Below are 57,671 nucleotides of genomic sequence, written 5' to 3' on the forward strand. Positions count from 1 at the left end.
GAAGTTCAATATAATAATCAACCAATGGAAATTTGTTTTAACTATAAATACCTCTTAGATATTATAAATGTACTTAGTGAAGAAACTATGACTATCTACCTTGATAACCCTAATATGAGCGCATTAGTTAAGGACGAAAAAGATAATAGTTTATTTATTATTATGCCAATGAAAATTTAGTAAAAAATCTAATAATTCTCTTATAAACACTAATTTATAATGTTAAAATATGCTTCTGTGGGATTAGTACATATATGAAGCGTATTTTGTTATTGTTTAGATCATAAAGGTGGTGCAATTTCTAATGAAGTTGCACATGATATAAGTAAATCTATCGAAACTAATGAAAATCTTGTCTAGACACATTTAGATGCTAAAAGTCATCAAACTAAAGAATGCTTAAATCAACAGCTAAGCTCATTAGATCCCTATATCACAGATGCTTTAATTACAGAAGAAACAAGGCCAAGGTTTACACAAATAGATGATGGTATACTAATAATCTTAAGAGGTATTAACCCTAATAAAGATGTGATACTTTATAATAGAAGATCTCGAAGAAGCACGTGATCGTCTGCAAATTGTAAAAGATGAAATCAGTAATACTCTGAGTGATAAACTTAATAAAAAAATGTATTTTTTATCTATTACTGCAGCTATATTTTTGCGATTAAGCTTTTAAACTGGGTTATTAGGTATAAATGTTGCTGGGATAACCAGGTGCGCAAAATGTACATGCTTTTTGGATTTTTTTAGTAATATTATTAGTTTTAGTAGTCTTACAAATATATTTATTTAAAAAATTAAAATAGTTTTGATAGTATTAAAGTTTAAGTTTTGATAACTTTTATGTTAAATTCTTTTCTTATATTTTTTAGTGGCATATCTAAATAACAATCATAGTTTACCAGTTCCATTTTTTATCTTTTCTGATTTATTAAACCATTCTATATATAGGCTCTTAGCTTCACTAGTATAGCTATACTTTTTAAGCTCTGTTTTTACTTTCTCATTATCAATTATATTAAATTCTTTGGGGGAATATTATTTAGTCTATTAGGTAAGTTTAAATACTCACTTTTGATTCCAAAATCTAATTTAGTATTCTATATATTATTTGTTATTTTCAGCTATAGGAATTAATTGGAACCTAGTCAATAAACCACTACCATTATATTTATTGGTAAACTCTAATAATCTTTGAGTTTGTACTTCACTAATAATAGATATTGTTACGTTATACTATATAATTGAGTACCACTAGATATTTTACTCTTAAAACTTCCATTATTGTAAGCCTTTACACATAGTTTATGGTCTTGTATCTTTTCACTCTTAATAATGCTTTGTATAAAATCCATAAGCTCATCAATTTCTAGCAATAAACCGTTTGGGTTATCATCTGCTAATTGACTAAGCAAAGCCTCTTTAGTTGGTGTATTTATGTAAATTTTCCTAGAATATGGTTAAGGTTTAGCTTTTTTAAATTCCTCTATCTCTTTTCTGATACTCTATTTTTTGTGATTATCTTTACAATCTTTAAGATTAGTTTTTAATGTTTTTAGCTCTATACCATATAGCTCTATTACTGTTTGATAATTAGCATAATCTTTTAAATAATCATCTAAAAATTGCTTATTTCTTTTATTGGTAGCATAGGCTCATTAATGCTAGGTGTTTTACCCATTCCACTATCGCCAATAAGCATACCCCAAAGGATAGGATTATATTTGCTTATCCATCTATAAATAATAGTTTTGCCAGTTAATGTATCTCTACAACATATTTTAATCTAAGTATTTTCATTTATACCTCTATCTTTAGTTAAATTATTTTATTTTTCTAATTGTTGCAGTAACTAAAGATTAGCACCTTTTAAAACCTGTTAATCTTAAGCGGGTTTATTTGGTACTTGGTATAAATTTAGGATTAAATATAAAATATTATCTTGGAACTTTTTTGGACATTTTTCGTTAAAAATTATTTTTATCAGATTATCTTTAAAATATCTATCCACAAGCTCCTCCTGATATATAAATATTAGATTCTGTACACATCAGTTTATAAAGGTTAAAAAATCGTATTCTTTATTGTTAACTTCATCATAAATACTAGTACTTACAAGACTTGCTAAACCATTTCTATAAAACTCAAATATTAAAAGTGTTAGAATTGTTTCTCTTTGATTTCTTCTAATTATAAATATTAGTCTTCACATACTCTACTGCGGTTTGTTTAGCCATATTATGTTTAATAACATTTATTGCTTTTTTATATAAAAAAAGCTGCCCACTCTTCACCTTTACACATAGGCTCTTATTGTAACTCTGATATGCCGTTATTTCTTTTTTATATTTTTCTATAGCATAGGAGTTTATAAATGAGTATTTGCCCACAATATTGCTAAATTCTTTTTGAGCTTTATTTATAGATTTCTTTGCTTTATCTAATTCTCTTTTAAAATCTTTTGAGGATACTATTTTTGTTTATTTTTTGCTTGTGCCTCATTTACTGCGTGTAATATTTTCTCAAAGAGAATATTTCTTTTACTTTCTTCTCCATTATGTTTATCAAGAAAAACATCTAATACTGTCTTTAATTTACTTTTACTATCTAGCAAAACGATTTCCTTTAAAATTTAACTAACCATATTAATAATATTACTATTTGCTTTAACTGAGTGACTTAGTATCATTCTTATAATGTCACTGTACCAATTACATTTACTTCTAATACTACTAATATATGTTCTTACGGACTTTCTAAAGCCGTGTGTATGCTGTTTTGGTTCATCTATACCCAATTAAGCCTAGTGTATCTCTTAATGCCTTGCTTACGCTCTCTATAGTCATATGTTTTTTCTTAATTGTAGAGTGAAATACATACTCAAAACCGCCTTTATGTTCTTTTATTTCCATTAACAATTTATAAGCTTGTTTACTTAAAGGTTGCCTAAAGTCTCACTCATTTTCATTAGCTTCTTTTATGTCTTCCACTTTATACTAACTATATTATTTGGTTTAAAGCCAACTAGTACGGTAAGTTTTAAAGCCATTTTTGTATTATATTGTCCTTTGTAGTTATCTATATCACTAAGTAGCTGACTAAAGTTATATTTGTCTTCTAGGGGACTATAAACTCAAAGCCTTTATAGTCTTCTTTTTTAGCTTGTATATCTCTAGTATGTTGTATTTTATTATTCCCTTACCAACTTGCATAAGTGAAAATGATATTATAATAAGTTTTTTATTTTCCTTTGATTGCTAGGGGTGGTAGTTTCTAAATATTGTATATAGATAAGTTTCAGTTATATACTTCCTCGCTTTTTCAGCCATGTGGTTTGCTAGGGTGTTTAGTTTCAAATGCTTTATCTGCTACTAAAGAAAAAGATTATTATCTTTATACTGGCTTTTTCTTTTTCTAGTTTAGGGTCTTTTCCACTTGCTAGCATTTGATTATATTTAAAAGCCTCATCTCTAGCCTGCTTTAAGGATACACTCGGATAGCTTCCAATATCTATAGTACTTCTTTTGCCATTTAGCATATATTGATAGAAAAAATACTTACTATCATTTTATCTATTTTTATATTTAATCTATCACCTAAAGACATACTTTTTTATATCTTCGTATTTTCTTAGCCATATTTACACATTTAAGTAATGATTATGTATCTAGTATGTAAATGAGTATGTAAAAAGTCACGGGCTTTATTGATACAGTTTGGGACTGTATAAAACTATAAAAGTAGCTAAAAGCGTTGATTTTAAAGGGTCTTAGGTACTTGGTGAAATTGTTTGAAAATACTTTGTGGTGGAGGTGGCGGGATTTGAACCCGCGTCCACAAACTCTCGATCTTTGGATCTACATGCTTAGGCTAATCTATTTGAGTTTAACTAAGCTATTCCCCAATTAGCCAGGGTAAATAGTTAGCGAGTCTATTAATACAGCCTTAACTCCCAGACAAAAAGCAAAGACCGTCTTATGCGGAATATGAACGAATGTATAGATAGCGTCATAAGAAAGGCTATCATATCCGTGCGCATCTAGGTTATTAAGCTAGACTAGGCAGCTTTAACAGCAGTAAAGTTGCTATCGTTAGCTACTACGCGGTTTGCTTTTTTGTTGCCAGTTATTATTGGCACTTGTACTGTTATTAACAAGGTTACAGTACTTCCTCGGCATGCACCTTAGATTTTGACATTCATGTCGAAACCATATTCACCCCCATTCAGGTGGATACAATTTATACCTTATTCTGATAAATGTCAAATTTTAAGTGAATGATTAGAGTAAAACGTATATTGCAGATGATAGTGCTACAATCCCCATTGTAAGGATAAAGATATCTGCTAATAGGTTTTTATAAGGATTTAGATATTTGATTTATAGATGTTATAAATAGGCATGATAAATAAAATTACAGCCAAAACAAGACCACTTATACTAGAAATCATATCTAAGATATTAGGGTTTAAATATGCTACAAGCCAGCATAATAAAAATACTATCGATAGCGTAATTGGCTTTATGGTTCTTTCACTAATTTTATTTTTTGCTATTTTACAAACTATCCCATCTATACCCTCTTTTGAACCTAAATAATGACCAAAGAAAGACTTACTCATAGCTACTAGAGCTACAAATGGGGCTGCATAATCAAGAGAGTAATTATTAAAATGACTTGCTAGATAAGATAAAATAGAAACATTCTCTTGTTTTGCGATTATTAGCTCTTTTGGAGAGAGAATTAGCATTGAGCTAATTACAAATACCACTACAGTGATAATCATCAAAATATTGCTAAAAGCAATTATCCTAGAGGCTTTTTTGTCTGCATCTTGTTTGTATTTGGTTTTTACATATACAGCTAAAGAAGATATAATCGGTGAGTGATTAAAAGAAAATATCAATATTGGCATAATTACCCAGATAGCTATCAAAATACCAGAAAAACTATGATTGTACTCGAAGCTATTACGCAGTATCTCGATATTCCAATATGGAATCATCCATAATGAAAGTACTAACAAATCGATTATAAACGGAAAAACCAGAAAGTTCATAACGCGGATGATAAGCTTCTGACCAAAGTTAATGATAAATACTAGCGAAAGTATAGTGAAAAAGCTTTAAAGAAATCTATTTTCGATATCATAATGAAGCTGATATTTAAAAAAGCTGGCTAGAGTATTTGTTATACCAACGCTATAAACTAATAATATCGGCAAGATAGCAAATAAATATAAAATATTAAAAATAATTCCACCAAGCTTACCAAAATAGTCATCAGCAACTACTGTGATATCAGAGTCAGTATTTGGATTAGATATTACAAATCTACATAATGCTCGATGTGATAAAAATACCATTGGGAAAATAAATACTAATATTACTAATATTGGGATAATTCCAGAAATTCCTGTTTGGATAGGCAAAAATAGCACACCGGCACCAATAGCTGTACCATACAGACTAAGGGACCACATTAAATCTTCATTTCTTTTCATAGTAAAATTCAAATTTAAAATAAACAATTTAGAGCTATACATAGCTGCTGAGAAGAGCAATATATAAGCTTTTAACAAAATAGTTAATAGACTTTAATGTAAAAAAAGCATTTGTCAAAAAGCTAGGGTAGAAATCAGCTCACTAATTTTATATTTATGATTTTATTAGTAGCGATAATAAAGCCATTCTAATTGGAATACTATATTTAATTTGCTCAAAATATTTAGCACAGTCAAGCTCATCAATAGATTTATCGATCTCATCAACTCTTGGTAGCGGATGAAGAATTATAAAATTACTTTTAGTAGAAATATGTTTTCTGTCTAAATAGCAATGATCTTTATTGTTTAGATAACTTTCTTCACCTGGAAACCTTTCTCTTTGGACACGAGTTACATACAGTAAATCTAAATCTTCTAAAACATCTGAACTAACTTTATCTAACTCAGTAAAAGGGTTGTCATTTTTCATAACAAAACTTCTAAGCTTTTCAGGAATCTGTAATTCTTGAGAAGATATAAACTTAAAAGAAGCATTATATTTAGCAAGTATATTAGTAAGTGAATGAACTGTGCGTCCATATTTTAGATCTCCTAAGAAACCAACTTTTAAGTTTTCAATCGAGCCTTTTTCAGAATATATTGTATATAAATCTACAAGTGATTGAGTAGGATGTTCATTATTGCCATCACCTGCATTTATTACAGGTGAATTGACATATTTTGAAAACTCTTCAACACTATGAGGCTTAGGGTGACGCATAACGATAATATCAGCATACTGATCGATCATTCTGCCTGTATCATCAAGAGTTTCGCCTTTTTGTGTTGAGCTTGATGAGCCATTTTCTAGTGATATGACTTTACCGCCTAATCTATTCATCGCAGATTCAAATGAAAACCTTGTTCTAGTACTTGGCTCAAAAAATAAAGAAGCTAGAATTTTCCCTTCTAAATCTTTGATAGGTTGTGATTTAGCGAGTTTATCTTTGTAGATATCAGCTTGATTAAATAGTTTATTTAAATCATCTTTAATAATTTGATCACCGCGTAGTAGCTTTTGAAATGATAGCATTTATAATTCCTTAATATTAACATATGCTGAATTTATTTCAGCATCTCACGATAGATAGTTATTTTATTGAGATCCTGAACACACTTCGACTTTGCTCAGTGACCTAGTTCAGGATGACTTATTTTATTTCTCTTATTCCCCTCTGATAATAGAGGAGTGGCAGTCGTAGACTGACGGGGTAGTTTTATTAACTATTAATCCATTCTTTAACAGTTTTAACATCAAAATCATTATTGATTTTGCGCATATCTTTGACAGCGATTACAAAAGCCTCAAAAGCTCCAATAGTTGTGACATAAGAAACTCTACTCATAATAGCAGCTCTTCTTAATGCTAAACTTATTTTTAGCTCTTGTCTTATTGAGGTATTAACCAATAAGTCAACTTCACCTGCTTCGATAGCTTGGACAGTACTATGTACTTGATTGTTGCCAATATTATCAGAAGCTTTATCAAAGAGTTTACATTGTAGACCATACTTTCTTAAGAAGCTTTCGGTACCTTTGGTTGCAAAGATGTTAAAACCAAGCTCTATCAGCTCTTTAACTGGCTGAAGTATCTTGGGTTTATCAGCATCACTTACTGATATTAGGATATTTCCTTTTAATGGGAGCTTGTTAAAAGACATCTCTTGAGCTTTGTAAAATGCTACACCAAAGGTTGTATCAATACCCATAGCTTCACCAGTAGACTTCATTTCTGGACCTAGATAGCAATCGACATCAGCAAATCTACCAAATGGGAATACAGCTTCTTTGACAGAGAAGTGTCTAGGTATTGGATTGTTTAAAATAAACTCTGAAAGTTTCTTACCAAGCATAAGTTTAGTTGCAATATTTGCAATACTATTACCAGTAGCTTTAGCAACGAATGGCACAGTTCTTGATGCGCGAGGGTTTACCTCAATTACATACAATTGCCCATTTTTATAAGCAAACTGAACATTCATTAGACCTATTACATTTAGCTCTTTAGCTAGTTTGATAGTAGCTTGTTTGACTTCTTCAATCTGCTCATTAGTTAATGAACGAGTTGGTATCAAGCAAGCTGAGTCACCTGAGTGAATACCTGCCTCTTCGATATGCTCGATAATACCTGCAACAAAGACACGCTCACCACCATCAGCAAGTGCATCTACATCTAGCTCTATAGCATCTTCTAGGAATTTATCAATCAAGATAGGTCCTTCAAGAATACATTTACTATTAGCCTTGATATAAGTATCTAGCTCCTCTTGTGAATGGACAATTTCCATTGCTCTACCACCTAAGACATTAGATGGTCTCACAACGACAGGGTAGCCAACATTAACAATTTTTTTCTTTAATTCATTAATTGTATATGCAATTGTATTTAGAGGCTGTTTTAGACCAACTTTATCAAGTAGCTCTTTGAATCTCTCTCTATCTTCAGCTAGATCAATCTTATCTGGATCTGTACCAAGTATAGGGATATTATTTTCATGCAGCGCCGATACTAGTTTTAGTGGTGTTTGACCACCAAACTGTACGATTACCCCAAGAACTTCACCTTTACGCATCTCATTTTTGATAATGTTTAAGACATTTTCGGCGCATAGGGGCTCAAAATATAACTTATCAGAAGTATCATAATCTGTAGAAACTGTCTCAGGGTTACAGTTAATCATGATGGTTTCTATGCCTTCTTTTTTGAGAGATTTCGCAGCATGAACACAAGCATAATCGAATTCTATACCCTGACCAATACGGTTAGGGCCACCACCTAGGATGATGACTTTCTTTTTATCAGAAATTTCAGATTCACAATCACGGACGATTTCTTCATAGTTATAGTGCTCATAAGTAGAGTACAAATATGATGATTGTGATTCAAATTCAGCAGCACAAGTATCGACTCTTTTAAATGTAGGATAGATTTTTTTACCAAATCTAAAATTTCTAATATATCTTTCTGTTCTGCCGACAAGCTCAGCAATTTTTGCATCTGAGAAACCAATATTTTTGTAAACAGAGAACTCTTCTTTGCTATTTGGTAAACCAGTTTTTTTAAGTTTTTCTTCTGCATTAACAATAATTGCAATCTGCTCAATAAACCATGGATCTATCTTACAAGCATCATGAATTTCTTGTTGTGATACTTTGTATCTAATAGCTTGTGCTACTCTTAGAATACTCATCGGTAAGAGTTCTTCTAGTGATTTTAGGATAACTGCTTTATTCTCTTGTAAAGATTTTGACTCATCAACACCAGGAATTTCAACTTGATCTAATCCTGTTAAGCCAGTATCAAGCGAGACTAAAGCTTTTTGTAAACTCTCTGTGAAAGATCTACCAATCGCCATAGCTTCACCAACTGATTTCATCTGCGAAGATAGATTCGATGGTGTGGTAGGGAATTTCTCAAATGTAAAGCGTGGAATCTTTGTAACTATATAGTCAATTGTTGGTTCAAATGATGCTGGAGTAACTTTTGTGATGTCATTATCAATTTCATCAAGAGTATAGCCAACCGCTAGTCTTGCCGCTACTTTTGCGATTGGGTAACCTGTAGCTTTTGAAGCTAATGCTGAAGATCGTGATACACGCGGGTTCATTTCAATAACAACTAATTTACCATCTTTAGGATTCACAGCAAATTGCACATTTGAACCGCCAGTTTCTACACCAATTTCTCTAAGTACAGCTATCGAAGCATCACGCATAATCTGATACTCTTTATCTGTCAATGTTAGGGCTGGCGCTACGGTGATACTATCGCCGGTATGGATACCCATTGGGTCAATATTCTCAATTGAGCAAACGACAATTGAGTTACCAGCTTTATCACGGATAACTTCCATTTCGTACTCTTTCCAACCTAAGATAGATTCATCAATTAAAACCTCATTAGTTGGTGAGAGGCTGAGACCATTTTTGACGATTGCTTCAAACTCTTCTTTAGTATTAGCGATACCACCACCACTACCACCAAGTGTAAATGATGGTCTGATAATAGAAGGTAGTCCAATATCTTCTAGAGCTTTGCGAGCCTCTTCCATAGATTGCACCACAACGTTTCTAGGTACTTCTAAGCCAATTTTTGCCATAGCTTTGTTAAATCTTTCTCTATTTTCTGCTTTATCAATAGAGTCAGCTTTTGCACCAAGCATCTCGACACCAAATTTTTCCAAAATACCTGCTTTGTCTAAAGCTAAAGCGCAGTTAAGCGCAGTCTGACCACCAACTGTAGGTAAGATTGCATCAGGCTTTTCTTTAGCGATAATTTTACCAACACTCTCAACTGTAATCGGTTCGATGAAGATCTTATCAGCAGTTGTAGGATCTGTCATAATTGTCGCTGGATTTGAGTTTACAAGAAAGACTGTGTAGCCATCTTCTTTCAAAACTTTACATGCTTGAGTTCCTGAGTAGTCAAACTCACATGCTTGACCGATAACGATTGGACCGGCACCTAGTACTAAAATACTTTTTATATCTGTTCTTTTTGGCATGTTATTAATTCCCTTTCTTACTTTCTGCTATCATCTCGGCAAATTCGTTGAATAAATACTTACAGTCATGTGGACCTGGTGAGCTCTCTGGATGATACTGTACTGCAAAAGCAGGTCTATCTTTAAATCTCAAGCCCTCAACAGTACTATCAAAAAGCGAGCTCATATGAATTTGAATATTATCGGGAACATTGTCATCATAAACCACAAAACCATGGTTTTGGCTAGTGATAAGGACTTTTTTAGTATTAGTATCGAACACTGGTTGGTTTACACCACGATGGCCTTTGTACATTTTCTTGGTTTTTAAGCCAGCAGCTAAGGCTAATAACTGGTTACCTAAACAAATACCGAATATTGGCATTTTGACTTCTAGAAGTTTTTTGATGACTGGTATAGTATAGTCAGAAGTTGCAAACGGGTCCCCAGGACCATTTGATAAGAACACACCATCAGGATTATGCTTCATAATATCTTCATAGGAGCTATCAGCAGGCACTACAGTTACCTTAAAGCCAGCATCGACAAGGTTTCTTAGGATATTGTATTTGACACCATAGTCGATAACTACAACATTATATTTGTAGCTTTGTTGCTGCTTATAAACTTGTTGACCTAGTTTGAAAGTATGCTCATTCCAATCATATTCTCTATTTGTAGTGACACTGATTGCTAGATCTCTACCGTTAAGGTTAGATTTATTTTTGATACGCGATCTTACATAGTTTGCATCGAGGAATTCACCTGGCTTGACTGATAATATAGCTACTCTTACAGCACCTTCTTTGCGTACTTTACGCACGATTGCACGCGTATCAACACCACAGATACCGACGATATTTCTATTTTTTAGCCAAGTATCGATACTTTTTTTAGCTCTAAAATTTGATGGGTTGGTGAGATTCTCACGTACGATTAAGCCTTTAGCAAATACTCCTAGAGACTCGTTATCCTCGTTATTGATACCGACATTGCCGATGTGAGGGAATGTAAAAGTGATAATCTGACCGGCATAAGATGGATCTGTTAGAGTCTCTTGATAACCTGTCATTGATGTATTGAAACAAATTTCTCCGTCTGTCCAACCACGAACCCCTATTGATCTACCTAGATAGTATGTACCATCAGGAAAAACTAATATTGCATTAGTCATATCGTTAGCTAATATCATAATAAAACAACCTTACTTTGATGAATTAAACTTAAAGAAAAAAGCTGTTTGAAAAAAGTTTTTATCATTACTTTTTTACAAAGTTAATTGGCAAATTGAAAACATTTTAGGCATTTGGTTGCCATCTGTAAAGGCTATTTTCTTAAGTTTTATATAATTTATATTTTGGTCTAGTTTTAAGGCTATTTTTGTACTACAATTAACTTTTTACAGCCTTAGATTTCTTATTTGGCTTTAGCAGTTATTTTTATTCAAACTGCTTTCGCTTTTTGTCATTAAAAATACTAATATAATCGCAATTTTTAAAAAACATATATTACTCAAATGAAAAAAATTTTTGCGACATTTACACTATTGTTAGCTTTGATACCTTTTAGCTATTCTTATAGTAGGTTTGTGTTTGTATCGATGATAACACACCATGGTTATAGAGCATTTTACAAATATTTAAAATGCTAATTATAAGTGGGGAACCCAGCTGTCAGAACTTACTCCTATTGGAATGAATAAAGAGTATAACTTAGGCGTTCAGCTAAGAAAAAGATATATAAATTTAATCTTTTACCAAAGCATTATCTTGATCAAAGTATCTATGTATTATCAAGTCACATTAATCGCACTGTAGTCAGCGGTCAAAGTTTGCTTATAGGCTTATACCCAGCTGGGTACAGGCCGGCTTCTTAGTGAGGGCAATCCTGCAATTAAAAGTAGATTCCAACCAATACCAATAATGACTGTCAGCAGACTCGGACTTATACAGTTTCCTTATGAACAATATTTAGATGTATTGAAAAAGTATGTCTACAACTCAGCAGCATTGCAAAATAAGATAAAAGAAGTTCATCCTAATTTTGCAAAATGGCAGCAAATTACTAAGTAATTAAAATATCATGGCTAAATGATATCTTGGTGATAGGAGGTTTTGATTGTTGCTAAAGCGCATGACAAACCTTTGCCAGAGGGTTTATCTCAGGAGGATGTTGATAAAATGATTACTCTTACAGACTGAGGTCTAACACAACAGTTTAAATCACAAAAATTGCCTATATTATGGGTGGTAAATTGACTAATAGAATGATCGAAGATCTAAATAATGCTGCTAGTGGTAAGTCTAAATACAAAATGACTTACTACTCAGGATATGATCTGACACTCTTAGAGGTAATGGGTACTTTAGGAATGCCGCTAGATAGGGCGCCAGGATACGCAAGTAATCTACAAATGAGCCGTATGAAGATGGTGATGTGTATACTGTTAAGTTAGATATAATGGTAAGTGTGTCAAGCTACCGATAATGTATAAAGATGATAGCTGTACGCTAGATTCCTTAAACAAATATATCCAGCAGATAAATAATAAATTTCAAAAATAACTCTATAATTTAATTAGCCAAATAAGCTAAAAAAATCACCAGTTTTTACTTATTGATAGATATTTAAGTTTCCTAAAAATATCTAGATGTTGTAACTATTTTTGTTATACTTTTTGGTGAAAAAGAGTAGGAGAAAGAAAATAAAATGTCTAATCAAAGTTTACTTATTAAAAATGCTACTGTTGTAAATGAAGGCAAAACATTTAAATCTGATATTTTAGTTGAGAATAGTAGAATTGTCCAAGTTGCTGCAAATATAAATAAGCCAGCAGAGCAAATTATAGATGCTACAGGTCTACATTTATTGCCTGGTATGATAGATGATCAAGTGCATTTTAGAGAGCCTGGTTTGATGCACAAAGGTGATATTGAGTCAGAATCGCGTGCTACTGTGATGGGTGGTATCACATCGTATATGGAAATGCCAAATGTAAATCCAGCAACTATAGTAATAGAAAGACTAGATGAGAAAAAACAGCGTGCGGCAGCTAGATCACATACAAACTATGCTTTTTATCTCGGTGCGACAAATGATAATGTTGATGAACTAAAACGCCTCAAGCCAAATGATGCTTGTGCTATCAAAATCTTTATGGGCGCATCAACTGGTAATATGCTAGTAAATAACATTGAAACATTAGAATGCTTTTTTAGAGATAGTCCGTTACTAATTGTGACGCACTGTGAAGATACACCAATGATTGCAGAAAATGAAAATAAAGCGCGTGAAAAATATGGTGAAAATGTACCTATGGACTTACATCCAGAAATTCGCTCGAGGGAGGCGTGTTTTAAATCATCAGAGTTAGCTGTTTCATTAGCAAAAAAATATAACTCAAGGCTTCATGTATTGCATCTAACGACAGCTGAAGAGATGGTGCATTTTGATAATACTATCCCACTAGAAGAGAAGCGTATTACGGCAGAAGTTTGTGCTCATCATTTGTTTTTTTCGCGTAAAGATTATGCCGATAAGGGCGCTCGTATCAAATGTAATCCAGCTATAAAAGAAGAAAGCGATCGTTTGAAACTTCTAGAATGTGTAGCAAATGATACTATCGATGTAATTGCTACAGATCATGCGCCACATACATGGCAAGAGAAGCAGGGTATATATTTTAAAGCTCCTGCTGGTTTGCCGCTTGTTGAGCAGGCTCTTATATCAGTATTAGAGCACTATCACAAAGGTTTCTTAACTCTTGAGCAAATAGTCCAAAAAATAGCCCATGCCCCTGCTATAGTTTATAAAGTAAAAGAGCGTGGTTTTATCCGCGAGGGTTATTATGCTGACTTGGTATTAGTAGATCTTAATAATCCGCATACTGTTACAGATGAGTGTTGTCACTATAAGTGTGGTTGGACTCCATTTGATGGTTATACTTTCCAATCAAAAGTTCAGACAACTATTGTTAATGGTATAATTAAATACCACAAAGGTAAAGTTGTCAGTGATCAAAGAGGCCAGTGTTTAGAGTTTAATCATGAGTTTTGATAACTATTTCTAAAGGGTTAATTTATGATGTATTCAGTATTTATAACTGTTTTATCGGGTGTATTCGTATTTATTCTATCACAGTTTTAGAGTTGGTATTAAAACCTCGTATAGAAGTGAGTAAACTATATGCTTTAATAAAGTGAGAAAGTTTTAAGTAATCTAGCAAAAATACCTAATGGTAACATAGAAAATTCTGCGAGAGATATTCTAAAAGAATTAGGAGCAAAGCTAGTATCAATCACACATGCATACACTATATTTTTAAATTATGAGAAGAAAGATGTTATTAATAGTACAACAGTTAAATCTTATAGTTAATACTAGAAAGGATTTAGATAAAAGCTAGCTGAAAATATAAAAAATTAGCTGAGCAGCAGGATAATATAACTAAAAAAGAATGTGATAGCATTCCTTCTACAGAAAATGATATAGAAGATAAAGCTAATCCAGTAGATCAGACGACTTCAAATAATAGCAAAGAAGATAAAAAAACAATAAATAATCCTTGGAAAGGCACTTCTATAGGTTTAGGTGGAAGTATTATAACTGGGTAATAGTGCTACTACAAACTTAAGTGCTGGAGTAAGTATCAACTACAAGCCAATAGAAAAATGGCAAAGTAGTTTACTATTTAATTATTTATATAGTCACGATGATAATGTTTATGATACTTCAGGTGTTATAGTAAATAGAGCACAATTAAGCGCCAATACTTCATGGAACTTTGATAAAATCAACGGTGTATATGGTAATTTAAATTTCTTGCGTGATGAGTTGACGTTTTTAGGTATGTTTTGATGGAATCGTTAGGTTATAAAAGAGTTTTATATAAAAATGACAATATGTTGTTAAATATAACTGCAGGCCCAAGTTTGACACAAAATAAACTTGCTAGTACAGGTCAGTTCTCTAGTGGTATTGGTGCACAATCCGGCTTACAGTATGTATGGAATTTTACAGAGAAGACAAGTTTTAGAGAAGAGTTTATCGTAAACTATTCTTACCAGAATAATAAAGTAAATCCTAATGTTTTTATATACCAAAATAGCTCTATATTATCAGCTAATATATATAAAGACTTAAGTCTCCAGCTTCAATTTCAACTGAATGGTACTAATTTACATACTGCAGGTAAGAAACCAATAACAACAATTACAACTACTACTTTAACATATGAAATATAAAAATGACTATATTAAGCAACTGTAAGCTGTAACTTAAAGTATACTTTCTCTCAAAAGATTATTAGATTGCTAACAATGAATAGAGTGTTCTTACCTTTATACGATGATTTTTTATAAAACTACTATTTAAAAATATTTTGTATTACCATATTTACACTATTGAATTTTAATAGTTTTTAATACTTACTATGTAACATATAGTAAAGTACTTTTTTATTGCATAGAATATACACAAAAAATAACATAACTAAAATAGAGCAGTTTGGCTATAAGAGACTAGTCACGACTAACCATTATAATCTTACTATTAACTATCTTTATTTATTTTCAGTTAGTTAATATTATACAATTATAAAACTGACTTGTAGATAATTTAATTTGGTACCGAAAACGTGAGAAAACTTACAAACATTAAATGTAATTATGATATAACAGGTACCATTATGCTTAATAGTGGTGAATGTTTTTGAGCGCCGTAAACATCAGTGGCTCCAAATGCTCCTGAAGGACGAGATCTTAGAATTGTAGCTTTTATTACCAACGCTTGCGGAAAGCTTACTATGTTAATAATGCCTTCTTTAGAAATACCGTACATATTAGATATTAAATCTTCGTTTATTACACCAGAATCAACAGGTTGCTCATAACCAGCTTTTTCTTTAAAAATGAATATCTAATGTTAATTCATAAGGTTCTGCATTTTTACCGCGTATAACTTTAGCTAAATCAGTTATTGGTATAGTATTCATTGTTATACCTCCATTAGTTTGATAGGGAATAATTTTATAGGATCATCAATATGTAACAAATGGTAAACGCTAAATTAATATACTGCACCTACTTTTAAATCAGATGGTGAGTAAGGAAATGCTAAGTTTCCAGCTGTTGCTATTCTGTCTTTATAACCATAGTGCAGCATAGCACTTCGAGCAAAACTACAGATAGTGTTAGCTGTTTCCTGATCAGCAGCAACCACATCAATTATAATACCTAGTTCGTGGCTAGTAACTGATTTTGGTTCCAATTCTTCCATCACACCATTTTTTCTATAGATGTGAAACTGCAGTTTATAAGTATAACCTTATTTTTTGAAATTATCTTCAATTCTTTGCCTTACCACCTCTATTATTTCATCTATTTTACTAATTATAATTACATCATGGCATCCAGCAATCGAAACCGTACGATATCCAACTTTTTGCACCTTCTAACTTGACGGTATATTTATCAGAAACAACTAGTTTACTTCCATAAACTTTAACAGTACTTTTGGTATGTTGTTCAAAGGTTGTATCCTGTAGACTTAATGTACTACCAGGCCCTGGTAACTCATAGGAATTTGTTTTTTCATAAAGAGTATGCACAGCAACAGATGTTACAGTACCGTGTCTGTTGGTATTAAGTGGTTGAACAATAAATCTATCCGAAAGTAAGGTTCCTAAGGCGGAATCGCTACCTGGCTCTGCAAGCTATAGCACAATATTTTAATATTTTTCCCATATGTATTGCTAACCATGGATCATAGCCTTTTCTAATAGCATCAGTGGTAAACACTGCTGGATCATAGCAACGACCTGTAAGAATTATTTGTGCACCAGCATCTAATGCTTTTATCAAAGGTTTAACACCCATTTGTGCAACAATATATGTTGACTAAAATTATTTCCTTTTCTATTCAGTAAAAGAAATTCTCGACCCCAAATAATAAGGTCCTGGATCAGTAGAGCCAGCATCTACTGCAATAACATCAGGATTATATTTTAATCATTAGTTGAATGAAGATTGCGAAAAACTATACCCTATCATAGAAGTTGGTGAAAGTACTCGATATTCTTTCATAATTTAAAACTTTTCTTCTTAACTAGTAACATATTATGTTAAAAATAGCCTAAAAAATTTGCTGTAAAAGATATTTATATTAGTAATTGTAAATCACAATATGGCCGTATAAGAGTTAAAGTTTTGTAAGGTTGAGTTTGCTGTAATTATACAAAACTAAAAATAATATGAGATTTGAAATATGAATAAGTTATTAAAAGTAGCTTGGGTATTTTCGTTAATGGTTGGTTTTTGCTATGCAGGAGTTGATAAATCTCTTGGCCTTTTAGTTGAAAGAGCAGCTTTAATGTAGTGTGTTGAGTGTTTAAGCATAAACTTAATAGTCCTATCTACGATGTAGCTCAAGAAATTCGAGTTTTGCAAAATGCTCAAAACTTAGCAAAAGAGAATCATTTAGAGATAAACTCATTTCTAACTTTATTCAGCTACAAATGGATTTATCTAAAAAAATAGAGGATTACTATTGGAAGAATGCAACCCAGCAACAGCTTGAGCAACAAAGTTAGGATTGTTTAGCTCTAACTATTGCGATAAGATTAAAAAAGTTAATGAGCAACTTGATACAGCGATAAGTAAAAGTATTAAGCAATTATAAAGGATAAAGAGCTAGTTACGAAACTTAGCAAACTTGTTAAAAAGAAAAATATTCAAGGCATTCCGAAGATCAGAATTATTTAGATTTGCTAGCAAGTAGTTTACAAAATATTAAAAAAACTAAGTAATAACAACAAGTCAAAATATAGTTTACTATCACCACAAATTAAACTAATATATAGTTTCAATATAGATTAATAATTTGAAAAACTCAATGAAAATAATGTTCTCAGCAGATGGCATCTCTAAGTCAGATTTAGATAAAACAGCTACTGTTTCAAGTTATGTTGACTGTGTTAAAATAGGTCATATCTTATGTTCAACGTTATCTTTTAAAGAAATTCATGAGCTAGTAGGCGACAAAGATATTTTATTAGATTTTAAATTTCATGATATTCCAAATACAGTTAAAACAGCGATAGAAAACTATTCAAAAGCTATTCCAAATTTCAAATACTTCACATTTCATGGCACTGCTAGTGATGAGATGGTCAAAGCTGCACTTAGAGCAGATACTCAAGCTATACCATTAGCTGTGATTACACTAAGTAGTGATGCTAATTTTGATAAAGCAGATAGTCTGGTAAAATTTGGCAGATGTATAGATTTATGTGTGGAAAACTTTATATGTCATCCACATTTAGTTGCTGATGTGCGAGCTAAGTTTGGGGATAAAATCAAGCTATATGTTCCAGGTGTAAGGCTTGAGAGTGATCTTAGTGATGACCATTTTAATGCACTAACTCCCAAAAAAGCCAAAGAACTTGGTGTTGACTACATTATAGTAGGTAGACCACTATTGCGTGCTGATAATATCGTTGAGAAGTTAAAAGAGTTTGAGTGCTAAAAATGCAAAATAAAGATCTTAAGAGAATAATAATTTCGCCACCGTTTGGTAAGTATCTTAAATTCAAAGAGACTTCGAACGTTTATGGTTCTTTTACTGTAAATAGACGTTGGGGACTTATCAAACAAGCACTCAAAACCATTCGTAAAATAGATAAAAACGCATGGTGTAATAAGATTGGTTTGCGTAATCCAGGGCTTGCAAATGCTAATCCACCTAAAAAAGCTCAAGATATAATATCTCTAGCAGCATTAGAAATAATAGACTGGTATAGTTTTGCAAAAACTTTAAATCTACCAAAATTTGCAAATTATAAAAATATTGAGATTAATATTGGTTGTCCAAATGCTATTATTATTGATTTCCCAGCTGAATTAGCGCCAATATTTGCTGGTAGAAATATCAGTATCAAGATGCCACCAACTGTCGATCACAACACTAAAATAAGAGAATATATTGCAGTAGGAATTACAATTTTTCATTTATGTAATACTATCCCAACAGATAAAGGGGGTATTTCAGGCTATCCACTGCATGAGTACAGCTTACCAGCAATTAAAAAAGCTAGAGAGGTGTTTGGTGATAGTATCACAATCATTGGCGGCGGCGGTATTTATACATTAGACGATGCTAAGAAATATATCGAAGCTGGAGCGGATCATTTATCTCTAAGCTCAATAATGTTTAATCCTATAAGGGGTAAAAAGTTAGTTAAAGAGATTAATAGCCTTTCTTTTTAAGTAACAACCTATCAGTATTTTTATAAGATTGCGGTGCAAAATAATCCATCCATTCTTTTACTGCTTTGAAATTCTTAATAAAAGTTTGCTTGTTTCCTTGAGAGACTTTTTTAGCATTAGAATTTACAAGATCAGCAAATTCAGCAATCGTTTGTTGTCTTTGTTTATCTGACATAATAATATCAGCATATAAGCTATGGACTTGACTAAAAAGCCTACCTACAATGTTTTGCTCCATTTTATAAACAGGGCTAGCAAGTTTTAGCTTCTTATGAATATCAATATTTTTATGTTTAAGAAACAATCCTAAACAATAAACACTAAAGTGTTCAATACCTTGGATAAAAGTCATTTCCTCATCATGTGCTTCAGCTGTCATTTTCTCGATACTAAAACCAATTCTAGCTAGATCATTAATAAAATACTGATACTTATCTTGCTGTTTGCCATCGCAGACTACAATCACTTGATTTTCAGGTGAGCTAATAGTTGGTCCAAATATAGGGTGTAGTCCAACCAAAGGACCATTATAATTAGTGGGCATAGTCTCCCCTAAAGGCTCTTTTTTGATACTAGTATAGTCAGCTAATATAGTACCTTCTTAAAAGTAAGGTATAGTTTTTTGATAATCTCTGCTGTTAGATATATCGGTACAGATAGTATTACAATATCTTGATTAGTTAGCTTTTGTTGAGGATTTTACCAATTACTTTCATCAAAAATAGTCAGTTTGTATTCAGGCAAAAATTTACTAAAAATATTCTGAGTCATCTAACCCGTCTCACCATTACCACCAATTATACAAATTTTCTTTTGGATATTTATGCATTAAAACTAAAAGTTACAGGACCATCATTAGTGAATGATACTTTCATATCTGCGCCAAATATTCCTGTTTGAATTTTGTTATATTTTTTTCTAAAGATATTTTCAAATTCTTTAAACTTCTGTTTCGCTATTTCAGCAGGGCAACCACTACTAAAATTTGGTCTATTACCTTTATTTATATCAGCTGTAAGGGTAAATTGTGGTACAATAATTATTTCTCCATCAATATCAGTAAGCGATAGATTCATCTTATCAGTATCATCCTCAAATATTCGATACTTAAGGATTTTGTCAGCCATTTTTTCAAAATTTTAGTCAGTATCTTCCTTCTCAACACAGACTAGTGCTAAGATACCTTTATTTATATCAGCAACTTTTTGATTATCAACTATTACATTTGCACAATTAACTCTTTGAATAATACTAAGCAGGCTATTTTTAGAAAATTTATAAATATTTTTAGATTGTATCAAAAAATAACTCATACAGTATAAGACTTATTATGATGATTAATAAATAATTTGGGTTAAATAGCAGTATAGTGTAAAAAATAAATTAAATGATTAATACTTTACTGATGATTTCAAAATTATAGAGATTGTACTTATAACTACCATAGTTATTGGCGGCTTTTTTATTTCATACTTATTTGATCAAAATCCCTTAAAAGAATTACACTATAACACTTTAATAGTAGTTTTAGCTATGTCAGGTTTTTTAGCAATAGAGGAAATTTTTTTGCTCAAGAGTCAGCAAAGTCTCTTAGTAACAAGCTAGCGACTTTTATTAGCTACAGTCAGGAGTAAATAATTTAGCTATAGCTAGGCGATTTTTATTTATTTTAAAGACTGGGGAGTGTATGCAGATGCTACATTATTATTTATATTGTTTAACATTTTTTAGCTTATCAGCAATTATTCATACATGGGATTTTCTAAAATATAATAATCCCAGTATAAAAAATGCCCTAAGAGGTGTTTTAATGTTAGGGTTATTAGTTTGGCTTATCCCTGTTATATATCAAGCACTACAACTATCTATATACCAGTTTTTTGTTTCTTATATAAACTATAAAAACTAAAACAATTATGATTAAACAAAGTATTGGACCAAGTATAATAGGCACTTGCTTGTCTATATGCTCACCTAAAGAACCTGAAATAAATAGATATATCGAAGCACCTATAGAACCAGACATTATCAAATAGGAAGAAACTTTTGGGCTAGAGTAGTTAGTGTTGTTAATTCCATATCCTAAAAGTGTTGGAAACATTGCGGCACAGCCAAAGCCTAAGATAACACCTCCTATAATAAATCCAGCTAAGAGTATTAGCAATTAAATAATAATATACACCACAGGCTTTATTTTTGTCAGCACAAGCAAGGCAACAACTAAGTGTGAAAGAGCAATAATTCCCCAAAATAAGCCGATGATAAGACAGACATCGGTAACTTTTATATACTTTGCTCCCTGTAAGTATGGTGAGAACCAGTATGAGACAATATATTCGATATATACATAGATCATTATTGCTGGAGTTAGACTGATTATTTAGCTGCTTATTGATACTTACGGTGTCTTTCTCTTCAAATTTTGCCAAAGTTATAGTTATCAATAAAATTAAATACAAACTACCCATACCAATAAACACAGCTTGCTAAGAGAATTGCTGTACTATATGACTATCAATAAAAGGTACAAAATCAGAGCCTGCACCAAAGAAAAAGTTTAAAACATTCAAACGTGATTCACTCTTACCATTATTGCTTGTATGCTGTATGTATTGTTTGACTAACAGGAGGTTACGAGTAGACCAACAAAGTACCAATTTAAAAGAGCTCAAAATAGCGTAGATATATAAAGGCTAACTAGCAGCTATAGTAAATTGCACGATAACACCAATTGCCAGTGCAATTAGTAGGAGTTTTCCTGCAGCTTAGAGAACTCATTGTTTTTGAGCTTAAAGCATTACCTACCACAAAAGCCGCAATATATTTAAAACATCAATATAGACAATATGTGAAACATTAACATTATAATGAGATGAAATTTGTGGTGATACCAGTCCAAGTATTACGCCAAAACCTCCAGTAATAAATGCTGCAAAAAAGTAAATGTTTACAGCCCTCAACTTTAACCTCTGAGGAACTATAAAAGTTATGAATTGTTTATTTGTATTGATAGATGCTATTGATATGTTCTCTAGTTTTTATTGACATATTGAATTAAGCTCTTATAAGTTAATAGCTGGATTATTTTGATCATGAGCTTTTATTTTTAATATATTCTTTAGTGTCTGAGATGCCTCAAATCGCATTTTAATTGACTCTTCATCATTATTGACAAAGAGCTCAATACTAGTTGTATCTAAGAATATATCTACAGATATATGTTGAGAAGTTATATCTTTTATAAAAGCTTGAGGCATAAGTTCAGAGCAGTTTGATAGCAAATATTAAAAACAAATCCTTGATTATCTTCTAAAAGATCTAAATGCCACTGATTTTCTGAGCTAAATTTAATATTGCTTTCTAAGCTCTTTATAGCTATCTACAGGGTAGGATATGAGCTTATTATTTTTTACTTTAAGCTGTCTGATTAGACTCATTGCACCAGCGGAGTCTTCTTTTGCAGGGTTTTTATAATCTTGCCAACAGTTCATCCAACCAATTGCATATCTATTACCATTAGCCTCAAAAGTTTGAGGAGCATAAAACTCTTATGCAGAGTCAATATCATCTAGCTGGTGTTTTAGCACTAAAGTGCTTACTATAAAAATCACCAATATAATAAAACGACTGATAATTAAAGTCTTTGTTATCTTTACAAAAATAGATAGTATCAACACATAATTACCATCTAAATAAAATAAATCAGACACTCTAGTGTTCTACCAGAAATAGTTTTTTCTTGAAATAAAATACTTTGAAAATCCCAGCTCTCAGTATCATCAGATCTATACAGTACAACACTTTAGTAGCTATTCGCATAAGTTCCAATTATAAGATAATGCATTTAAAATATCATACCCTACTTTAGGATCTCTAAAATTATAAGAGCAGAAATCTGACTTGCGATTTATTATTTTTTGTAGGCTTTGAGAAAAAAATAGCATCTTTTCTCTTTATTAGAAATTGTTTTTGTATGAAAATATTTGGTGAGTTTTGTAAATCTTCAAAATGTTCTGTATCAACAAGATAAAGCTCATTATTTACAATCATTGCACTACCAGAAAAAGCTCCACCGATATATCTATCATTGATCATTGTGTGGATAAATAGCAATAGTTAGATGTTGCCAGGGAACAAGGTCTGTAGGTACTTCATGTCCCCAATGTAGCGTTGTTGTATGTTTACCATAAGGGTAATGCTGGTCATATGGTATTTACCTTTGAAATAAACTAAACCGTCTGGATCATTCATCCAAGCTTTTTTAGCAGTAAAATGATACTATAAGCACTTAGTATTGTGTATGTCGCTATTATCATGCGAATGATATGATTTAAATCTATTAGCTTGTAAGCTAAAGCACATACCACCTGTCTCAAGTAAGTTAGCATCTATATCCAACCATTTTGGATACTCAAGTTTTGCATATTGCTAACTATTTTGAAAATATATTCTTGACCAGCTACTAATGACCATTCAACATGGTAATATTTTGTTTTTAGTGTTGTCGACACTATCGCGACACATTCAAGAATACTGTCATTATGTTGTAGTCTAAATTGACCATCATTAATTGAGTTGTAATCAAAAGAGATTACAGAGTTATTTTTAATATTGATATGAAAACAACTATTATTAAGTTTTTGTATGAGCATTATTTAAAAAACCAAAAGCTTAATTTTTCTAGCCTACCTAGCACAACTGTTGATCTGTTATTACTTGTTCCAGATTACAGATATATCTTTGTATTTGATTATAGCTGTGTGTCTATTAACTTTTGTGTATATGCTTAATGATGCAAAAAATACCACAAATCTTAAAGAAAAATTCTCCAGATAGTCGGATGGTTTTAGTTGTTGATGCAATTATTTACTTTATTGTCTACAGTCAGATGTTCTCAATCATAGTGCTATTTGCAAAACATAATGTTGATCTTTATTTAATTGGCTTTAGTGTTTCTCCAGCAACTTATGCAGCACTAGATTCTTTTTAGCTAATTGTGTTAAGTCTAGTATTAGCTATTTTGTATACCATATAAGTATGCGGTCGGCACTATAATTGTGGGTATAGCTCCATTGAGTTTATATGTAGTGATAAAGTTTACTCAAATAAAAGGCTTTGTTAATGGTAATTGGATGATTGTATATTTCTTTTTTGGTGCATTAGCAGAACTACTGGTTACGGCATTATGATAGCTATTTATTTTAGAAAAGAAATCGTAACCTTTGGTATGGGCTTTTTCATACTAGCAGTTGTCCTAGGAGGTGTTTTGTCAGGGAAATTAGGACAACTTGTCATAATACCTAATGGTAAAATTGATTCTTCTGTTAGTCTAAGTATTTATCAAAATTATTTTTTGTGGTTAGATGTGATAACTATTGTTTTGGGTATTGTATATGTTTTGTTAGCCAAGCTAGCGACTAATATAGCTAAAAAACATGATATTTCTTTAGGATAAAATAAGAGAAAATCTTATAAATCCCATCAGTAAACTCTTTAGTAGATACTAGCTTATTTCCTTGAGTATATATATCTTGACTTCTAAAGTTATCTTCAAGAATTAGATTAATTGCGTTAGCAATATCTTGTACTTCTGATACTAATCTAAATGAATAAGAAAGCATTAATGATGCAGATAAGATTTGTGAAATGCAAATGGTACTAGCCCAATTGAGTCTGGCGGTACAGGCTAAATCAGAGATGATATCTCCAAAAATGTTAGCCATAACCATAATATCAAATTGATTGGGTGGATATTTATATTAAAACTAAAATGTTTTCTAAGAGCTAGAATACTATTAGCTTCACAGCCTTGCCATTTCTCATCATTTTGAGCCCCAACAGGGGCCTCCAACTGAGCCAAAAAGTGTTGCATCTGAGTTTTTACATATTTCTAAAGTTTCTTGTGGGCAGTAATTTTTGTGTTTCTCATAAGCAGTACCACCCCACTAAAGCTTCTGTGTAGTTGAATTTATGATTATATTTTTTAGCAATAGCATCAAGAACTTTGATTGCTGATACCATTACTTCAGGGCCTATGCCATCACCTGCTAATATAGCGATATTTTTTTCCATTTTAGCCTCTTTGTGATTGTTCAAACTGTTTTATTATAATAAGATAAGTTATATCATCAAGCCCTCGAATAAGACAGTTTTTACGAAAAGGATCATAATCAAAGTAATAAGTATTATCATCAGCAGTAACTGTTTGGTCTTGTAAATCAACAGTCATACTGAATTTTGGATTTTCTGCTTTATCACATAAACTTTTAATAGTATTTTCATCCAAAGATATCAACAGTAAGCCATTTTTAGCAACATTATTGAAAAATATATCAGAGAAAGATGGTGTAATTATAACTTTGATACCTGCTTGGGTTAAAGCCCAAACAGCATGTTCTCTAGATGAACCACAACCAAAATTATTTCCAGCAATTAATATTTTCGAGCTAGAATAATCTTATAATTCTCTTTTAAACGATAGAATAGGCTTTTACCATAACCATCCTTTGTTGTTTGAGTCAAAAATTCAGCGGGGATAATCATGTCCGTATCAATATCACTTAACCATGAAGGAACTGCGCTAGATGTTAGTTTTTTAAAAAAGCTTGCATTTTATAGCTCCTTATTTAATTTATCAACACTACAAATTTTACCCATAACAGCACTAGCAGTAACTGTCTGTGGTGATAATATGCAAGATGGGTTATACTTCCTTTGCCTTGACGACCAATTAAGTTTCTATTGATATGTACTAATACATCTTTGACCTTCAGGAATTTTATCATCATTCAATGCTAGCTACTGGAGTTATTTTAGCAGCTGTACTACAGAAAAAAACCTCATCAGCATTTTATTATAGCTCATCAACTTAAATAGGCGCTCAGTAACCTTGTATCCTAGATCTTTAGCGATTTGGATTACAAGCCTTCTAGTTATACCGTCTAGTATAGTTCCAAGAGATGTTGTTATGACTTTATTATCCTTTATAAAAAAGATATTCATTGCAGCACCTTTAACTACAAAGCCATCAGCATCAAGTAGTAAAGATTCATGATAGTGAAGTATCAAGAGTCTCTCTAAAAGCTAAGATACTATTGACATAATGACCACCTATCTTTGCATCACATACACTAGAGCGTGAGTGAATTCTGATATATTTACTAACCTTTATATAAACTTTATCTGCAGCCATATATTTACCCATATCTATACAATAAATAGCGATATCAACAGGATGATCTTTGACAGGTAGAACACTAACGTCTTCCTCAGCATAATATGCTAAAGGTTTTATATAACATGATTTTTACCACTAGCTTTGACGGTATCTAATACAGCTTGACACACATAAATCTTTACATATGCTCTTTTAGTTTAAGAACAGTTATACCATTAGTGGTATCGTACGTATCGTACGCTCTTATATCCTAAAACACAGATGAACCATAGTGTAAAGAGTGAGTATTTATACCAACTTTTGCATCTTCATAGGAGATAATTTCACCATTTTCCATATTTTATCTAACATATTGATGATCAGCATTTTATGATTATTAAATTTTTTTGAATAGGTTTATTTATTAAAGACAGAGGAGATTTTTGCTGAGTAAAAGGAGTAATTGATTACTTTGAGATTTAATTTTTTGAGAAAATATAGGGATAACAGACTCCAATAATACTGAATGTCTTGACTATAGAGCAACTGCTCTCTATATGTCTTTGCATATGCCGAATGCATGATTAATATGAAAAGTTTTTGCTTAGAGGAAAATGTTTTATCTACGATCAGCATATATCTTTGCTTGAGCTGCTGATAATCTTGCGATAGGAACCCTAAATGGCGAACAAGATACATAATCAAGATCTAAATCATGGCAAAAGCCAACAGAATACGGTTCACCGCCATGTTCACCACATATACCCATCTTAGCATTAGGGTTTACAGCTTTGACACCTTCTTTAGCTATTTGCATTAGTTTACCAACTCCTTTAGGATCTAGTCTTGCAAATGGATCAAAGCTTAGTATACCTTTTTCAAGATAGTCTTTAATAAACTTATTAGCATCATCTCTACTAAAGCCAAATGTCATCTGAGTTAAATCGTTTGTACCAAATGAGAAAAACTCACTACCAGCTTCTGCAAGCATACCAGCGCCGATAGCACCACGCGGAGTTTCAAGCATTACACCAACTTTGTAATCAATATCAATTTTTTCACGCTTTAGGATAGTGTCAGCAACTTCTCTAACGATACAACTTAAGAGTTTAAACTCCCCAAGAGTACTAACCAGAGGAATCATAAGTTCTGGTTTAACTTCTATACCCATACGCTTACTTGATACTGCAGCATAGATGATAGCTTTAGTCTGCATTTCAATGATTTCAGGATATGTTACTGCTAATCTACAGCCGCGATGACCCATCATAGGGTTTACTTCGCTAAGTGCCTTGATACGCGCTTCTAGTTCACTATAGCTAATATTAAACTCACGTGCTAGGTCATCGATCTCATGTACTTCATGAGGTAAGAACTCATGTAACGGTGGATCGATAAATCTAATAGTTACTGCAAGGTTATCCATTACTTCGAATAGCTCTTCAAAGTCTTGCTGTTGCACAGGAAGTAGCTTGTCTAGAGCTTTTTGCCTTTCTTTTTTGTCTTTAGCCAAAATCATTTGTCTGACATAAGAGATACGATCTTCTTCAAAGAACATATGCTCTGTACGACACAGACCAATTCCCTCAGCACCATAAGCTCTAGCTATAGCAGCATCTTTGAAAGTATCAGCATTACATCTAACACGAAGTTTACGCACACTATCAACGAACTTCATAAAGTCTTCAAAATCTTTAGTAACTTCAGGATCGACAGTCTTAATAATGCCTCTATAGACAGTACCTTTAGTCCCATCAAGAGATAAGTAGTCACCTTCTGTAAATACTTGACCTCTTTGAAATGTAATAGTTTTCTTTTCTTCATCAATTCTTGCTGATTCTAAACCAGATATGCAACATTTACCCATCCCGCGTGCAACAACAGCAGCGTGAGAAGTCATACCACCACGCAGAGTTAAAATACCATTACAAGCATTAATACCCGCGATATCTTCGGGTGATGTTTCAATTCTAACTAGGATAGTTTTCTCTTCTCCACGCGTTTTTGCTGCAAGTAGTGATTCAACATCAAAATATATTCTACCACTAGCAGCACCAGGAGAAGCGCCAAGAGCTGAACCAAGAGGACGTTTAGATGCTAAAGCTTTCTCATCAAATTTAGGATGTAATAACTGTTCTAATAAATGAGGCTCAACCATCATCACTGCTTCTTCATTTGTGATTAGACCTTTTTTAGCCATATCTACAGCAATTTTTAAAGCTGCTTTTGCAGTTCTTTTACCATTCCTTGTTTGTAGCATGAAAAGCTTACCATCTTCGATAGTAAACTCCATGTCTTGCATGTCTTTGTAAACTTTCTCTAAGTTTTTAGCAATTTTTACAAAATCATTAAATACTTCTGGCATTTTATCTTTTAAAGTTAAGATATGTGCTGGAGTCCTGACACCAGCTACGACATCCTCACCTTGAGCATTAATTAGGTATTCACCAAAAAGCTCATTTTCACCAGTAGATGGATTTCTTGTAAAGGCTACCCCTGTTCCAGAATTATTACCAGAGTTTCCGTATACCATTTCTTGGACATTAACAGCTGTGCCCCAGTTATTTGAGATATTGTTTATTTCTCTATAAATAATTGCTCTTTCAGCATTCCATGATTTAAAAACAGCTTCTACAGCAGTCAGAAGTTGCTCAACTGGATCATTAGGAAAGTCTTTACCAACTAAATCTTTATAAATTTTCTTATACTCTACAACGATATCTTTGTAATCTTGAGCAGGCAGATCACAGTCATTTTTTACCTTTCGTTTTGCTTTTTTATCTTCTAAAATTTTATCAAAAGGTTTCTTTTCACAATCTATAACAACATCAGCAAACATCATGATGAATCTTCTATAGCTATCATAAACGAATTGTTCATTATTTGTTTTTGCTACCATAGCTTTAGCACCTTCATCATTTAATCCTAGGTTAAGGACAGTATCCATCATCCCAGGCATAGACACTCTTGCACCAGAGCGTACTGATACTAGCAGAGGATTGTTGCCACCACCAAAAGTTTTACCACTTCTTTTCTCTAAATCTTTGATATGAGCAAATATTTGTTCTTTGACTTCACTACTTAACTTTTGACGGTCATCATAGTACTTAAGGCATGCTTCTGTAGTTACGGTAAATCCATCTGGTACAGGCAGACCTCTATTTAGCATTTCACTGAGGTTAGCACCTTTACCACCTAACAAATTACGCATAGACTTATTGCCTTCAATAAAGGCATAGACAAACTTCGGCATAAAAACTCCTCTCAAGTTTTTTGTAAATTAATTTGGCGCTAAGTATACTCTCAAGCATACCTAAAGTTAATCGTAGCATATTTATTATAGTGGATTAAAGATTTTTTGTTAGCTAATTTTAAAAATATAAAGATTGGGAATGCATGCTTTAAATCATTTTTATAAGCGAGAAGATACTATTAAGAGCATTTTTTACTACTACAGCTAGAGCAGCCAGTTAGATTTGCAACAAAATTTATTTTTGTTGATAAATATTTCATTAAGAAAACAATCCCAATGATGTATGCCATAGCTAGGCTAATACAGATTATAGAGCTACTAGGATGCGCAGCTATATTGAGTAATTGATAAACAACAACAGCAGCTATATATGCAATAGAGACACTCCAAAGTACCGACAAAATTGCCCAGTCACGCGTTGATTCTCTTACCATTGCTCCAACAACAGAAATACAAGGTATATATAATAATACAAAGAGTAGGTAAGCAAAAGCAGATGATAGTGAACCAAATTTTGTTACCATATTTCCCATCGCACCATTATCCATACTAGCATCAGCTTTACTAGCTTCTATCGGGTTTATAAGAGTCGCTAGATCTATATCTTTGATATTATTAATAGTAGTATTCCAAGACTCTTTGATACTATCTATTAGGCTAAATTCATCAGGAATGACATTATCCTCACCTTGAGTGTAAATTGTATTTAATGTTCCAACCACAACTTCTTTAGCAAGTGTGCCAGTTATTAGGCCTACAGTTGCTGGCCAGTTATCATCATTTATACCCATAGGGTTTAGAACTGGCGTGATTTTTTTACCAGCATATTCAAGTGCTGTGGTTTTATTACCAATATATATACTATTTAAGCTACCGATAATTATAGCTACAGGAACAATAACTTTACTAGCTCTAATTAAGAACGACTTTAGTCTATTCCAGCTATAGATCATCACTGTTTTAAATGATGGCGTATGATAGTTTGGAATATCCAAAATAAATGGTGCTGTGTCGCCTTTTAAAAATGTGAATTTAATAATGTAACCAGTAATTATAGCCCCAACTATTCCAGCTAAATATAACAAGAATATTATAGTAGCGCCATTGTGAGGAAAGAATGCACTAGCAAATACCGAGAATATCGCAAGCCTTGCACCACAAGACATAAATGGAGACATCATTAAAGTCATCAAGCGATCTTTACGTGTTTCTAAAGTTCTAGCTGCCATAATCGAAGCGACATTACAACCAAAGCCAACAATTAGTGGCACAAAGGCTCTACCAGATAAACCAATCGATTGCATGAATCTATCCATAACAAAAGCAGCTCGAGACATATAGCCAGAGTCTTCTAATATTGACAAAAATATAAATAAAAAACCAATCTGAGGAATAAATCCTAGTACGGTATTGATACCTGTCCCGAAGCCATTTGCAATAATACCTGTAACAGGCGTCGGTAGACCCAGCATATTTGAGTAATATGCCAAGCCATCAACAAAAATAGCATGAGATAAATCATCAAATATTGGCTGTATTGCCCCACCTAATGTAATTGAAAATAAAAACATCAGATACATCATCAGTAAAAATATTGGTACCCCTAAATATTTATTCATGCAAAGTGCATCTAGAGTTTTGGTAAAGTTAAAGCTAGAAACCTTTTTATTTTCAGTAATGCTAGCTACAATTTCAGCGACAGCATTATATCTAATTTTAGCAACATCAATTTGAGGTTTTGCTTGAGAGGAAATCTTTAACTTATTTAATTGACTAGCTGTGGTCTCTTGTGATAGTTGTAGCTCTCTACCATCAAGTAGTTCAGTAGCAAGCCATAGACTACCAATATCATCATTTCTTAGTGTAGTTATTTGTTGCGCTAAATCAGCGACTAACTCTGGATAGTAACTTTTTATGTCAAAACTTGAAACTTTTTGTTGATCTGCTAGGGTCTCTTTTAACTCTTTGATACCAATACCTCTTGCGGCAACAATTGGTAAAATCTTACAACCTAGTGCCTTCTCTAATTTATCATGGTGGATAATTACCCCTTTTTTATTTGCAACATCGATCATATTAACCGCTAATATAACTGGTAGCCCAAGCTCAATAAGCTGCATAGTTAGATAAAGACTTCTATTTAAATTAGAAGCATCAACAATATTAATAATAGCATTTGGTTTTTCTTTAACTATGAAAGAATAAGCTATTTGTTCATCAATAGAGTTTGCATCTGATACTGATAATGAATAAATTCCTGGAATATCAACAACTTCAATTTTTTTATCTTTTGAGTTTAAAAAACCTGTTTTCTTATCAACGGTTACTCCAGACCAGTTACCAACTTTTTGGTTAAGTCCTGTCAGGGCATTAAAAATTGTTGTCTTACCGCAATTTGGATTGCCAACTAAAGCATATTTCATAATCAGTTCTCAGGGATTTATAGTATAGGTTCTCTAAAGAAAGTGGGATTATTATATCAAAATGATTATTAATTGGTAGATATAATAATGATAATTATTATCAAATATTTAGTATATTTGAATACTGAGTGTTATGATTATGGTTATCATTATAAATCATGTCACATTAAGCATAAGCTTTTATTATCCATGAAGATATCTTTACCTTAATACCTTTTTTATATTGTGGTAAAGTTGCAGTTATTATTGAGCAACCATCTGAAAAAGCATTCTCAGTTTTACATATTTTGATTTGAGTCTCTGTAAATGAAATATATAGAGCTTTTGAGTGTTGCTGAAGAACTTATCATTATTGCGATAATAAGTTAAAGTAGCAATCGTAGTTTTATATTTTATCGCATCAAAACTAAATGCTTGAATATCATTATTCCAATCATTGATAAATGCCTTAATATTTACCACTATCATCAACACACTGAATATACTCGCCATATCTTAGGTTAGTCTTGATATAAGCTATTTGTTGTGCTTGTTGTTGTTTATAGGCTAATTCTTGAGCTCTTTGTTTAGCGTCAATATGTCAATATCAGCTTGTTTTTGATATGCTTCAGCCTGTTGCTGCGGAGTCATTTTTTGCTATGTCTCATCAGATATACCAAGAGGGTACATCATACATTAGCTACTATATAAGCTAGCAGTCATTAAAAATAGTATTTTTCTCATTTGTTATAATTCTTTTAATGATAAAAGTTTTTGTCGATAAAATTTTAGCTCAGCAATTGATTCACGAATATCATCTAAAGCTTTATGAGTATTTTTTTTCTCAAAAACTTTACCATCGCCCCAATACTCGTTAAGTAGTTTTAGAGTCGTGACATCTAGCATTCTATAGTGACAGTAATCATCTATCTTTGGCATATATTTTGCAAGAAATCTTCTGTCTTGCCAAATTGAATTACCGCATAAAGGTGAGCTTTGGTACGGTACAAACTTTTTTATAAATTCTAAAACCTGTTGTTCTGCAGCTTCTGTAGAGATTTCACTATCTTTAACTCTTTGTGTAAGACCTGTCTCTCGATGATTTTTTATACACCACTCATTCATAGTGGCTAAAACTTCATCAGGTTGATAAACTGCAATTGGCTCAGCTTCAGCAATTATATTCAGGTCTTTATTGGTAATAATTGCGGCTATTTCGATAATTTTACAGTTATCGGCATCAAGACCTGTCATTTCAAGATCAATCCAGATTAGATTATCTGCTGATTGCATGCTTAATCCTTGACTCTGGATACATAAGTTGATGTTCTCGTATCAACTTTTACAACCTCACCAGTTTGTACAAAAAGAGGAACTCTAACAACAGCACCAGTTGATAGTGTTGCAGGTTTACTTCCTGTTCCAGCGGTATCACCTTTTAAACCAGAATCTGTTTCGATAATCTCAAGGTTTACAAAGTTTGGTGCAGTAATTGAAATAGGCTGACCATTAAAAAGAATTACTTGATATTCATCTTGATCTTTAAGCCATTTTTTTGTTTTGCCAAGAGCTTCTTCAGAAACCATATATTGCTCAAATGTCTCAGGGTGCATAAATACATAGTTATCGCCATCAAAGTATGAATATACAGTTGTTAGTTCCTCTACATCTGCGGCTTCTACAGATTCACCAGATTTAAAAGTTTTTTCAACTACTCTGTCATTAAGTAAGTTTTTAAGCTTAACTCTATTAAATGCTTGACCCTTACCAGGCTTGACAAACTCATTCTCAACTATAACCATTGGGTTACCGTCAATTAAAACTTTTAAACCACCTTTAAACTCATTAGTACTATAACTAGTCATTTTTAATAATCCTCAACGTATTTTTTATAATAAAATAAATTAATTTCAACATTCAGCAGGGGTTTTATTCACTATGTCACCATTAACCTCAATCTCAATATGTGTACATGGTGTATCAGCTGTTTGGGCACCTTGTGCTGTAGCTGTTATTACATAGCTTACATTAGGGCATTGTTGTTCTCCAGAACAATACGTAAGACTATAATAATTATTTTGTGTATTTGCACGATAAAAACTATTGATGTTACTCCCTAAAGGAAAAGAACCATAACGGATTTCATAATTATCAGCAGCATTTGCAGCAGATAATAGTTCTGATATTGCTTCACTACGGTGGTTTCTTAGTAGATAGCTGTTATATATAGGTACACCTATAGATACAAGAATAGCTATAATTGCTATTACCACCATTAATTCAACTAAAGAAAAGCCTTTTTATCTAACATTTATAAAAGCCCTAATATATTTGAGGCTCGCCGTTTGGTCTAGTTCTGTAGCGACGATGTTGCCATAGGTATTGTTCTGGATATTTTCTTACCGCATCCTCTAGGAATTTATTTGTCATTTCAGCATCTTTATAGGCGTCACCCGTAAATCCGAAAGGTTCTCCAGTAACTATTTTATATTTTTTTAGACATTTTTCTCTAACATAGTATGCAGGAATTACAACAGCTCCTGTCTTTTGTGCAAGCCAAGGAGTCACAGTTAAAGTCGAGCATAATTTACCAAAGAAAGGAGCAAACACTGAATTTTCTAATCCAGTACTTTCTAAGCCAAAGTCTTGATCAGGAGCGTACCACATCGTATAACCTTTTTTTAGACTTCTAATCACAGAAACAAAGTTTTTACTGTCAAGACATTTGTACAGACTTCTTTCACGATATTCTTTAATTAAATCTTCTATAAGGTCATTACCATTTTTTTGATACATTACTGTAAAAGATGGGAACTCTTGCCCCATATATCTACCAATTATCTCGATACAATGAAAGTGAAAACCTAGGATAATTAGTTTTTTTTCAGGGTCATTGTGATACTTTTCGAATCTTTCTCTAGAACCTGATTCCCATTCAAACTCTATCTTATTAAACTTTTTTTTAGAAAGAAACCATGCTGCTGTGGTCTCAGCCCCAGATAATACCATAGAATAATAACTTTTTTTAACTAGTTTTTTTATTTCTTTATTAGATTTCTCAGGAAATGCTATCTTAAAGTTTTCCCGAGTGATATCATTACGACCTTTTAGAAAAGGTTTAATAATAAATCCAATAGCTAAAACTATATATTTATGAGTAAATAAAGGTAATTTCGAGCCGCAGTTCATTATACCAACGACAATCCAAATTCCCCAATTTTTAGGACTAAGCTTGTTATTATTCATTTGTTTCTTAACATTCAAACGCTACTGGTATTTTAACATACACTTTGGCAATCATAAACACTAATAAATTTTTTCTTCACCTGGTGGCCTTGTTTTATAGCGACGATGTTGCCATAGATATTGTTCCGGGTGTTTTTTAATTATTTCCTCAAGAGTTTTGTTCGTTAATAAAGCATCTTTGGATTCATCACCGCTAAATGTTATAGGCTCTCCAGTTATAATTCTATATCCAGAGAGATTTGGCTTTCTGATATAGTAGGCTGGAATAACAGTAGTGTTTGTTTTTTTTGCTAGCCATGGTGTTACAGTTAGGGTTGTACAAAGCTTGCCAAAAAATGGTGAAAAAACTATATGTTCTCTAAAGTCCTGATCGGGAGCATACCATAATGAAACTTTTCTTTTTAAGCTTTTGATAACCGCGATGATATTTTTTCTTTGAAAACATTCACTAACATACTTTTTGCGTGATGATGTAATGATATATTCCATCAGAGGTTTTTTATGATACTGGTACATTACAGTAAAAGGACTATAGTTTTCACCGATATAGCGACCAGCTATCTCAAGGCAGTGAAAATGAAAACCTAGTACCAGAAGAGTTTTATCTTTATCATAATGAATTTCATCAAATGATCTTAGATCGTTATCAAAATGGATTTTGCTAAAATTCTTTTTGGTCATAAACCATGCAATTAGACTTTCAAAACCAGCCATGCTTGCTGATTTATAACTTGCGTCGGCTAGTTTTTTTATTTCTTGATCTGATTTTTCAGGGAAAGCAATCTTAAGATTAGTTATAGTTATTTGTTGGCGTTTTTTGAGTAGTGGCTTTGCTAAGTAGCCAATAGCAACTGCAAGATACATTAGTATTTTGTATGGAAGTATATTTACTGTAATCTTAGCAATCAAAATTATAATCCATATACCCCAGTATTTTGGTTTAAGTAGAGATTTATTCATGTATATTTATTTTTTATGAGTATCCTGATAGTGTCTTGTAATAATCCACTGTTGTAAAATACTAATTAGGTTGTTTGTCAGCCAGTATAGTACTAGACCAGATGGGAATGATGCAAATAATAATGTAAATATTATTGGTAAGAACATCATTACCTTTGCTTGCATAGGATCAGCAGGAGCTGGTGATAGTTTTTGTTGTAAAAACATCGATAATCCCATTAGCACTGGAAGTACAAAATAAGGATCTTTCATCGATAGATCATGAATCCAGAAGATGAAAGACGCTTGTCTTAGTTCTACAGACTCAAGTAATACCCAGTACAATGAGATGAAAATAGGAATCTGTATAACCATAGGTAAACAGCCGCTAAGTGGGTTTATTTTCTCTTCTTTATACAGTTCCATCATTTTCTTACCTAGAGCTTGACGATCATCTTTGTATGTTTCTTGTAAACGCTTAATTCTAGGCTGTAGCATTCTCATCTTTGCCATAGAACGATAGCTCTTTGCAGAAAGAGGATAGAAAATAAGCTTAATTAGACAAGTTACTAAAATAATTGCTAAGCCCCAGTTACTAACTAGTGAATGTATATGATTTATAACCCAGAAAATTATTTCTGAGAAGAAAGACAACATTCCGTAGTCGAGAGTTTTTTCTAGATTTGGTGCTAAGTCTATTAAGTTATCCTTGATTATCGGACCAGTATATAAAATAGAAGAGATATTTTCTGACTGGTTTGGTGCTATTGTAGCGCCTGTAAATGCTCCTGCCTCAAATATTTCACCATTTAGGTTCTTATAATAGATTTTTGCATTAGTAGATTGTGGTATCCAAGCACTCACAAAATAATGCTGTAAAAACGCAACCCAACCTTGACCATCACTATTTATAACTGTTGGATGACCATTAGTTTTTGAGATTTCTTTGAAGGATTCTTTTCTGAAGCTATCTTTAGCTGTAGAGTATGCAACACCTGTAAAAGTATAGCTATGAGCATTTAGTAAACTAAAGCTATCACCAGCAGGATCAAAATCTCTAGCAAGTGAGTCATCAACGATGATATTAACTGGTACTGATTTTGTGTTTGTGATGCTTTGTGATACTGTTATATTGTATTTAGTATCATCAAAGGTGTAAGTTCTAGTTACTTGTAAGCCATCAGCATTACCAGTTAAAGTTAGAATCTGTTTACCACTTTCCGTTTTGATACTTTGGTCTTCGAAGTTGATGCTGATAGGCTGCTTATTTACAACTACCGTGCTCTTAGCAATATATTCAGAACCTGGTTTATCTGTAAGTATATTCATTGGAGTCTTATCATCAAGACTGACACTATAGTTCTTTAATGACGTTGATATTATTGCACCATCTAGTAGACTAACTTTTACATCCTTGAAAACGCCAGTATTAATCGTGACACTTTTAGCATTATCATATTTAGAAAAATTAGTTTCTTTAGCTAGAGAATTTTTTGCATCAGTCGCTGTTACATTAGTGTTTGTGGTTGGGTCTGTATTGTCGTAATGACTATTGTTTTGTGTTTCTGATGTTTGCTGTTTAGTATTATCAGTAGGAAATGTTTGCTCCCATTTTCCTATCAACGAGATAAACATTATTGCTATTGTGACTAACAGTAATATTCTTATATGATTAGCTTTCATTGTTTATTTTAACCTTTTTTATTTTTACAAGGAACTGGGTCGTAGTAAACTCTTTTTGAGAGTGGATGACACCTTAAGAGCCTACGTGTAGTTAAGTACAATCCCTTTAGTATACTATGAGTTTTCAGAGCTTCTAGAGCATATTCTGAACAAGTTGGATAATATTTGCATCTAGCAGGTATGAAAGGACTGATACAGTAGCGATATAGGCTGATTAGTGTCACAAAAGGCACTAGTGTAATTCTTTTAAAAAGTATTCGAATTCTGTTATAGACTGCCACAACTCTTCCTTAGTAGCTTGAGCTGTTGTTTTTTTACTTAGCACTATCAAGCTTTTATGATCTAAGAGCTCCTTGTGTAAGCGAAACGATTCTTTAATTACTCTTCTACAAAGATTTCTTTTGGTAGCTTTTTTATGTTTTTTTTTGTCAAGATCACACACAAACCGGCTTCTTTTATACTTCTTTTGCTTAAAAGAAATGTAAAGTGTGGTGTGCCTAATTTGTTCTCTACGCTATCAAAAGCTTGTTGAATCTCACTTTTATCAAGGATATTTTGCTTTGTTAGACAAAAATTATGCAGCAAGCTTGGCTCTACCCTTAGCTCTTCTGTTTCTGATAACTTTTCTACCACTTAAAGTTTTCATGCGAGCACGGAAACCATGAGTTCTCTTTCTTTTTAGATTTGAAGGTTGGAATGTTCTTTTCATTTTATTTTCCTCTTTAAAATTCTAATATTTATTAATACATTACAGAAATAGTTCCGGTATTTTATAGAAAAAACTCAAATTAGTCAAATACTATTTGCTTGGGTTTGAGCATGTTATTAGGTTCATTTTACTTAGCTTATCCCATGATTCATCGGGGCATTCTTTAGGCTGCTCAGTAGGGAAACAATAGCGTTGTCACCCTTTATAGTTTTTGGTACTTAAGCATTTTTTAAACTTTTTGACTTTTACGGTACGCAGGTGTCCATGTTGATGAGTCTGAGCCAACTAGCTATTGTTGTTACTTTGGCTGATCTATGACTGGAATATTGTCTTCTCTTACATCTTTACCTAAAGGAGTTGGTGTTGCATGCATTGCCATTGGTGTAGCATGACCACTAGGGCTTAATTATTTCAGTTTTTGCAGTTACTGTGCTTGTTGCTACGGTAGAACCACTGTTGCTTTGAGTTGGTAAGTTATTAGTAGTTATTTCACCACCAAACCCAGTTGCAAAACAAAGGCCTCAAATAAGTAAAATAGATATTTTTTCATTTTCTTAGTTATATTAATTACGTAGTTCTATAATATTTATTTTCTCTTTTGTATTCAAGTTAATCATTGTTACTATGCTATAATCTTCAAATAACTTTTTAGGAGTTTTTGTTTATGAAAGATCTATATCATGTTATTGGCTTTCCAGTGAAACATAGCTTATCGCCAACTATTCAAATGAAGCTAGCACAACAATATAACCAAGATATGCTTTTTACTGCTATCGAAGTTGCACCAGAAGACTTAGAAGCAAAAATTCAAGAATTTAGAGATAATCCTCAGATTAAGGGCTTAAGTGTTACTGTGTCACATAAAGAGAGAGTTTTTGCCTTGGCAGATGATGCTGATACTACCGCTAGAGCTGTTAAGGCAGCCAGTAATATTATATTCACAGTTGAGCGTAAAATGATTGCTTTGAATTATGACGGTCTTGGTATAGTTAATGATATCAAAAATAATTATAAGATTGATTTTGTTGGTAAAAAAGTGCTGATTGTCGGTGCTGGTGGAGCAGCAAAGGCAGTTGTCGCGGCAGTCATTAAAGAATCACCATTATCTCTAAGTATTACAAATAGAACGCAAGCAAAATCTGAAGCTATTAAGGAGATTTTTAAAGCTGATGCTGAAATTAAGATTATAGATTTTAATAATGTTAGAGATTCTTTTGATATAGTTATTAACTCAACATCATCAAGTATTTATGGTGAGTTACTTCCTTTAAAGGACAGCAATTTTAATAAAAATGCTTTTGCGTATGATCTAATGTATGCTGATGGGGGCACTATTTTTACAAAATGGTGTCAAGCTCATAATGTAGCAGCGGCAGATGGTAAAGGTATGCTTAATGAGCTAAGTATTGCTGTGTTTAAATACTGGCGCGGATGTGATTAAGAATTAAGATTATGCTAAAATGTTGTATATCAAATCATTATTAGCATAGTTGCTATAGAAGGTTAATTTGAACAAAAAAATACTATTTCTTGGGGTTGGTGGTATTGGAGTATCGGCTTTGGCTATTGCAGCTAAAAGGCTTGGTGCTGAGGTTGCTGGTTATGATAGTATCCCAAATAAATTAACAGCGAAACTTGAAGTTTTAGGAATAGCAATATTTACTAGCCCCAGTGGTATTGATGTTACAAATTATGACATTGTTGTATACTCAAGTGCTATACTTAGTAGTCATCCATTGTTATCACAAGCTCGAACTTTAGGAATACAGTGTTTACAAAGAGCGATGTTTTTAGCTGTTTTAATGAAAGACTTTAACTATAGTCTCGCGGTTACTGGTACGCATGGCAAAACAACTACCTCAAGTATTTTGGCAACATTATTCTGTCATTTGGATAAACGTAGTAGTTTTGTTGTTGGTGGAGTTGTTAAATATGCATATTCGAATACACAAGTTAATGGTACTGATAAACTAGTTATCGAAGCCGATGAAAGCGATGCTTCATTTCTTTTTCTAAACCCACAGGTGGTGTTAGTTACTAATATTGATTTGGATCATATGGTAACTTATAACAACAGTTATCAAAACCTACTTGAGAACTTTGCAAATTTTGTTAGTAAAGAAACTGTAAAGAGTATTTATCTATGTTCTGATGATAAGGGCTGTAGAGATTTATTAGCTAAATATACTTTTTTAGACAAAAATATTACATGCTATGGTTTTTCTGCCAATACTGATGTACAAATATATGACTATCATATTGTTGATGAAGTTACTTGTTTTAAAATTAGCTATAAAGGGAATAACTTAAGCTTTAAGCTCCAGCTGCCAGGTAGATACAATGTTCAAAATGCGACAGCTTGTATTATTGCTTGTCTTGATTTAGGGTTTAAATATGAGGATATTAGCGAGGCACTAGTTACAGTCGCTGGAGTAGCAAGACGATTTGATATCTATACGAAGGTAATCTCAAGGCATCAAGTAACTGTTATTGATGACTATGGACATCATCCTGTTGAGGTAGCTAATAGTTTAAGCGCAGTTAGGGACAAATATCCGAATAAGAAAATTATTCATGTTTTTCAGCCACATCGATATACGCGTAATAGAGATTTGATAAAAGATTGGCCAAAGTCTCTTTCATTAGCAGATCAGCTAATTCTATTGCCGACATACTCAGCAGGTGAACAAGTTATAAAAGATGCACAGAGCCAAGATATTGTTAAAGGATTATCTCGATGTCTACTTGCTGATAGTTTTGATCATGCAATATACTTTTTAGAAGAGCTTGTTGATGATGATACGGTTGTATTGATCCAAGGTGCAGGAGATGTTACAAACTTAGTGGAGATGTTAGGTGAATAATTTAGAAAAAGCAACACTTTATGTTGTTGCTACACCTATAGGTAATTTAGAGGATATCACTTATCGAGCGTTAAATGTTCTAAGTAATGTTGATATAATTCTAGCGGAGGATACCCGAGTTACAGAAAAGCTTTTAGCAAGTCTTAATATCCGTAATAATCAGAAGTTAGTTTCGTGCCATGATTTTAATGAAGAGTTGCGTGTGCAATATGTCAAGGAGCTTTTTGATGCAGCTAAGACTGTTGCTTTAGTAAGCGATGCAGGTACACCGTTAATTTCTGATCCTGGTTATAAGATAGTAGCGAGTTTACGTAAAGAAAACTATAAAGTTGTCCCAATACCAGGAGTCAGTGCAGTGATTACTGCTTTATCAGCAGCGGGTTTGCCTTCAGATAGTTTTATCTTTAAAGGTTTTTTATCAGCTAAGCAGAGCAAAAGGCAACAACAGATTCGTGAGTTTCAACAAATAAATACAACAGTAATATTATATGAGTCAGTACATAGAATAAACTATCTTTTAGAAGATTTGTTAGAGCTTATGCCTAATGCTAATATTGTTGTAGCAAAAGAGCTTACTAAACAATTTGAGAATTTTGTCTTTGGTTCAGTACAACAGATTTATGATTATTTTCAAGCCAATCAAGATACTCTAAGAGGCGAATTTGTTGTAATTATTGACTGTAATTTTGACAGTGATGTAAATAATAATAATCTGAAAATAGATGTCGATGAACTTCTAAAAGATCTACTTGATGATATACCTCTTAGCAAAGTTGTAAAATTAGTTACAAAAATTACTGGAGCTAAGAAAAATCTTGTTTATAAAAAAGCATTAAAGCTCAAAGATGCTAGTTTGTCTTAAATTTGTTGTTTTCTAGCTTAGGAGTAAAGAGGGAAACTTTTTTTAAACTATTTGCTCCAGCCATATACCCCATGCAAAAACTTGTCTTATTGCTTATCACTATCTTTGATAGACAAGTTCTCTGGGTTATTAGAGATTTTGTCATTGAGGCCTTTATAGATTTCAGCTAATGAGTATTTTGCTTGGTACCACTATATAGTTTGCTGTTTAAACTTAGCTGCTACTGTCGCACCTTTGTTATACTAGCTAGTAGTTTGAGTATTTGTTTGCGAGCAAATTCCTAATGAAGAAACTAGTAGAAAAAGTACTGTAACTAATAAATTGTTAAAAATCTTATTAGCATAAGGAAAATACTCCTTTATGTTAAATAATTATTTTGTTGCTATACTCTAATAAACACAAATTTAAAAAAAGAATACTCTATGTTACAGCGTGGATTGTATACCTTAAAAGAGATGCTTAAGCATCGTAAAGAACTGCACGGATTATCACAAGGATACCGTATTGATAGTATTATAAAACTATCGGCTAATTTGCTAAAGCAACAAGGAATTAACTATTTAGCACTAGACTTTGATGGTGTTTTAGCAAGTCATGGTAAGTCTGAAATGCATCCTGAGGTTATGCTTTGGCTTAAGGATTTTGTTACTGAATTTCCCCAAGAGAGAATATTTATCCTTTCAAATAAACCAACCCAAGCTAGGCTCGAGTATTTTAATGCTAATTTTCCTAAAATTAGGTTTATTGCTGGAGTAGCAAAAAAACCATATCCAGAAGGACTTAATAAAATAATTCAACTAGTGGATTGTCAAGCAAAAGAGTTGGCTCTTGTTGATGATAGACTACTTACAGGTTGTCTGGCGTGCTTAATTACTGGTTGCTATCCAATACTCGTCACTAAACCTTATATAGATACAGATAACTATACTAAGAAGAAAAAATTTTTTAAATTTTTGCGTTATAGTGAACAAAAAATCTTTCTATAAATTTTAATCTCTAGTATTTTATTTGATTATTACTTGACATTAATTAACAGCTTTAAATTTATTTATGAAAAAAAGTATTCTAGTAGTAATCTTGTTATCACTGTGGAGTAATGCTTTTGCAAGTTATACATTCACACAAACATTTTTTAGTTCTTACGATCGTTTATTAGATAGCAATTTTGCCTATAAAAATGATGATTATCGTGATGATGCTAAGATAGAGAAATATAACCGTAAATTTAGCAAAGATGACTCAGATAACTATAATTGTGCCTTTGATGGTTCTGGTCAAATAAGATGTGGTGATTATAAAATAAAAAACCTCAATATAGTAATACTGATGTAATCAAAAAAGTAAAAGCACATTATAAAAAATTACAAGATATTAAAAACGTTACCAAAGGTGATGATTTTAATTGTGCTCTAGATGATAAAGATGATGTATATTGCTGGGGTAGTAATAGCGAGGTTAGCAATGGTGAGAAAGGACATTTTACGACACCGCAGAAAGTCAAAACTGATATCCAGTTTAGTAGACTAAGCATGGCAAGAACCTACACTTGTGGTGTAGCTAAGCAAACAAACCAAGTTTACTGTTGAGGTAAAAGTAAAAAGGGTCAGGCTAATCTTGACTCTACAGTACCTGTTAAGATATAAGCAATTATTCAAGATTCTAAGCAATTCCTTACAAACTCTAGAAAATCAAAAATATTAGATGAGATTATTAATCAATTTGAGAATTGTGAAGAATTTATCATAAGTGTTGCTTTTGTTACCTTTAGTGGAGTTGTGTATCTTAGAGATATTACGCCAGCTAAGAGCTAAAGGTATAAAAGGTAAAATTCTCACAGGTTGTTATTTAAATTTTACCGAACCAAAAGCGCTTGAAAAACTCCTTGAGTTTGACAATATTGAGTTAAAAGTCCTTAATGATGAAAACTTTCATGCTAAAAGCTTCTTTTTTCGTAGTAAAGATAGTTGGCAGATAATTCTAGGTAGCTCAAATCTAACTCAATCCGCTCTTACAATTAATAATGAATGGAATTTGCTTTTTAAGACAACTTTAACTGATATAACAACACAACAAATTCTTGCAGAGTTTGATTATCTTTTTGCTAAAGCGAAATATCCTAGCGATATCTTGGATGAGTATATTCATATATATCAGCGTGCTAGTAAGTTAGCTAGTATAAGTATTGATTGTATAAGTCCTAGAATACAGCCAAATAAAATTCAACATAAGGCTCTTGAGAGTTTACAGCAGTTAAGAGATAGCGGCAAAAATAAAGCGTTAATAATCAGTGCTACTGGTACTGGTAAGACTTTTTTAAGTGCCTTTGATGTCGCAAGAATAAAATCAAAAAGATGTTTATTTATAGTGCATCGTACAAATATCACTATAAAAGCAAAAGAGACTTTTGCTAAAGTTATTAGCAATAAAACTTTAGGCTTGTATACAGGTTATAATAAAACTTCGGCAGAGTATTTATTTGCCACAGTACAGACACTTAAAAATCCCAAAGTTTTGACTAATTTTAAAAGCCAAGAATTTGAGTATATCATCATAGATGAAGTTCATCACGCCGAAGCTGAAAGTTACAAAAAAGTTTAGCACACTTTGAGCCAAAATTTTTGCTTGGAATGACAGCTACTCCAGAGCGTAGTGATGCTGCTGATATATTTAAACTATTTGATTACAATATAGCTTATGAAATTAGACTTCATCAAGCCCTAGAGCAAGATTTACTATACCCGTTTCATTATTTTGCTGTTGAAGATTTGTATCTTGAGTCCGAAGAGATTTTAGCTAAAAACTTTGCTAAATTGGTTAGTGATGCCCGTATTGAGCATATTGTCGAAAAGATCAATTTTTATGGTTATAGTGGTCAATCTAGATTGGCACTAATGTTTGTGAGTAATGTAGATGAGGCAAAAGAACTTGCTACTAAACTTAGTGATAAAGGCATAAAGGCTAAAGCCTTATCAAGTCAAGATTCTGAGCAGGTGCGCCAAACAACTATAGCACAGCTTGAGAGTGGTGAGCTTGAGATTATTGTGACAGTTGATATTTTTAATGAAGGAGTTGATATCCCGTGTATTAATCAAATTATTCTGCTAAGACCAACTCAAAGTGCCATAGTCTATATCCAGCAACTAGGAAGAGGTTTGCGTAAATATCAAGATAAGAAATTTGTTGTGATTCTTGACTTTATCGCAAACTATACTACTAACTTTCTCATCGCTGTAGCTTTAAGTGGTGATAATAGTTATGATAAAGATGAGCATAAAAAGTTTGGTGTATATGATAATAAATTTCTCTCACAACAGGCTTTTTCATATTATTCTAAAGCGGCAAAAACACTTGATGATCCTTTAGAAAAAGCACTTGCTGAAAATAGCTATCAAAGTTATATTTTTGCTAGAGTAAATAAGCAGGATAGTTATTTTTTTCTAGGTTTGGTATCTAAGTGCTTAGAGGCTAAAGAGTTAAATGCTAGCAAAAAACTTGTCAGTTATGTCTTTGAGCTACAAAAGCCAATCCCTAAACAAATTTGGCGATATTTTACGACAATCTATAAAAATAAATTTTGATGTTTAATTAAATGCTTTTTTATTTTTGTTTGCTATAATGGAAATTAGAAAGAAGAATAAGTTGGGTGAATTCTAATGGCGTACAAAAAGATTTTATTAGCAGTAAATGTTTATGAAAGTGCTGATATCGTGATTAATTCAGCGGTAGATTTTTCTAAAAAGAATAATACTCAAATTTTAAAAGTTGTCACAGTTATTGATTGTGTTGCTCCGTTTATGCCATCAATCGTTGATTTTCAGCACTCTATTGAACAAGAAGCAAAAGAAGCTTTAGACAAACTAGTTACTAAAATCTCTGGAATTAAAGTTGAACATGAAGTACTAGTTGGTAACCCAGCTGCAGAAATAGTTGCTTATGCAGAAGAAAGTGGCTGTGATGTTATCGTTTTAGGGTCTCATGCTACTCATGGTGTTAACCTACTTTTAGGGTCTGTAGCTAATGCAGTATTGCATAAGGCTAAGTGTGATGTGCTAACTGTAAGAGTTAGTGATGATGAAAATGCAGATAGCAAAGCACATAATTACAAAAGTCTGCTTGTGCCGACTGATCTTGAAAATGACTCTTGTGTTGTTGTTAATAAAGCAAAAGATGTTGCCAAGCTATATGGTGCAAAAATTGATACTGCTTTTGTGATACCAAACGACAGTATTTCATTAATGACGACTGATAAGGTTGAGAGTGCGCTTAAGAAATTTGCTGAGAAAAATGCTATAACTGGTGAAAAATCAGTAATGATTGGTGGTATCTCAAATAGTTTATTAGAAAAAGCAGCAGAAAATAAAAATGATCTAATTGTTGTTGGAAGTCACAGAAGAAGCGCTATCGGTAGATTTTTCTTAGGTTCAACGGCAAATAGTATTTTGCATGAAGCAAATGTTGATGTTTTAGTTGTAAGACTTAAGTAAATAGCATTTTGTGCCTTCGCTACTGAATTTCTAGCACGCCCATTAGGAGGTATAATGTTTGGTTATATTAGCGATAAAAAAGTCGCTCTACTACCCTTAGCATTAGAAGCATTTTTTATGAGGTGTCTACTGTTTGTATGGCATTATTACCATCATATGCGGCTATAGGCATATTAGCACCATTATTATTTGTGGTATTAGAATATTACAAGGTATCGTAATAGGTGGATAAATATAGTGGTTCGGTTGTTATCTTAGTAGAAGCTGAATCTACACTGTATGCTAAGGTCAAAGCTGGTGTTAATGTCATTACTAGTGCCTTCGGCTGGATCTTATTAGCAATAGCGACTTTCCAAGTTATTAGGTACTTTATACCTAACCAAGCTATGGTAAGTGGTGGTTGGCATATGCTTTTTGGTATAGTAATTATACTGTGGTGTTATCGTTTTTCATTAAGCATAGTAGTGATGAGAAAAAGACAAAAAAATCTGATATTAGCTTAACAAAAATTATAATCAAAAATTATAAAAGCTTTAGTTTATATGATTCTGCTGTGTTTTTCTGGTGCTGTCGTTGCTTATTTTCAGATCACAATTTTGCCGAATATCATCAAGCAAACTCTAAAACAATTGGATGTTAATGTTGCAATATTTACAACTATTAGCATTATAATGTTTATCATTACATGCAGTATTGCTGCAAGACTGACAAAGTACTTCAAAATAAAAACTATTACAGCTTTTGGTTTAGTTTTGATGGTAGTACTATCATTAGCAATGTATGCTTTATGATAAAGCAAATAATGATTTATTAATAGTTTTCTTTGTAGTGATGGGACGATATTTGGTATATATTTATGGCAATATTATGGTGCTATTTACGGAGTGCTTACCCAAAGAAATTCGCTATACAGGCTTTGTTTTAGCTTATAATATTGATTTTGGTGTTTTTGGGGGTCTAATTGTCATTCTTATGCTTTTTCCTTGCTAAAGCTATATCTGACTACTTGGCGGTTGGAATAATATCTATCAGTGCAATAGTTGGACTAATAACAATTATATAAGTTTGATGCCAGAAAACCTTAAAAATTCGCTAATAAATGGCAAATAACTTTAAATAACTAACTATTTCGTAAGGTACTATTTATGAATCATTACTTTTTAAATGAAAGTTCTTTTATCTATAATATTAGTAACAAATTGTGTTTAGAGGATAACCTTAAAATTTTAAATATTTACCAGTATTTTAGTAAAGATACTAGTTTTTGTCGTAAGTTTGCTATTTACGATATTGTTCCAGCATATAACTCGATAGTTTTTCACTTTGACAATCAGGATATTTATGATTTGGAAAGAGCTATTTTAGCTAAAATTAGAAATATATATCTTAGTGCTAGTATCGATGCAAAAAGACATTATATCGATATCAGTTATACTGGAGCGGATTTGCACAGTGCAGCTGAAATACTTGGTTTAGATATTTACTAGGGTTAGATCAAAGCTTAAGCTTGCCGCGTTTAGCGACACCACGAACTAGAATTGATGTAGGCTCAGTTGCAATTGGTGGCTTGCAAACTACAATTTTTCCAGAGCAGTCTCCAAGTGACTGGAATATTATTAGAATATCTGATTTTAAAGATTTTGCTAAATTTAGTGCTGGCGATAAAATAATTTTTAGGAATAAATAATGCTTTTAAATAAACTGTGATTTAGGTGAGTGAGATGTTGTACATCCAATTGATGATAAACTTGTTGATTATATAGATATATCAAATATAGCTTGTGGTAGGCACGGAGGAGATAAAGGCAAGTGTTGATGACTATGTAAACTTTGTAGAGAGAAAAATGTCAAGATTGTAGCCCATATCTCATACCAAGACAAAGAAAATTTCGGTAGAAAAGTGATTGATATTAATCATGTTACTTTATGTGAATCTTTTGATGAACAATTTGCGTTATTTGATAGTAAGATTAAGGCTATAAAGCCATATAGAGCTTTATATAATCAGTTAAATGTTAAACAAAAACTAGCAAAAACCTTCATAGAGTAGTGTATTAAGAATGATGTAGATGAACTGGTTGTTAGTCCTTTTAGTGTGGTCAGAGAATATGCCAAAGAAAAAGGTATAAAAACTATTAATGAGAGTTTTACAGAAAGAGGTTATATGGCTTGATAATGATAATAATCCGATGCTAATACCTCGAGGTTAGACAAATGCTGAGATTGATTATGTGCAATTAGCTGTAGAGCAGTATAATCAGCTCAAACAAGGATTTATCAAAATTGCTGATGAGAAGGTTTATTTTTAAATCTCAAATTATATACATATCAGATAGCAATATAGCCTTAGAATTAGCACAGCAGTTGTATAAAAATAAAGGTTAAGTTTATGCAAGATATTTTCTCAACTAAGGGTGGTTTGGTCTTTGCTGTTTCACTACGTCAATATGGCTCACAAGATAAAGGGTATATCACCCCCCCCCACCGTGCTCAATCAGCTTAGTTTTATTATAGCTTATAATCTTGATGATAAGCCTAGTAATTTCCAAGCTATTGAGATGATCTATCCAGCAGAAATTACAGCTAACCAAGACGCTTTAGTTTGCTTATATAGCGCTAGCTATGAAGACAACTTGTATAGATTTCCATACAAAAGTGAGCTACAACCAAGTTTTCGTGCTTAACAAAGGGCATAAGCTAAAGTTTAAAGGTATAAAGAAAGTTTTTCATACGTTTATTTTAGCAGTTAAAGCCGAGTCACAAATACAAAAGACAAGATCACCACAACTTACAAGTTATATAAGTGAGGTTTATAGTAATAATCTAATAAAAGTGTTCAAGGGTCCAGAGTACAATATTCTCAAAGATAATTCTTTTTTCGAAAACTCTTGGACAATTTCAGCAAACTCTAGTCAAATAGGCTTATCTTTAGAAGGTGTTGCTCTTGATGCACAAAAGATAGAAATGATCTCCCAACCTGTAACAGACGGTACAATAAAATTAGCTCCAATTTCCAATAGTGTTGTTGCGACATCGTCAAACTGTAAGGAGGCTATCCGCGTATAGAAAATGTTATCGCAGCAGATATTAACAAACTGTTATAATTTGCGCCTAATACTAAAATTAAGTTTAAACTAGTAAGTTTAGAAGAGGCAGTAAGAGAAAATACTAGAGTAAAGCAACTTATTGAGTAAATGTTTTTCACTAAAAAACTTTAAATAGTTGCTTTTTTACTTTAAAATGTACGACTTTTTATAAAAAAACGCTAAATTTAGGGTTAAGAGGGTAGATTATTATTTTAGATTGATGTATAAAAGCAATATTTTTTAAAATATTTTTTTAAAATGATTTCTTGTTGTTATTCTTTATTTTTTTGTTATAAACTTTAAACTGTTAACATACTCAAAAAATATAATTAAGTAGTTAGGAGATTATATAAATGCTACGTAAGCTGGTTAAAAGTTTGATTCCAAGTCAAGATAAAATTTTTTTTGATTTAATGATAGAGGCAACAGAAGCTGTTGAAGACTCAGCTAGAATCCTTGATAAGTTAGTTAAAGAAGAAGATAATTTAACTATATCTGAACTATCTGAAGAGCTAAGATTAACAAGAACAGTAACAGTTGAAGTAGCTAATAAGATGGATCATGAATTAGCACGCTATTTTGTTACTCCAGTTGATAGGGTAGAGCTACATAATATTACTACTTTACTTTTAAAATTAAATCGAAGAATTGTTAAGATTCATAGATATATGCAGATATTGATGGAAGAAGAAAGAGGTAATGTAAATATATATCTAGCTAATAGTGTTGAAACATTACGTAAAATGACAAAAGTTTTAGATGATATGATGAAAGCTTTTGTCAACGGTGATTATAAAGAGCTTAAAAACCTTTACATAAGACTTACAGCATTAGATGAAAATATTTTAGAAGAATTAGGTCATGCGCTTAAGAAATTCTCTCACTATGAGGAAGGTGATGTAATTTTTATCATGAAAGTTAAAGATATATATAAGGCTATAGAAAGTGCGATATCTACGTGCACATCAGTAGCTGAGTCTATTATGAGATTATACGTTAAAGAAGTTTAGCTAATAAGGTAGATAAGATGATCACATCAGTGCTTATAGCGATTATTGTAATAGCATTGTTTTTTGAATTTACAAATGGCTTTCATGATGCAGCAAATGTGGTTGTAACACCTATTGCAACTAAATCGCTAACTCCGTATCAAGCAATAGCTTTAGCAGCATTTTTAAACTTTTTAGGAGCTTTCTTTGGTACAGCAGTTGCTGTAACGATATCAAAAGGTTTAGTAGATACTAATGTCATTACAGATATTGTTTTGATTTCTGCATTACTTGGAGCAATAAGTTGGAACTTTTTTACTTGGAGTTTTGGAATTCCTTCAAGCTCATCACATGCTTTGATAGGCTCTTTAGTTGGTGCGGTGATTATTAGCTCAAGCTATCAGAATGTAAACTACATGACTGTAGTTGATAAAGTTTTGATTCCAATGGTGAGCTCACCTGTTATGGCATTCTTTTTAGCATTGATAATATGTATCGCGTTGTTAAATATTTTTATGCGGTTCTTTATGGTAAGAAACACAAATAAGTACATAAGAGAAATGCAGGTGTTATCTACTAGTTTATTGTCTTTCTCTCATGGTTCTAATGATGCTCAAAAGACGATGTCGATAATAACTCTAGCGTTACTAAGTGCTGGGCTTGTCAAGTCTACTCAAGTTCCTGATTGGGTTATTATACTCTGTGGTGTTGCTATGGGATTAGGGACATTATCTGGAGGTAAAAAAATAATTAAAACATTAAGTGCCAAGCTGTCAAAACTAGAGCCTGTTAATGCTGTTTCAGCAGAGTTAAGTTCGGGAATCTTAGTATTAGGAGCTTCACATATTGGTTTGCCAGTTAGTACGACTCAAGTTGCATCAGGTTCTATTATGGGTGCTGGTTATGCTGACTCAGGCGTAAATTGGAAAGTCGTCAAGAAAATGGCAACCGTTTGGATTTTGACTATTCCCGCGTGTATAGTTGTTACTAGCATAATATATACTGTAATTTACTATATCTTTGGTAGTTTCTAAAAAAGCCTATGTCATAAAAAACTTCTATTAAAATACAAAAAGATTATAATTTAGCGTATTCAAAAATTACCCCCTAAAATTAATACAAACAAAAATAAATAAGCTTATGGTATTTATCTATTGGACTATGGTCATTCTTATAACTTTAGCTTTTATATCAATAGAGTTTAGAAGTGCTTTTGGTAAAGAGACATTATTCCATGATGTTATGAAGACATAGCGTCTGTATATAGTTTTTAGTGCTATTTTTGACTATTTTACGCTTATTTATAAGAAAGTTTGTTGAATTCCAATTATTGGTCAGCAACTTGTCTATAGTAAATTTAAGGCAATAGTTACTAAACTTGTCCATGGTTTTCTGTATATTTGGTTAATAACTATACCGTATTGGGTTGGTGTATAATAAGTGCTAAAGGAACTTATACAATTCCATTTAGTTTACCGTCAATCACGCCAGTTTTACCAAGAGCTGATGTTGTCAAAATCAAAGATATCCATGAGATTTTTGTATATATTGGTCTAACTGTGATATTTGTACATGCAATACAACAGTTGCTATTACAGAATTATTATATTTTAAGAGCAAGGTTTAGAAATAAAGTGTTTTATTGTATTGAAGTTGTATCTTTTTTATAACTGATCTAACGATTTTTAGGAGCTCATCTTTATATTTGGAATGTTTATAAACAAGTATTAGGTAGGACTCTAAAGGAAATTCTATTTCAAATCCTTCTACTTTTATGATACTACCATAACTTTAGTACAGCATCGTAATAAAACTTTGGCATAAAGCCTATAGTGTTTTCACTCTTAAGTAGGTTGACCTTTTGTATTTCATTATCGACAGTGAACATGATATTATCAAGGTTGAGCTTATAATTTATTGCTATGTTTAACTCATTTATACCTAGAAAAAATCATATATGTTAAAAACAAGAGGTGCTTCGAGAACTTTTTCGGGATTGTTATGTAAATTTTACAAACTTTCTATTACCATATACATAAGCTAGCAGCTTAACTGCATCTACAGATGAGCAAACTATCCAGTCATCAAGATCTATATGCTCAAGATATTTATTGAATATTTGTATAACATTATAAGAATCAAACTGAAACTGACTACCATTAAAGTTGTCAACTTGCTAGCTATCAAGAGCAAAGTTAAAGGCATCATTATTTATTTGTTGTATTTGTGGTAAGGCTAAATCAATTATTATCTTGATAAATAATGGTGTGCCAAGTATTTTTATCAATTGGCGCTATGTAAAACCACTTTGCTTTACATTATGGATGGTGTTTTCAATATCATTAAATATTTTGTTACAAGAGTGAAAGTATTTCATACCATCACTAGTAGGAGATATACGATTCTGTACATTTCTTATAAGTTTAAGATCAAGATATTTTTCGAGTATTTCTATTTTATTTTTTATAGTATTTAACTTTCTACATTATAGTATTTTTCACTGAGCTATATGATCCTAATTCTACTAGTTTGAGAAAATAGCAAGTTGCTTCAATTATATCTTTATTGATAGCACTCATTGGATATATCGCTTTGGTATAGTTAGCTTATTAATTCATAGTAACATCAGAATATAGTTTTCTAAAGAATTAAAAGAAAGTAACAATATCATCGATAGTTTCTCTTTGAGTGCGATAATTATTTACAGCAGCCCTAGTATCTTCATAACCTATAGCTATACCGCATAAAAGAGTATAATCATCAAATCCTGTTAATCCTTTTTTAACTATATCAGGATAATGACCTAGAGATGCTTGTGGACATGTTGCTAATCCTAAATCAGTAGCAGCTAAAAGAATCGATTGTATCAGCATTCCACAGTCGATGTAGCAGCTAATTCCAGTATCTGGATGTTTAAAAATAAACATTGCAGTAGGCGAATTAAACGAAAGGTAGTTCTTTTCCCATTGTTCGATGCGCTGCTGTTTATCTTCTCTAGCTATACCTAGGGCATTATATAAATCATGTCCACACTTGACAGCACGCTCTTTAAGCTTGCCTTCTAGTGGAATATCGCCACTGTATTCATATTCCATTCGAGGTTTTTCATTATTATTATAAGCTACTAGAATTTTATCCATAAGGTCTATTTTCTTTTGTCCACTAACTATGGCTATTTTCCATGGTTGAGTGTTTTTATTAGAAGGTGTCCATCTTGCAGCATCAAAGAGTTGTTCTAGTTTTTCTTGAGCAATTGGTTTATCTAAAAATTGCCTGACACATTTACGAGTTTTTAGTGCTTGTAGAGTTTGCATAATTTCACCAATTATAGTTTATTGTCTATGATTGCTTTAATCTTGAAAATATATACTTTACTTTGTTTAGCTTCAAAAAGTCAAATCTTTAGCTAGCTAATCAACAGTCCAAGTGTAACTTAAGTTAGTTACATAAGTTGACAAAGTAAATACTTCTTTGTATATTTAATCTTTACCTCTCTACAAATTTAATTTGATAAAGAAGGTTATATGTCGAAGTTTAAAAAGGAGGTAAATATGAAATTATCACATATATTTACAAAAAGAATTTCTTTATCTAAGACTCTTAGTAAGAGGCCACAAGGACTTAAATGCTTGATAAAGAACCATACTGAAGAATAACAAAATTAAAAAATAATTTTTATTCTAAAGCTATAAAATAGCTCCTAAACGCTAAAGGAGGAGGGTAAGAAAGTGTTTACGAAAAATGGCTTTTACTTATTTTATTACGGTTATATTAATTTTTAATTCTGGTTGGATTGATAGTGTAGTTTTGTATAACTCTTTTGGTGCCAGTGTCGCGGTGATGTCTGGAAACTTAAGAATTTTGGGCCATAGTATAGCCGGTTCAGATTGGTTTTTTATGTATAAAGTAGCGATACTTATTGCTGGGCTTGTTGTTGGAGCAGCTATAAATGGTGTTATCATGAAAACTGATGTTTATGTGATATCAGAAGATCATACTAAAACATTAGTTTTACAAAGTGCTGTAATGCTTACAGGTACTTTGCTTATAGATATTTTTAATAACTATCGTGTTATTGATGATTTATTTTTAGCAATGGCAATGGGGATGCAAAATAGTTTTACTACCCTATTTTTTGGAGGCTTTGCTCGTACAACACATATGACTGGAACTACTACTGATTTGGGCATTGAGATAGGCAGAGTTCTACGCGGTAATACCGATAATCTTTGGAAGATACCTTTTTTTGCGACATGTATGATAATGTTTGTGATAGGTAATGAGGCGAGTGTCATTTGGGTTCAGATTTCAGGAGAGTATTTTACATTAATGTTATTCCCTTCAGTAATATTACCTATATTTGTCGGTATTGTGATTTTACTAACCTAAAATATGAAATTTAAAATTACAGTCTTTAATTTAACGGTAATAAGTCAAAAGAGTTCAGAATTTGTATAGCAATAATAACAATAGCAATAAATTACTATTAGTAAAGCTGTAATTGAAGAGCTTACTAAGGCTTTTTGTTTGCGATAGTTAATAACCCATAGCATCATAACAGGTAGAGCTACCTGTAATACAGCAACAAAAATACTGGCATAGCCTAAAGCTGTTTTAAAACCATTAGGATAAGCGGTAGCATAAATATATGCTGATAAGAAAGTTATTATAAAAGCAAGTATTTTATGTTTATGGGTGTTCTTAGAAATTTTATAAGTGCTACGATTAAAGTCAAATAGTCCTAGAGCTACTCCTAGAAAAGATGTTGCTAAAGCAAAGAAACCAAATAAAAATGATATTGTTGAGATATAGCCAGAGCTAGTGCTAAAGTGATCGATTATCACCGAGGTTATCTCACAAGAATGCTTACCAAGAATACCGCTTGGTGTAGTAACTGGTAATGAGCCAAGAGTCGCAAAAATCCATAATAAATACACTACTAATGGTATCGAGCTTCCTATTATAATAGCTTGGCGTAAAGATCTTTTATTTGATCCTACATAAGTTCTAAGAGTAGGAATTATATGATGAAAGCCAAATGAAGTTAGTGTATTGGAAACTCTACCCAAATAAAATTTGGATTTTTGATTTGATAGCTAAGATGATCTAGTGAAACATGAGGTATAAGTATAGCAACCAATAATAAAAATGCCAAAAGTTTACCAGAAAACATAATTTTGTTAATATGGTCAATGATTTTAGTACTGATGTATATAAAAACCCCAAGGATAAGTATAAAAATAATACACGTAGTTTTTTCTGATAAACTAATACCAAGACTACTAAGAGTTGTCGAGATTAGTGAGCCACCTCCAACAGTATAAGCAGCTATAAGTGAATCAAGTAGTAGCACGTAGCAAACCCAAATGATAACAACACCAATAGGACCAAGAGTCTGACTTGTCATTTCGACAAAATTAGCACCATCATCCATCTTTAAATTAACTTCTGCTAAGACTAAAGCTGTGAAAGTCATTAATGCCCAAATGCAAATAATCAGTATCGAGCCAATCAAAAAACCACAGCTAGCTACAGTCGCAGGAATTGCTAACATTCCAGCACCAATACAAGTGCCAGATATAATCATCGCCGCACCAAATTTTCTTGATAAAATCATATTAATTTTAAAATCACAACTCTATCTTTTAAAGCTTATAATGTAGTTATTATAACTTATATAAGATTGTTATTTTTATAAAATGGGCACTATGAAAGATAAAATTAAGCAAGCTCTCAATCAACTAAATGTTCAAGCAACTGATATTCAAATTACCCAATGGTTAGACTATCTTAAACTATTAGAGAAATGGAATAAAGTCTATAATATGACAGCTATTAAAAATATTGATGATATGTTGGTTAAGCATTTGTTTGATAGTTTAGCTGTTGCTAAATATATCAAAGGTAACTCAACAATTGATGTTGGTACAGGCGGTGGTTTACCTGGTGTTGTCTTAGCTATACTATATCCACAACATCAGTTTACTTTGGTTGATAGTGTTGGTAAGAAAATTATCTTTCTTAAGAATGTAAAAAAGACGCTTGGGCTAGCTAATATCCAACCGCTAAACTCAAGAGTTGAGAATCTACAAGGTAGCTTTAATAATATTATCTCACGAGCATTTAGCTCAGTAGATACATTTTATGAGTTGTGTAAACACTTGCTGACTGATGCTAATCAAATGTTAGTAATGAAAGGTCGAGATTTAGAGGAGAGAAACTTAGAATCTTTACCTTTAAATATTGAAAAGTATAGTATCAAAATTCCTTTTTTAAACGCAGAGAGAAACCTTATTGTGATGAGGAAGAAGTCATGATAGACAAAGAATTTATAAAAGATTCATATATAAGTATTAGCAAAAGTATAGCTACTAGAACTAATCTTTTAGCAGTTAGTAAGTATCAGCCTATAGACAAAATAAAGTATTTAGCAAGTCTTGGACAGCTTGATTTTGGTGAAAATTATTTTCAAGAATTAAAGCAGAAGGCTCAAAAGCTACCTCACTTAAGATGGCATTTTGTCGGCTCGCTACAGTCGCGTAAGATAAAACATATTGTTAAATATGTTAGTTCAATTCAAAGTGTCGAAAAGCTAGAACAACTTGAAAAAATTGACAAAGCAGCAAATCTGTTAGCCAAGAAAATAGAGGTTTTTTTACAAATAAATATCAATGATGATACAAATAAATCTGGTTTTATG

The 57,671-nt window shown here is 32.2% G+C and carries 47 protein-coding genes, 1 other RNA gene and 19 pseudogenes (2 of these 67 cut by a window edge); 30 read left to right on the top strand and 37 right to left on the bottom strand.

All coding sequences use genetic code 11. The features are described 5' to 3' along the window. On the top strand, positions 1 to 180 hold the 3' portion of the coding sequence (gene dnaN, locus C9379_RS01975; RefSeq protein WP_143384743.1) for a DNA polymerase III subunit beta. The gene continues 924 nt to the left of window position 1, outside the view; the window shows 180 of its 1,104 coding nt (coding positions 925-1,104); the start codon falls outside the window, past its left edge; it ends in the stop codon at positions 178 to 180. Between the two features lie 415 nt (positions 181 to 595). Further along, positions 596 to 682, top strand: a complete 87-nt coding sequence (locus C9379_RS01980; RefSeq protein WP_318263349.1) for a hypothetical protein — start codon at positions 596 to 598, stop codon at positions 680 to 682. 1,794 nt (positions 683 to 2,476) lie between these two features. On the opposite strand, the gene C9379_RS01985 is transcribed toward C9379_RS01980, so the two are convergent. The 7 genes and pseudogenes from C9379_RS01985 to carA all read right to left on the bottom strand — a co-directional run bounded on the left by C9379_RS01985 (position 2,477) and on the right by carA (position 11,227). Beyond that, on the bottom strand, positions 2,477 to 2,620 hold the full coding sequence (locus C9379_RS01985) for a hypothetical protein (RefSeq protein WP_318263295.1): 144 nt from the start codon (positions 2,618 to 2,620) through the stop codon (positions 2,477 to 2,479). A gap of 747 nt (positions 2,621 to 3,367) precedes the next feature. Next, positions 3,368 to 3,556: pseudogene (locus C9379_RS01990) on the bottom strand (Arm DNA-binding domain-containing protein); the annotation flags it as partial. A gap of 254 nt (positions 3,557 to 3,810) precedes the next feature. Continuing rightward, positions 3,811 to 4,228: a transfer-messenger RNA gene (gene ssrA / locus C9379_RS01995) on the bottom strand. Between the two features lie 58 nt (positions 4,229 to 4,286). Continuing rightward, positions 4,287 to 5,509 (bottom strand): annotated as a pseudogene (locus C9379_RS02000) (aromatic amino acid transport family protein). Positions 5,510 to 5,663: 154 nt separating this feature from the next. Then, positions 5,664 to 6,584 carry an aspartate carbamoyltransferase gene (gene pyrB / locus C9379_RS02005; RefSeq protein WP_143384744.1) on the bottom strand — a complete coding sequence of 307 codons (921 nt, stop codon included), beginning with the start codon at positions 6,582 to 6,584 and terminating at the stop codon, positions 5,664 to 5,666. 187 nt (positions 6,585 to 6,771) lie between these two features. Next, positions 6,772 to 10,056: a carbamoyl-phosphate synthase large subunit gene (gene carB / locus C9379_RS02010; protein WP_143384745.1), complete on the bottom strand. Its 3,285-nt coding sequence runs from the start codon at positions 10,054 to 10,056 to the stop codon at positions 6,772 to 6,774. 4 nt (positions 10,057 to 10,060) lie between these two features. Next, positions 10,061 to 11,227, bottom strand: a complete 1,167-nt coding sequence (carA, locus tag C9379_RS02015; RefSeq protein ID WP_143384746.1) for a glutamine-hydrolyzing carbamoyl-phosphate synthase small subunit — start codon at positions 11,225 to 11,227, stop codon at positions 10,061 to 10,063. Between the two features lie 324 nt (positions 11,228 to 11,551). Between carA and C9379_RS02020 the strand changes: the two are divergent. The 4 genes and pseudogenes from C9379_RS02020 (at position 11,552) to C9379_RS02030 (ending at position 15,278) form a co-directional block, all read left to right on the top strand. Further along, positions 11,552 to 12,599, top strand: a pseudogene (locus C9379_RS02020) (histidine phosphatase family protein). Positions 12,600 to 12,744: 145 nt separating this feature from the next. Beyond that, the gene (locus tag C9379_RS02025) at positions 12,745 to 14,091 is read left to right on the top strand and encodes a dihydroorotase (RefSeq protein ID WP_143384747.1); all 1,347 of its coding nucleotides are present in this window, start codon (positions 12,745 to 12,747) and stop codon (positions 14,089 to 14,091) included. Positions 14,092 to 14,640: 549 nt separating this feature from the next. After that, positions 14,641 to 14,892 (top strand): DUF481 domain-containing protein, encoded by a 252-nt coding sequence (locus tag C9379_RS08690; protein WP_143384987.1) that lies wholly within the window; start codon positions 14,641 to 14,643, stop codon positions 14,890 to 14,892. Then, positions 14,892 to 15,278 carry a DUF481 domain-containing protein gene (locus C9379_RS02030; RefSeq protein WP_143384748.1) on the top strand — a complete coding sequence of 129 codons (387 nt, stop codon included), beginning with the start codon at positions 14,892 to 14,894 and terminating at the stop codon, positions 15,276 to 15,278. The genes C9379_RS08690 and C9379_RS02030 overlap by 1 nt, the downstream gene beginning before the upstream one ends. 421 nt (positions 15,279 to 15,699) lie before the next feature. Here the strand turns inward: C9379_RS02030 and C9379_RS02035 are convergent, their stop codons facing one another. The 5 genes from C9379_RS02035 to C9379_RS02055 all read right to left on the bottom strand — a co-directional run bounded on the left by C9379_RS02035 (position 15,700) and on the right by C9379_RS02055 (position 16,910). Further along, positions 15,700 to 15,951, bottom strand: a complete 252-nt coding sequence (locus tag C9379_RS02035) for a DUF4387 family protein (RefSeq protein WP_318263350.1) — start codon at positions 15,949 to 15,951, stop codon at positions 15,700 to 15,702. After that, on the bottom strand, positions 15,938 to 16,027 hold the full coding sequence (locus C9379_RS02040; RefSeq protein ID WP_318263296.1) for a DUF4387 family protein: 90 nt from the start codon (positions 16,025 to 16,027) through the stop codon (positions 15,938 to 15,940). Before C9379_RS02040 ends, C9379_RS02035 begins: the two co-directional genes overlap by 14 nt. Positions 16,028 to 16,101: 74 nt before the next feature. Beyond that, positions 16,102 to 16,311 carry a hypothetical protein gene (locus C9379_RS02045; protein WP_318263297.1) on the bottom strand — a complete coding sequence of 70 codons (210 nt, stop codon included), beginning with the start codon at positions 16,309 to 16,311 and terminating at the stop codon, positions 16,102 to 16,104. Between the two features lie 124 nt (positions 16,312 to 16,435). Then, positions 16,436 to 16,642: a hypothetical protein gene (locus tag C9379_RS02050; protein WP_318263298.1), complete on the bottom strand. Its 207-nt coding sequence runs from the start codon at positions 16,640 to 16,642 to the stop codon at positions 16,436 to 16,438. 88 nt (positions 16,643 to 16,730) lie between these two features. Continuing rightward, positions 16,731 to 16,910, bottom strand: a complete 180-nt coding sequence (locus C9379_RS02055) for an acyclic terpene utilization AtuA family protein (protein WP_318263299.1) — start codon at positions 16,908 to 16,910, stop codon at positions 16,731 to 16,733. A gap of 388 nt (positions 16,911 to 17,298) precedes the next feature. On the opposite strand from C9379_RS02055, the pseudogene C9379_RS02060 reads away from it, so the two are divergent. From C9379_RS02060 to C9379_RS02070, 3 genes and pseudogenes are all read left to right on the top strand, one after another. Then, positions 17,299 to 17,839: pseudogene (locus C9379_RS02060) on the top strand (chorismate mutase). An 86-nt stretch (positions 17,840 to 17,925) separates the two neighbouring features. Beyond that, positions 17,926 to 18,558, top strand: coding sequence for an orotidine-5'-phosphate decarboxylase (gene pyrF, locus C9379_RS02065; RefSeq protein ID WP_343377501.1), 633 nt, complete (start codon positions 17,926 to 17,928; stop codon positions 18,556 to 18,558). A 2-nt stretch (positions 18,559 to 18,560) separates the two neighbouring features. Next, positions 18,561 to 19,298 carry a diguanylate cyclase gene (locus tag C9379_RS02070; RefSeq protein ID WP_143384750.1) on the top strand — a complete coding sequence of 246 codons (738 nt, stop codon included), beginning with the start codon at positions 18,561 to 18,563 and terminating at the stop codon, positions 19,296 to 19,298. Here the strand turns inward: C9379_RS02070 and C9379_RS02075 are convergent. The 4 genes and pseudogenes from C9379_RS02075 to C9379_RS02090 form a co-directional block, all read right to left on the bottom strand. Beyond that, positions 19,279 to 19,842: a prephenate dehydrogenase dimerization domain-containing protein gene (locus tag C9379_RS02075; RefSeq protein ID WP_318263300.1), complete on the bottom strand. Its 564-nt coding sequence runs from the start codon at positions 19,840 to 19,842 to the stop codon at positions 19,279 to 19,281. The two genes, C9379_RS02070 and C9379_RS02075, sit on opposite strands and share 20 nt — an antisense overlap. A 277-nt stretch (positions 19,843 to 20,119) precedes the next feature. After that, positions 20,120 to 20,557: pseudogene (gene dtd / locus C9379_RS02080) on the bottom strand (D-aminoacyl-tRNA deacylase). Between the two features lie 602 nt (positions 20,558 to 21,159). Continuing rightward, positions 21,160 to 22,318, bottom strand: a pseudogene (locus tag C9379_RS02085) (MFS transporter). A 42-nt stretch (positions 22,319 to 22,360) separates the two neighbouring features. Further along, positions 22,361 to 23,950, bottom strand: a pseudogene (locus C9379_RS02090) (glycoside hydrolase family protein). A 137-nt stretch (positions 23,951 to 24,087) separates the two neighbouring features. Between C9379_RS02090 and C9379_RS02095 the strand changes: the two are divergent. The 3 genes from C9379_RS02095 (at position 24,088) to C9379_RS02105 (ending at position 24,753) form a co-directional block, all read left to right on the top strand. Continuing rightward, entirely contained in the window at positions 24,088 to 24,288 is a 201-nt protein-coding gene (locus tag C9379_RS02095) for a POT-type proton-dependent oligopeptide transporter (RefSeq protein WP_343377502.1), read from the top strand. A 67-nt stretch (positions 24,289 to 24,355) separates the two neighbouring features. Continuing rightward, positions 24,356 to 24,487, top strand: a complete 132-nt coding sequence (locus C9379_RS02100; protein WP_318263302.1) for a hypothetical protein — start codon at positions 24,356 to 24,358, stop codon at positions 24,485 to 24,487. Then, entirely contained in the window at positions 24,484 to 24,753 is a 270-nt protein-coding gene (locus tag C9379_RS02105) for a hypothetical protein (protein ID WP_318263303.1), read from the top strand. Before C9379_RS02100 ends, C9379_RS02105 begins: the two co-directional genes overlap by 4 nt. Here the strand turns inward: C9379_RS02105 and C9379_RS02110 are convergent. The 19 genes and pseudogenes from C9379_RS02110 to C9379_RS02200 all read right to left on the bottom strand — a co-directional run bounded on the left by C9379_RS02110 (position 24,725) and on the right by C9379_RS02200 (position 39,174). After that, a complete protein-coding gene (locus C9379_RS02110) occupies positions 24,725 to 24,919 on the bottom strand; it encodes a hypothetical protein (RefSeq protein ID WP_318263304.1) in 195 nt (64 codons plus the stop codon). The genes C9379_RS02105 and C9379_RS02110 overlap by 29 nt on opposite strands. A gap of 201 nt (positions 24,920 to 25,120) precedes the next feature. Then, positions 25,121 to 25,186 carry a hypothetical protein gene (locus tag C9379_RS08695; RefSeq protein WP_425536916.1) on the bottom strand — a complete coding sequence of 22 codons (66 nt, stop codon included), beginning with the start codon at positions 25,184 to 25,186 and terminating at the stop codon, positions 25,121 to 25,123. Positions 25,187 to 25,223: 37 nt separating this feature from the next. Then, positions 25,224 to 25,370: an isocitrate/isopropylmalate family dehydrogenase gene (locus C9379_RS02120; RefSeq protein WP_318263306.1), complete on the bottom strand. Its 147-nt coding sequence runs from the start codon at positions 25,368 to 25,370 to the stop codon at positions 25,224 to 25,226. Position 25,371: 1 nt separating this feature from the next. Next, positions 25,372 to 25,853 (bottom strand): annotated as a pseudogene (gene leuD, locus C9379_RS02125) (3-isopropylmalate dehydratase small subunit). A gap of 57 nt (positions 25,854 to 25,910) precedes the next feature. After that, positions 25,911 to 26,096 (bottom strand): annotated as a pseudogene (locus C9379_RS02130) (aconitase family protein); the annotation flags it as partial. After that, positions 26,086 to 26,826: pseudogene (locus tag C9379_RS02135) on the bottom strand (aminotransferase class IV); the annotation flags it as partial. The pseudogenes C9379_RS02135 and C9379_RS02130, both read right to left, overlap by 11 nt. A 247-nt stretch (positions 26,827 to 27,073) precedes the next feature. Next, a complete protein-coding gene (ppdK, locus tag C9379_RS02140; RefSeq protein ID WP_343377503.1) occupies positions 27,074 to 29,707 on the bottom strand; it encodes a pyruvate, phosphate dikinase in 2,634 nt (877 codons plus the stop codon). 179 nt (positions 29,708 to 29,886) lie between these two features. Beyond that, a complete protein-coding gene (feoB, locus tag C9379_RS02145; RefSeq protein WP_143384753.1) occupies positions 29,887 to 32,130 on the bottom strand; it encodes a Fe(2+) transporter permease subunit FeoB in 2,244 nt (747 codons plus the stop codon). Positions 32,131 to 32,373: 243 nt separating this feature from the next. Next, positions 32,374 to 32,622, bottom strand: coding sequence for a hypothetical protein (locus tag C9379_RS02150; RefSeq protein WP_318263307.1), 249 nt, complete (start codon positions 32,620 to 32,622; stop codon positions 32,374 to 32,376). A 234-nt stretch (positions 32,623 to 32,856) separates the two neighbouring features. After that, entirely contained in the window at positions 32,857 to 33,402 is a 546-nt protein-coding gene (gene orn, locus C9379_RS02155; RefSeq protein ID WP_143384754.1) for an oligoribonuclease, read from the bottom strand. Between the two features lie 2 nt (positions 33,403 to 33,404). Next, positions 33,405 to 33,974: an elongation factor P gene (gene efp / locus C9379_RS02160; RefSeq protein ID WP_143384755.1), complete on the bottom strand. Its 570-nt coding sequence runs from the start codon at positions 33,972 to 33,974 to the stop codon at positions 33,405 to 33,407. Positions 33,975 to 34,019: 45 nt separating this feature from the next. Beyond that, positions 34,020 to 34,409, bottom strand: a pseudogene (locus tag C9379_RS02165) (type IV pilin protein); the annotation flags it as partial. Positions 34,410 to 34,431: 22 nt separating this feature from the next. Beyond that, complete coding sequence (locus C9379_RS02170) at positions 34,432 to 35,355, bottom strand: lysophospholipid acyltransferase family protein (protein WP_143384757.1); 924 nt, start codon at positions 35,353 to 35,355, stop codon at positions 34,432 to 34,434. A gap of 60 nt (positions 35,356 to 35,415) precedes the next feature. Beyond that, positions 35,416 to 36,315 (bottom strand): lysophospholipid acyltransferase family protein, encoded by a 900-nt coding sequence (locus C9379_RS02175; RefSeq protein WP_143384758.1) that lies wholly within the window; start codon positions 36,313 to 36,315, stop codon positions 35,416 to 35,418. Positions 36,316 to 36,321: 6 nt separating this feature from the next. Next, the gene (gene yidC / locus C9379_RS02180; RefSeq protein WP_143384759.1) at positions 36,322 to 37,977 is read right to left on the bottom strand and encodes a membrane protein insertase YidC; all 1,656 of its coding nucleotides are present in this window, start codon (positions 37,975 to 37,977) and stop codon (positions 36,322 to 36,324) included. A gap of 8 nt (positions 37,978 to 37,985) precedes the next feature. Next, positions 37,986 to 38,234: a membrane protein insertion efficiency factor YidD gene (gene yidD, locus C9379_RS02185; RefSeq protein WP_318263351.1), complete on the bottom strand. Its 249-nt coding sequence runs from the start codon at positions 38,232 to 38,234 to the stop codon at positions 37,986 to 37,988. Then, positions 38,210 to 38,479, bottom strand: coding sequence for a ribonuclease P protein component (locus tag C9379_RS02190; RefSeq protein ID WP_143384988.1), 270 nt, complete (start codon positions 38,477 to 38,479; stop codon positions 38,210 to 38,212). The genes yidD and C9379_RS02190 overlap by 25 nt, the downstream gene beginning before the upstream one ends. A 72-nt stretch (positions 38,480 to 38,551) precedes the next feature. After that, complete coding sequence (rpmH, locus tag C9379_RS02195) at positions 38,552 to 38,686, bottom strand: 50S ribosomal protein L34 (RefSeq protein ID WP_003014180.1); 135 nt, start codon at positions 38,684 to 38,686, stop codon at positions 38,552 to 38,554. 90 nt (positions 38,687 to 38,776) lie between these two features. After that, positions 38,777 to 39,174 (bottom strand): annotated as a pseudogene (locus C9379_RS02200) (hypothetical protein). A 176-nt stretch (positions 39,175 to 39,350) separates the two neighbouring features. On the opposite strand from C9379_RS02200, the gene C9379_RS02205 reads away from it, so the two are divergent. The 15 genes and pseudogenes from C9379_RS02205 (at position 39,351) to C9379_RS02280 (ending at position 52,641) form a co-directional block, all read left to right on the top strand. Beyond that, positions 39,351 to 40,127, top strand: coding sequence for a shikimate dehydrogenase family protein (locus tag C9379_RS02205; protein WP_143384761.1), 777 nt, complete (start codon positions 39,351 to 39,353; stop codon positions 40,125 to 40,127). 67 nt (positions 40,128 to 40,194) lie between these two features. Next, entirely contained in the window at positions 40,195 to 41,550 is a 1,356-nt protein-coding gene (murC, locus tag C9379_RS02210; RefSeq protein ID WP_143384762.1) for a UDP-N-acetylmuramate--L-alanine ligase, read from the top strand. Further along, the gene (gene rsmI, locus C9379_RS02215) at positions 41,543 to 42,412 is read left to right on the top strand and encodes a 16S rRNA (cytidine(1402)-2'-O)-methyltransferase (RefSeq protein ID WP_143384763.1); all 870 of its coding nucleotides are present in this window, start codon (positions 41,543 to 41,545) and stop codon (positions 42,410 to 42,412) included. Before murC ends, rsmI begins: the two co-directional genes overlap by 8 nt. Positions 42,413 to 42,834: 422 nt before the next feature. Then, entirely contained in the window at positions 42,835 to 43,398 is a 564-nt protein-coding gene (locus C9379_RS02220; RefSeq protein ID WP_143384764.1) for a YqeG family HAD IIIA-type phosphatase, read from the top strand. A gap of 64 nt (positions 43,399 to 43,462) precedes the next feature. After that, a pseudogene (locus tag C9379_RS02225) lies at positions 43,463 to 44,075 on the top strand (RCC1 domain-containing protein). After that, positions 44,059 to 45,990 (top strand): annotated as a pseudogene (locus C9379_RS02230) (DUF3427 domain-containing protein). Before C9379_RS02225 ends, C9379_RS02230 begins: the two co-directional pseudogenes overlap by 17 nt. 75 nt (positions 45,991 to 46,065) lie before the next feature. Then, the gene (locus tag C9379_RS02235) at positions 46,066 to 46,896 is read left to right on the top strand and encodes a universal stress protein (protein WP_143384765.1); all 831 of its coding nucleotides are present in this window, start codon (positions 46,066 to 46,068) and stop codon (positions 46,894 to 46,896) included. Positions 46,897 to 47,013: 117 nt separating this feature from the next. Then, a pseudogene (locus C9379_RS02240) lies at positions 47,014 to 48,006 on the top strand (MFS transporter). 35 nt (positions 48,007 to 48,041) lie between these two features. Beyond that, a pseudogene (locus tag C9379_RS02245) lies at positions 48,042 to 48,583 on the top strand (carboxyltransferase domain-containing protein). A gap of 87 nt (positions 48,584 to 48,670) precedes the next feature. Continuing rightward, positions 48,671 to 48,946: pseudogene (locus C9379_RS08700) on the top strand (LamB/YcsF family protein). A gap of 339 nt (positions 48,947 to 49,285) precedes the next feature. Beyond that, positions 49,286 to 50,090: pseudogene (locus tag C9379_RS08705) on the top strand (5-oxoprolinase subunit C family protein). A 245-nt stretch (positions 50,091 to 50,335) separates the two neighbouring features. Beyond that, positions 50,336 to 50,992, top strand: a complete 657-nt coding sequence (locus C9379_RS02265; protein ID WP_143384766.1) for a PhoU family transcriptional regulator — start codon at positions 50,336 to 50,338, stop codon at positions 50,990 to 50,992. Positions 50,993 to 51,009: 17 nt separating this feature from the next. After that, the gene (locus C9379_RS02270; RefSeq protein WP_143384767.1) at positions 51,010 to 52,005 is read left to right on the top strand and encodes an inorganic phosphate transporter; all 996 of its coding nucleotides are present in this window, start codon (positions 51,010 to 51,012) and stop codon (positions 52,003 to 52,005) included. 106 nt (positions 52,006 to 52,111) lie between these two features. Continuing rightward, a complete protein-coding gene (locus C9379_RS02275) occupies positions 52,112 to 52,225 on the top strand; it encodes a cytochrome B (RefSeq protein ID WP_318263308.1) in 114 nt (37 codons plus the stop codon). A 146-nt stretch (positions 52,226 to 52,371) separates the two neighbouring features. Beyond that, positions 52,372 to 52,641, top strand: coding sequence for a hypothetical protein (locus C9379_RS02280; protein ID WP_343377506.1), 270 nt, complete (start codon positions 52,372 to 52,374; stop codon positions 52,639 to 52,641). 978 nt (positions 52,642 to 53,619) lie between these two features. Here the strand turns inward: C9379_RS02280 and C9379_RS02285 are convergent. Continuing rightward, positions 53,620 to 54,285 (bottom strand): nitroreductase, encoded by a 666-nt coding sequence (locus tag C9379_RS02285; RefSeq protein WP_143384768.1) that lies wholly within the window; start codon positions 54,283 to 54,285, stop codon positions 53,620 to 53,622. A 427-nt stretch (positions 54,286 to 54,712) separates the two neighbouring features. Between C9379_RS02285 and C9379_RS02290 the strand changes: the two genes are divergently transcribed. Next, positions 54,713 to 55,360: a YoaK family protein gene (locus tag C9379_RS02290; RefSeq protein WP_143384769.1), complete on the top strand. Its 648-nt coding sequence runs from the start codon at positions 54,713 to 54,715 to the stop codon at positions 55,358 to 55,360. Positions 55,361 to 55,404: 44 nt separating this feature from the next. Here the strand turns inward: C9379_RS02290 and C9379_RS02295 are convergent. Next, positions 55,405 to 56,588: pseudogene (locus tag C9379_RS02295) on the bottom strand (amino acid permease). Between the two features lie 82 nt (positions 56,589 to 56,670). On the opposite strand from C9379_RS02295, the gene rsmG reads away from it, so the two are divergent. Together rsmG and C9379_RS02305 are read left to right on the top strand one after the other, a co-directional pair. After that, positions 56,671 to 57,288 (top strand): 16S rRNA (guanine(527)-N(7))-methyltransferase RsmG, encoded by a 618-nt coding sequence (gene rsmG / locus C9379_RS02300; protein WP_143384770.1) that lies wholly within the window; start codon positions 56,671 to 56,673, stop codon positions 57,286 to 57,288. Next, positions 57,285 to 57,671: the 5' portion of a YggS family pyridoxal phosphate-dependent enzyme gene (locus C9379_RS02305; RefSeq protein WP_143384771.1), read on the top strand. It continues 285 nt past the right edge of the window; 387 of the gene's 672 nt are visible here — the first part of the coding sequence; its start codon is at positions 57,285 to 57,287; the stop codon falls past the right edge of the window. The genes rsmG and C9379_RS02305 overlap by 4 nt, the downstream gene beginning before the upstream one ends.

This window comes from Francisella-like endosymbiont, from assembly GCF_003069505.1.
Taxonomy (GTDB): Bacteria; Pseudomonadota; Gammaproteobacteria; order Francisellales; family Francisellaceae; genus Francisella.

Excerpts from the sequence above, each read along its gene's own strand:
- pyrB (WP_143384744.1), bottom strand. The coding sequence starts at position 6,584 with ATGCTATCATTTCAAAAGCTACTACGCGGTGATCAAATTATTAAAGAT.
- carB (WP_143384745.1), bottom strand. The coding sequence starts at position 10,056 with ATGCCAAAAAGAACAGATATAAAAAGTATTTTAGTACTAGGTGCCGGT.
- carA (WP_143384746.1), bottom strand. The coding sequence starts at position 11,227 with ATGATATTAGCTAACGATATGACTAATGCAATATTAGTTTTTCCTGAT.
- C9379_RS02025 (WP_143384747.1), top strand. The coding sequence starts at position 12,745 with ATGTCTAATCAAAGTTTACTTATTAAAAATGCTACTGTTGTAAATGAA.
- C9379_RS02030 (WP_143384748.1), top strand. The coding sequence starts at position 14,892 with ATGGAATCGTTAGGTTATAAAAGAGTTTTATATAAAAATGACAATATG.
- C9379_RS02040 (WP_318263296.1), bottom strand. The coding sequence starts at position 16,027 with ATGAATACTATACCAATAACTGATTTAGCTAAAGTTATACGCGGTAAA.
- C9379_RS02045 (WP_318263297.1), bottom strand. The coding sequence starts at position 16,311 with ATGGAAGAATTGGAACCAAAATCAGTTACTAGCCACGAACTAGGTATT.
- C9379_RS02055 (WP_318263299.1), bottom strand. The coding sequence starts at position 16,910 with ATGGGTGTTAAACCTTTGATAAAAGCATTAGATGCTGGTGCACAAATA.
- pyrF (WP_343377501.1), top strand. The coding sequence starts at position 17,926 with ATGAAAATAATGTTCTCAGCAGATGGCATCTCTAAGTCAGATTTAGAT.
- C9379_RS02070 (WP_143384750.1), top strand. The coding sequence starts at position 18,561 with ATGCAAAATAAAGATCTTAAGAGAATAATAATTTCGCCACCGTTTGGT.
- C9379_RS02075 (WP_318263300.1), bottom strand. The coding sequence starts at position 19,842 with ATGCCCACTAATTATAATGGTCCTTTGGTTGGACTACACCCTATATTT.
- C9379_RS02095 (WP_343377502.1), top strand. The coding sequence starts at position 24,088 with ATGATGCAAAAAATACCACAAATCTTAAAGAAAAATTCTCCAGATAGT.
- C9379_RS02105 (WP_318263303.1), top strand. The coding sequence starts at position 24,484 with ATGATAGCTATTTATTTTAGAAAAGAAATCGTAACCTTTGGTATGGGC.
- C9379_RS02110 (WP_318263304.1), bottom strand. The coding sequence starts at position 24,919 with ATGCTTTCTTATTCATTTAGATTAGTATCAGAAGTACAAGATATTGCT.
- C9379_RS02120 (WP_318263306.1), bottom strand. The coding sequence starts at position 25,370 with ATGGAAAAAAATATCGCTATATTAGCAGGTGATGGCATAGGCCCTGAA.
- ppdK (WP_343377503.1), bottom strand. The coding sequence starts at position 29,707 with ATGCCGAAGTTTGTCTATGCCTTTATTGAAGGCAATAAGTCTATGCGT.
- feoB (WP_143384753.1), bottom strand. The coding sequence starts at position 32,130 with ATGAAATATGCTTTAGTTGGCAATCCAAATTGCGGTAAGACAACAATT.
- C9379_RS02150 (WP_318263307.1), bottom strand. The coding sequence starts at position 32,622 with ATGGCGAGTATATTCAGTGTGTTGATGATAGTGGTAAATATTAAGGCA.
- orn (WP_143384754.1), bottom strand. The coding sequence starts at position 33,402 with ATGCAATCAGCAGATAATCTAATCTGGATTGATCTTGAAATGACAGGT.
- efp (WP_143384755.1), bottom strand. The coding sequence starts at position 33,974 with ATGACTAGTTATAGTACTAATGAGTTTAAAGGTGGTTTAAAAGTTTTA.
- C9379_RS02170 (WP_143384757.1), bottom strand. The coding sequence starts at position 35,355 with ATGAATAATAACAAGCTTAGTCCTAAAAATTGGGGAATTTGGATTGTC.
- C9379_RS02175 (WP_143384758.1), bottom strand. The coding sequence starts at position 36,315 with ATGAATAAATCTCTACTTAAACCAAAATACTGGGGTATATGGATTATA.
- yidC (WP_143384759.1), bottom strand. The coding sequence starts at position 37,977 with ATGAAAGCTAATCATATAAGAATATTACTGTTAGTCACAATAGCAATA.
- rpmH (WP_003014180.1), bottom strand. The coding sequence starts at position 38,686 with ATGAAAAGAACATTCCAACCTTCAAATCTAAAAAGAAAGAGAACTCAT.
- C9379_RS02205 (WP_143384761.1), top strand. The coding sequence starts at position 39,351 with ATGAAAGATCTATATCATGTTATTGGCTTTCCAGTGAAACATAGCTTA.
- C9379_RS02220 (WP_143384764.1), top strand. The coding sequence starts at position 42,835 with ATGTTACAGCGTGGATTGTATACCTTAAAAGAGATGCTTAAGCATCGT.
- C9379_RS02235 (WP_143384765.1), top strand. The coding sequence starts at position 46,066 with ATGGCGTACAAAAAGATTTTATTAGCAGTAAATGTTTATGAAAGTGCT.
- C9379_RS02265 (WP_143384766.1), top strand. The coding sequence starts at position 50,336 with ATGCTACGTAAGCTGGTTAAAAGTTTGATTCCAAGTCAAGATAAAATT.
- C9379_RS02270 (WP_143384767.1), top strand. The coding sequence starts at position 51,010 with ATGATCACATCAGTGCTTATAGCGATTATTGTAATAGCATTGTTTTTT.
- C9379_RS02275 (WP_318263308.1), top strand. The coding sequence starts at position 52,112 with ATGGTATTTATCTATTGGACTATGGTCATTCTTATAACTTTAGCTTTT.
- C9379_RS02285 (WP_143384768.1), bottom strand. The coding sequence starts at position 54,285 with ATGCAAACTCTACAAGCACTAAAAACTCGTAAATGTGTCAGGCAATTT.
- C9379_RS02290 (WP_143384769.1), top strand. The coding sequence starts at position 54,713 with ATGGCTTTTACTTATTTTATTACGGTTATATTAATTTTTAATTCTGGT.
- rsmG (WP_143384770.1), top strand. The coding sequence starts at position 56,671 with ATGGGCACTATGAAAGATAAAATTAAGCAAGCTCTCAATCAACTAAAT.